We start from the raw sequence: 57,090 nt of genomic DNA, 5'->3' as shown, positions 1-57,090 counted from the left end.
CCGCGATCCGGGCCGAAGCCGCGCACGAGGACCTGCCCGTGATCGCCGTCACCGCGAAGGCGACCGCGGAGGACAAGGCGCGAACGCTGGCTTCGGGCGCGGACGACTACGTGACGAAGCCGGTCGACACGGACAAGTTGCTGGACCTGATCGCCGTGCACCTGGAGGCCGATGCCGCCTCCGCCGGTCTCTCGCAGGCAGTGACGCCCTCGGACGCTTCGGACGCCAACGCGGACTGAAGTCCGTGAAGGCCTCCTTGAGGGACCCAGAGTCCCTCAAGGAGGCCTTCACGGACCGGACCTGGGACTACCCTGGACACGAAAGAACCCGCAGGCCAGAAGGCTTGCGGGTCTCATTCGAAGCGGTGGAGCGGGTGACGGGAATCGAACCCGCGTAGCTAGTTTGGAAGACTAGGGCTCTACCATTGAGCTACACCCGCGTGCCCCCGAAGTACCGGGTGCGAAAACAGCTTAGCGTGACCCGCTAGGCTGTGCGCACACCCCCCGGCAAGATCGGGGAGTCACGGGATGTGGCGCAGCTTGGTAGCGCATCCGCTTTGGGAGCGGAGGGTCGCAGGTTCAAATCCTGTCATCCCGACTCAAGGTCTTCGACCTGCGAGTTCGTCGGCCGGCCGGGCCGATTCGAAGTCGGCGCGGCACTCAGCGACCCTCCGCTTCGAGGATTTCACTTGCCGCGCGCATCCCAGACCGCCCCGAAGCGCGATCTCGGTTGCCCGGTACTCCTTGTGGTCCGCACTGCGGACAGGTGACCTCGACTGTGTGGATTTTGGTGCGTTGGATGACCCGAAATCCACACAGTCCCGCGTGACCGGTCCGATCACCGCGGGGTGTGTGGAAATAGGGACACTCAACGTCCCTGTTTCCGCACACCCCTCACTTCGAGTCACACCTCACGAGCAGCAGGCATCCGCCCCGCCGGCTCGCTAGACCGATCGCCGCACCCCGATCCTTCGCTTTAATGGCGATCATGGAGATCCGCCAGGCACTCACCACCGACGCCCCCGCCGTGACCCCCTTGCTCGCCCAGCTGGGCTACCCGGACAACGAGGTGGACGACGTGCGCCGCCGGCTCGAACGCTGGGAGCGTCATCCCGAAGGAGCCGCGTTCGTCGCCGTGTCGGGCGACGGCGTGGTCGGCGTCATCGCGGTGGTCGCGATCCCGCTCCTCGAACGGGAGGGCTCCGTGGGACGGATCGTGGCCCTGGTGGTGGACGAGTCCCAGCGCGGTACCGGCGTCGGACGCGAACTGGTCGACGTCGCCGAAGCGGAAGCGCTGCGGTGGGGCTGTGTCGCCATGGAGGTCAGCAGTTCCCGCCGCCGGACCGGCGCGCACGCCTTCTACCGGGCGCGAGGGTACGAAGACCGCTGTGAGCGCAGCGCCAAGTTCTACCGCGAACTGACCGCCTGACCAGGTCCCGGATGGTGAGAGCCCTAGGCCCTCCGGCACCCGCTTGCGAATATCGGCACCGTGACCGGCAGGCGGAGCGCCAGTGCCAGCGCGGTGCTCCGCGTGGTGCTGGACGAAGGGGCGATAGCGCGCAGCACCATCGCGCGCCGCACCGGGCTGAGTGCCGCCGCGGTCACGGGGCATGTGGCGGAGCTGATGCGCCGCGGCTTCCTCACCGAACTGCCCGAGGTCGCCGGCGCGGTCGGCAGGCCGCATGTGCCGGTGGACCTCGACACCGAGCGGTTCGTGGTGTGCGGCGCGCATATCGCGGTCGACCATCTCACCGTCGGCCTGCTGGACCTGCGCGGGAAAGTGCTGGCGCAGCTGGAGGCACCGCATCACGGCGCCGAGCCCGCCGTGCAGGTCGCGCAGATCGCGGAGCTGCTCGACGACCTCCTCATCGGGCACGCGCCGGAGCGGACGCCGCTCGGGCTGGGGGTGGCGACCGGCGGGTGGGTCGACGAGGCGTCGGGGACGGTGGTGGAGCACGGATTGCTCGGCTGGCAAGGGGTCCCGCTGCGCGATCTGCTCACCGAGGTCACCGGGCTCGACGTCCGGGTCGACGGGCATTCGCGGGCGCTCATCCACGCCGAACGTCTGCTGGGGCAACCGAGAACGCGCAGCAGTGTCGTCCAGTTGTTCACCGGCAACGTCGTCGACGCGGCCTTCGCCACCGGCGACACCGTCCATCACGGTCCTCGTTCGGCCGCGGGCGCCGTCGCGCATCTGCGGGTCGATGACAGCGAAGAACCGTGCCGTTGCGGGCGTTCCGGCTGTCTTGAGGCCACGGTGTCCGAGCGCACGGTCGCCCGCAAAGCCGCCGAGGCACACCTTCTCGAAGAGCCGACTTTCACCGACGTGCTCCATTTGGCGACATCGGGAAACAAAGGCGCCGTCGCCATTTTCCAGGAACGCGCACGGATAATCGGACAGGCCGCCGCTTTGCTCTTCGACGTCCTCAATCCGGAGATTCTCATCGTGCTCGACCAGAGTGTACGCGACGTCGAAGGGTGCCTTTCCACGATCCGGGACGAGGTCTCCCAGCGCTCCTGGATCTGCCAGGACGCGACCGAAAACGTTGTGGCGTCGAGCTTTCCGGGGACAGAGCTGGCGACAGCAGGCGGGGCGGTCATGCTGAACGCACTCTACGAAGATCCGCTTTTCACGTACCTCGCCAACGCTTCTTGAGCCGGGGTTACTTCACTAAATCGCAAAATTGACGCTCTCCATCGGGCCTGCGAAGAATCTCCTTCAACGACGCGAACCCGAACGAAAGAGCCCACCGTGAAGAAACCAGTGCCCTTGATCGCCGCGCTCCTCGCCGGATTGGCGCTGTCGGGCTGCGGCGCCTCCGCGAGCCCGGCGGGCGTGGCCGGGCAACCGGAGAAACTCGAACTCCGCTACCAGGGTTCGGCCAACAACGTGACCTTCCCCGAACTCGCCGAAGACCTCGGGTACTTCGGCCCGGTCAAGCTCAAATGGGTCGGCAACACGATCAGCGGACCGCAGGACATCCAGTCCGCCGCCACCGACCAGACCGACTTCGGCGGCGCCTTCACCGGCGCGGTCGCCAAACTCGTCGACGCCGGCGCCCCGATCAAGGCCGTCGTCAACTACTACGGCTCCGACGACAAGACCTTTTTGGGCTTCTACGTCAAGGAAGACAGCCCGATCCGCAACCCTCGCGACCTCATCGGCAAGAAGGTCGGCGTCAACACCGTCGGCGCGAACCTGGAGGCAGCCCTCGACACCTGGCTCAAACGCAACGGCCTCTCCGACGCCGAGATCGACCAGGTGCAACTGGTCGTCCTCCCGCCGATCAACACCGAACAGGCCCTGCGCAACGGCCAGATCGACGTCGCCGCGCTCAACGGCGTCCTCCAGGACCGCGCCCTCTCCGTCGGCGGGGTGCGGCCGATCGTGAAGGACGTCGACGCGTTCGGCCCCTACAACGGCGGGCCGTACGTGTTGCGGACCGAGTTCATCAAGAAGTACCCGGAGACCACGAAAACCTTCGTCACCGGGGTCGCCAAGGCGATCGAATGGGCGCGCACCACGCCGCGCGAGGAGGTCATCGCCCGGTTCACCAAGATCATCCAGAACCGCGGCCGCAACGAGAACACCGAGACGCTCAAGTACTGGAAGAGCACCGGCGTCACCAAGGGCGGGCTGATCTCCGACAACGACTACACGCTCTGGACGGACTGGCTCAAGCAGTCCGGGTTCATCAAGAACGACCAGGTCGACCTGAAGAAGATCTACACCAACGAGTTCAACCCCTTCCGTGAAGGCGGTGCCGCGTGACCGCCAAGATCAGTCTCCGTTCGGTCACCAAGACCTTCGGCGCCCTCACCGCGCTGGACGACGTCTCCCTCGACATCGAGGACGGCACGTTCCTCTCCCTCGTCGGCCCCAGCGGTTCCGGCAAGTCGACGCTCCTCGACCTGCTCGGCGGGCTCGCGAAACCCACGTCCGGCGAGGTCCTGATCGACGGGAAGCCCGTCACCGGACCAGGCCTGGACCGCGGCGTGGTGTTCCAGCAGTACGCGCTGTTCCCTTGGCGCACCGCACGCGCCAACGTCGAGTTCGGGCTCGAAGGCGGCACGCTGAACAAGCGGCAGCGCGCCGACCGAGCCCGGGAATTCCTTGACCTGGTCGGGCTTTCCGGCTTCGAAGACCACCTTCCCCACGAGCTTTCCGGTGGCATGAAGCAACGCGTCGCGATCGCGAGGAGCCTCGCCTACGACCCCGACGTCCTGCTGATGGACGAGCCGTACGCGGCGCTGGACTCCCAGACCCGCGAACTCCTCCAGGAGGAACTGCGGCGGATCTGGAAACGCACCGGCAAGACCATCGTCTTCATCACCCACAGCATCGAAGAAGCCGTCTACCTGGGCCAGAAGGTCGCGGTGCTCACCTCGCGGCCGGGCAGGCTCAAGGACGTCGTCGACATCGACCTCGGCGACCGCTCGAACGACGACCTGCGCTCGGCGCCCGCGTTCGTGGCGCACCGGCACCGGCTGTGGGAACTCCTGCACGACGAGATCCGGAGGGCCGCCTGATGACCGCCACCCTCGAAGCACCGACCGTCCACACTGGACCGCAGGTGACCGAGAAGCCTCGCAATAAGAGTCGGCTGGGTAAGGCTTTCCGCAGCTCGGCGGCGATCCTGCTCTTCCTCGCCGTCTGGGAGCTCGCTCCCCAGTTCGTGCTCGACGAGGGCACGAGGACCTTCCTGCCGCCGCTGTCGGAAGATCTCGTCGCGCTCTGGGAACTGATCCTCAACGGCCAGTTGGCCGATCACCTGCTGGCGAGTCTCGGCCGGTCCGCCGCCGGCTTCGTGATCGCGGTGGGCGTCTCGGTCCCACTCGGGCTGCTGATCGCGTGGTATCGCCCGCTCGCGGAGTTCCTGAACCCGCTGCTGGAACTCGCCCGCAACACCGCCGCGCTGGCGCTGCTGCCGGTGTTCACGCTCCTGCTCGGCATCGGCGAGGTGTCCAAGATCGCGCTGATCGTCTACGCCTGCGTCTGGCCGGTGCTGCTCAACACGATCGCCGGGGTGAACACCGTGGATCCCTTGCTGGTCAAGGCCGCGCGTTCGCTCGGGCTGTCGAGCCCGAACCTGTTCCGCAAGGTGATCCTGCCGTCGGCGGTGCCGACCATCTTCACCGGCATCCGGATGGCGGCGGCGTACTCGATCCTCATCCTCATCGCCGCCGAAATGGTCGGTGCCAAGGCCGGACTCGGCTATCTGATCAACAACTCGCAGGTCAACTTCCAGATCCAGCAGATGTACGCCGCGATCATCACGGTGTCGGTGCTGGGCCTGGCCATCAACGCGGGCTTCGTCGCGCTGGAGCGGCGGTTCTCCACCTGGCGTGTCAAGGAGAAGGCATGAACTCGCCGAAGAAACAGCTGCACCTCAACGCGTTCGTGATGCCGAACGGTCATCACGAGGCAGCCTGGCGGCATCCGAGCACGGATCCGCGCCGCGCAGCGACGCTGCGGCACTATGTCGACATCGCCCGCACGGCGGAGCGCGGCAAGCTGGACTCGCTGTTCCTCGCCGACGGCGTCGCCTTGTGGGGCAACGTCCGCTACAACTCGCACACCCTGTTCGAGCCGCTGACGCTGCTTTCGGCGCTGGCCGGGGCCACCGAGCGCATCGGCCTGATCGCCACCGCGTCGACGACCTACAACGAGCCGTACCACCTGGCGCGGAAGTTCGCGTCGCTCGACCATCTCAGCGGCGGCCGCGCGGGCTGGAACATCGTGACGTCGGCGGGTGAAGACGAGGCCCGCAACTTCAACCGCGACGCCCGGCCGGCACACGCGTTGCGCTACGAGCGCGCCACCGAATTCGTCGAGGTGGCCAGGAAACTCTGGGACAGCTGGGCCGACGACGCGGCCGTGATCGACAGGGCGAGCGGGGTCTACGCCGACACCGACCGCATCCACCCGATCGACCACAACGGGCCGCATTTCCAGGTTCGCGGCCCGTTGAACATCCCGCGTCCGGTGCAGGGCCATCCCTTGCTGGTCCAAGCCGGTTCGTCGGAAACGGGCAAGGAGTACGCGGCCCGGTTCGCCGAGGCGGTGTTCACCGCGCAGCAGACCTTCGCCGAGGGCAAGGCCTTCTACGACGACGTCAAGGGACGGCTCGCGAAATACGGGCGTTCGCCGGAGGAGATCAAGATCCTGCCGGGGATCAGCCCGATCCTGGGCCGCACCGAGGCCGAGGCGAACGAACGCGAGGCCGAACTCAACGCCCTGATCACGCCCGCGTACGGCGTGCGGCAGTTGTCGAACATGCTCGACCACGACCTGACGCCGTACCCGCTCGACGGTCCGCTGCCCGACGTCGGCACGTACACCGAAGGCGCGCAGAGCCGGTTCGAGCTGGTCACCGGCCTGGCGAGGCGCGAGAACCTGACCATCCGCCAGCTCATCGAGCGGCTCGCGGGCGGCCGTGGTCACCGCGTCTTCGCCGGCACCGCCACGCAAGTGGCCGACCAGTTGGAGCACTGGTTCACCGAGGGCGCCGCGGACGGTTTCAACGTCATGCCGCCCACGTTGCCCGGCGGGCTCGACGATTTCGTCGACCTCGTGGTCCCAGAGCTGCAAAGACGCGGTCTGTTCCGTACCGAGTACACCGCCACGACCTTGCGCGGCCACTACGGCCTCGCCCGTCCAGCCCATCGAATCGCAGTGAAGGAGCACGCCGCATGACCGCCCTCAACACCCAGGTCGAAGTCCGCAAGATCACCGGCAGGATCGGCGCACAGGTCCTTGGCGTCGACCCGGCCAAGGAGCTCGACGCCGCGACCGTCGCGTTCGTGACCGACGCGCTGCACGAACACAAGGCGCTCGTCTTCCGCGACGTCGACCTCGACGACGCGGGCCAGCAGCGGTTCGCGGAGCACTTCGGCGAGCTGACCAAGGCGCACCCGACCGTCCCGTCGGTCGACGGTGAACCCGCCATCCTGCCGGTCGACAGCGAGCAGGGCCGCGCGAACCAGTGGCACACCGACGTCACCTTCGTGCACAACCCGCCGAAGGCCAGCACGCTGCGCAGCCTGGTCGTGCCGCCCTACGGCGGCGAGACGCTGATCGCCAACTCGGCCGCCGCCTACCGTGACCTGCCGAAGCCGCTCCGGGCGTTCGCGGACACGCTGCGCGCCGAGCACACCAACGACTACGACTACGCGAAGGCGCCGGAGACCCTCGACGAAGCGGAGCAGGAGCGCCGCAAGGTGTTCGTCTCGCAGAAGTTCCGGACGGTCCACCCGGTGGTGCGGGTGCATCCGGTGACCGGCGAGCGCGGGCTGTACATCGGCGGGTTCGCGCAGCGGATCATCGGGCTGTCCAAGGGCGAGTCGCGGGACATCCTGCGGCTGCTCCAGTCCTACGTGACGCGGCCGGAGAACGTCGTCCGGGTGAGCTGGGAGCCGAACCAGCTGGTGCTGTTCGACAACCGCATCACCCAGCACTACGCCGTCGACAACTACGACGACCTGCCCCGCCGCCTGAACCGGGTCACCGTGGCGGGCGACGTCCCGGTGGACATCGACGGGGTGCCGAGCGAATCCCTCGAAGGCGACGCTTCGCACTACTCCCCCGTCGCCTGACGCCCTGAATGGGGTAAGACTGGCGTCGTGAAGGACGATCGTCAGGTGGAAGCGCTCCTCAGGGAGCTGGCCCCGCAGGTGATCGGGTTGCTGGTGCGCAAGCACGGGCAGTTCGACGCCTGCGAGGACGCCGTCCAGGAAGCCCTGCTCGCGGCCGCGCAGCAATGGCCGGAGCAGGGCATCCCGGACAGCCCGAAGTCCTGGCTCGCGACCGTCGCGTCTCGGCGGCTGGTGGACGAGTGGCGCAGCGAGAGCGCGCGACGGCGGCGCGAGGAGAACGACGCGCTGATGGACCCGGGTGAACCGTCCACCGTGTCCGATTCGGACGACACCCTCACGGTCCTTTTCCTGTGCTGCCACCCTTCCCTGTCCGCGCCCTCGCAACTCGCGCTCACGCTGCGCGCGGTCGGCGGCCTGACCACGGGCGAGATCGCGACCGCGTTCCTGGTCCCGGAATCGACGCTCGCCCAGCGGATCAGCCGGGCGAAACAGACCATCAAGAAGGCGGGCGCCGAGTTTGTCCTGCCGCCGTCCGCTGAGCTCGCCGAACGGCTGCGCGTCGTCCTCCAGGTGCTGTACCTGATCTTCAACGAGGGCTACACGACCAGCGGCGGCCCCGACCTGCACCGCGCCGACCTGACCGCCGAGGCGATCCGGCTGACCCGGCTGCTGCGGCGGCTCATGCCGGACGAGGACGAGGTCACCGGCCTGCTGGCGCTCATGCTGCTGACCGACGCCCGCCGCGCCGCCCGCGCCGGTGAGGACGGCTCACTCGTCCCCCTCGCCGAACAGGATCGTTCGCGCTGGAACGCGGAAACGATCGCCGAAGGGGTCTCGCTGGTGAGCGGAGCCCTGGCGGCGGGCCCGGTCGGGCCGTACCAGGTGCAGGCCGCGATCGCCGCCGTCCACGACGACGCGGCCACCGCGGCCGACACCGACTGGTCGCAGATCCTCGCGCTCTACGACGTCCTGGAGAAGGTCTCGCCCGGCCCCGTCGTCACGCTCAACCGCGCCGTCGCGGTCGCCGAGGTCAACGGGCCGGAAGCGGGCCTCGAACTGCTCGCCACGCTCGACGACGACACCCGGATGAGCCAGACCCACCGGCTCGATTCGGTGCGCGGGCACCTGCTGGAGCTGGCCGGGGACGCCGCCGCCGCACGCGAGGCGTACCTGCGGGCGGCCCGGAAGACCGCGAGCGAACCCGAGAAGCAGTACCTGACCCGGCGCGCGGAACGGCTCGGCTAGTCCTCGGCTTTGCGGGCGGTGGCCATGGCGCGTTCGGTTTCCCAGAACGCCCGCATCGACGCGATCAGGCCGTCCTCGCGCACTCGGTAGACGAAAACGCCATCGGTGTCGACGCGATAGCCACCGGGCAGGTACGTCGTGATCGTCCCGACGTTCGCGACCTCGTCCCCGGCCGCGTGGGAATCGCGGATGGTGAACTGGAAACGCTCGACGTTCGCGATCGTCTTGTCCCAGAAGGCACTGATGCCGTCCTGGCCGTGGTGCCCCTTGCCCTCTTCGTCGAACATCGACGGGCCGATCGGGTCTTCGACGACGGCGTCCGGGGCGAAGAGCGCGAGCCACGCGGTCTTGTCCCCGGCGGTGACGGCGGTCATCGAGCGGAACGCGGCCTGCCGCGCGGGCGGCTGCTCGGCGGCCGGATCCCAGCAGACGTCGACACCCATGCTCAGTCTCCGATCTTCGCGATGATCTCGTCGCCGAACTTCTTGATGGAATCCAGCTTCGGGCCGACCTCGGCGTCGAAACCCAGGCCGTCGAACACCCACGGCATGGTGATGATGTCGGTGACGCCGATGTCGCCCTGCTCGCGGTAACCGTCCAGACCGAACTTGTCGATGCAGACGGCCTGGTACTCGAACGGGTCTTCGGCGCGGCCCTGATCGGCCAGCAGCCCGCGCAACTTGGCGATCGTGTCGCGGAGGTCGTCGAACTTCATCATCGCCGAGGACCAGCCGTCGGCGACGCGGGCGGCCCGGCGCAGCGCGACGTCGGTGTGGCCGCCGATGTAGAACGGCACCTTCGACGGCGGTGTCGGGCTCATGCGGAGCTTGTCGAAGTCGAAGAACTCGCCGTGGAACTCGACCATCCCGCCGTCGAGGATCAGCCGCAGCACCTCGATGGCCTCGTCCACCCGCTTGCCGCGCTTCTCGTACGGCGCGCCGCACCAGCGGAACTCCTCCGGCGACCAGCCGACGCCGAGCCCGAGACCGAACCGGCCGCCGGTCAGCGCGGCGACCGAGTTGACCTGGCGCGCGAGCAGGACCGGATTGCGGGAGCCGAGTTTGAGCACGGAGGTGTAGAAGGTCAGCCGTTCGGTCACCGCGCCCATCGAGGCGGCCGCGACCAACGGATCGGCCCAGGGCGTCTCCTCGGTCCAGAACCGGCTGCCGTCGGGCGTGTACGGGTAGTCGGCCGAGACCGTTTCGGAATAGAACAGGGAATCCGGGAGCGCGATCGAGGAGAAACCCGCCTCTTCGGCGGCCCGGGCGAGCTCGCCCAGCTGATCGAGCGGATTCATCGCGATCGACAGGGTGAACTTCATGGCGCGAACTATAACTTGTTCTAGTTTCACTCGCCAGTGGTGACCAGGAGCACCGGCGGGAACCCTCGACGGGCCGACCGCGTTGTCCGGATCAAAAGGCCGAACGATTCCTGGAGTGAACCCATGGGTACCGCGATCTTCCTGATCGTGCTCCTCGTCGTCGTGGTCGGCGGCGGCATCTACTTCGCGAAATCCCAGGCGGCGGCCAAGAAGCGCCAACTGGACGACGCGAAGGCCGACGCACGGCGCCTCGTCGAGCGGCTCGGCGGTCAGGTCATGAACCTCACCGGCACGGACACCGCCTCCCAGCAGGCGATGGCGGACGCGTCCGAGCGCTTCACCGCGGCCGGCTCCCAGATGGAGCAGGCGCAGACCATCGAGCAGGCGCGCCTCGTGCGCGAGACCGCCATCGAAGGCCTCTACTACGTCCGCGCCGCCAGGCTCGCGATGGGCATGGACCCCGGTCCGGAACTGCCCGGCAGCGAAGAGCGCGACAGGGCGGGCAAGGTCACCGAGCACCGCTCGGTCGACGTCGAAGGCGAGCACTACGAGGCCTCGCCGGACCCGAGCCAGCGGACGCCGCACTACTACCCCGGCGGTCGCGTGGCGGGCCGTCCGGTTCCGCAGGGCTGGTACAGCGAGCCGTGGTGGAAGCCCGCGCTCGTCGCCGGCGCCTGGGGTCTCGGTTCGATGCTGCTGTTCAGCGCGATGTTCTCCGGCATGGCCGGTGTCGCCAGCGCGTCGGCCTGGGAGTCGGGTTACGACGCGGGCCAGGAGGACGCGGCCGCGGACATGGGCGGCGACGCCGGAGGTGACATGGGCGGGGACGCCGGTGGGTTCGACGGCGGCGGTTTTGACGGTGGCGGCTTCGATGGCGGCGGCTTCGACTTCTAGCCCCGGCTCCGCCTCTCAAGCAGCAAGTCCGTGAAGGCCTCCTTGAGGGACCCTGGGTCCCTCAAGGAGGCCTTCACGGACTTAAGCGGACACCTGCCCAGGCACAGGAAAAGCGAGTCAGGCGGGTTGGCAGGTCGGGCACCAGAAAAGGTTCCGCGCCGCCAGATCGCTTCGCAGCACCGGAGTCCCGCAAACGAGACAGGGCATCCCTTCGCGGCGGTAGACGTAGACCTCGCCCCCGTGCCGGTCCTGCCGCGGCGCACGGCCGGTCGCCTCAGGCAGGTGTTCCGGCGCGACGGTGTCGATCCGCCCCACCCGGACACCGTGCCGCATGAGCGTCACGAGATCCGCCCACATGTCGTCCCACAGCCCGCGATCGAGCGCGCGGCCGGGGACGAGCGGGGCGACACCGTGCCGGAACAGCACCTCGGCGCGGTACACGTTGCCGACGCCCGCGAGCACCGACTGGTCCATCAGCAGCGCCGCGATCGACGTCTTCGACCGGGAGATGCGGTCCCACGCCTTGTCCGGTTTCGCGTCCCGACGCAACGGATCCGGACCCAGCCGGGCCTTGATCGCGTCGACCTGGGGCGCGTCGAGCAGCTCGCACTGGTTCGGGCCGCGCAGGTCGGCGGAATGCGTCGGGCCGACCAGCCGCATCCGCACCTGCCCGACCGGTTCGCCCACCGGCAGCGGCACGTCGGAGAACGTGCCGTAAAGGCCGAGGTGGACGTGCACCGTCCCGTGTGGACCGTAGTCGTGGAACAGGTGCTTCCCGTACGCCTCGGCCTTCACCAGCACCCGGCCGTCCAAACGGGACGCTTCGGCGGCGAACCGTCCTTGCGGACTGCTCACCTCGACCGGGTGACCGGCGAAACGGCGTTTGTGCAGACGTGCCAGGCGATGGAGCGTATGCCCCTCGGGCATGTCAGTTCTCGGGAAGCGGCGGCGGCCAGCCGGTGTTCTCGTAGTCCAGGATCTGCTGGACGCGGCGGCCGTGGCGCTCGTCCGGGCTCGGCGGGGTCGCGAGGAACGCCTCGACGATCTCCGTGGCCTCTTCGGTGGTGTGCATCCGCGCGCCGACGCCGATCAGCTGGGCGTGGTTGTGCTCGCGGGTGAGCTTCGCGGTCTCGACGCTCCACGCGAGGCCGGCGCGGGCGCCCTTCACCTTGTTGGCCGCGATCTGCTCACCGTTGCCGGAGCCGCCGACGACGATGCCGAGGCTGCCCTCGTCCGCGACGACGCGGCGGGCCGCCTCGATGCAGAACGCCGGGTAGTCGTCGGCCGCGTCGTAGACGAAGGGGCCGACGTCCTCGACGTCGTGGCCCTGCTCCTTGAGGTGGGCCACGAGGTGGTTCTTCAGTTCGAAACCGGCATGGTCAGAGCCAAGGTAAACACGCACAGCGCGGAGTCTGCCATCACGTTCCGGGGCGAGCATGCTGTGGGGGTGGACATCAGACTCGAATGGGGTTCCGAGGGTGTCGAAGCGCTGGGCCGGACTTGCGCCGTTCTCGTCGTCGTCGACGTACTTTCCTTCTGCACCACAACGGATCTCGTCCTCGGCAACGGCGGGCGGGTACTGCCGGTCCGCTGGCGCGATCACCGCGGCGAGGAAGCCGCGAAAGAACAAGGCGCCCTCCTCGCGGGTGAAGGCGCGTGGACCTTGCGACCTTCGTCTGTGACGGAAATCCCTTCCGGCACGCTCCTCGCGCTCCCCTCCCCCAACGGCGCCACGCTCTGCGACGCCGCCGCCACGACGGGTGCCGAAGTCCTGGCGGGCTGCCTTCGCAACGCGACCGCCGTCGCCGCCCGCGCCGCGGAACTCGCGGACGGCGCGCCGATCGGCGTCATCCCCGCCGGAGAACGCTGGGGCATCGACATGCTCACCGAAGCCAAGACGTTCGGGCCGCTGAGGCCGTGTGTCGAAGACCAGCTCGGCGCGGGAGCGATCGTCGCCGCGCTGAACGGCTACGGCCGCCTGTCCGCTGAAGCGCGTCTCGCCGCCATCGCGGCGAAATCGATCGACATCGCCGAAGCACTGACAGAGTGTTCTTCAGGGCGTGAGCTCGCCGCAGCCGGGCACGGGAACGACGTGACCCTCGCCGCACAGCTCGACACGAGCAGCACGGTTCCGCTGCTGCGCAACGGAATTCTGGAGGATCTGTGACTTGGCTCGAACTCGCCGCCGGGGTGTACGCCCGCCGGTACGAGGAGCTGGACCTGACCGTCGGCCTGGTCGTGGGCGACGACCGCTGTCTGGTCGTCGACGTCCGCGGCGACGTCGACCAGGGCGCCGAACTGGCCGCCGCGGTCCGGGAGATCACGCCGCTGCCGTGGTCGGTCGTCTACACCCACGCGCATTTCGACCACGCCTTCGGCACGACGGCGTTCCTGCCGTGTGACGTCTGGGCCCACGAAGGCTGCGTAACCGAACTAGCCCAGTACGGCGAGCAAGCGCGTCTCAAATGGATGGCGAAAATGGAGTCCGAGAACCGCCCGGAGATGGCGGCGGCCTTGGGACGCACCGAGATAGTCATGCCCACCCGGCTGGTCTCCGACACCGCCGAGATCGACCTCGGCGGCCGCACCGTCGTCCTGCGGTTCCTCGGCCGTGCCCACACCGACCACGACCTCTTCGTGCACGTGCCGGACGCGGGGATCATCTTCGCGGGCGACGCCGTCGAGAACGCCGAAGCGGGCTTCAGCGCCTACTCGTTCAACGAAGACAGCTCACTCGTGGAGTGGACCGAGGTGATGGGCGCGATCCTCGCGCTGGGGCCGAAGACCATCGTCGCCGGGCACGGAGACCCTGTCGACACCGCCTTCATCGAGAAGCACCGCGAAGGGCTGCGCGAACTCATCGCGCTCAAAACCGAGATCGCGGCAGGAGACCTCACGACGGACGAAGCCGTCGCGAGGTCCCCCTATCCCGGCGATGTCACCAAGGCGGCCCTGGAGACCCCTTAATCGAAGTTAAGGTCCCCGCTCCGGGTGCGCTTCAGCTCGAAGAAGTCCGGGTAGCTCGCCAGCGCGCGGGCGCCGTCGAAGACCTTGACGGCGTCCTCGCCGCGCGGGATCGAGCTGAGCACCGGGCCGAAGAAGGCGACGCCGTCGATGTGGATCGTCGGGGTGCCGACGTCCATTCCGACCGGATTCATACCTTCGTAGTGACTCTTCTTCAGCGCTTCGTCGTACTCGGTCGACTCCGCGGCCTCGGCCAGCTCGGCGGGCGCGCCGATGGCCTCCAGGGTCTCCTTGATGACCTTCGGGATGTCCTTGTCGCCCTGGTTGTGGTGGCGCGTGCCGAACTCCGTGTAGAAGTCGCGCAGGGCCTCCTCGCCGTTCTTCTGCGCCAGCGCGGTCGCGACTCGGACGGGGCCCCAGCCGCGGCCCAACAGCTCCTTGTACTGCTCAGGCAGGTCCTCGCGGCCGCTGTTGAGCTCGGACAGGCTCATGATCCGGAACCTCAGGTCGAGGTCGCGGTGCTTCTCCACTTCGAGGATCCAGCGCGAGCTGATCCAGGCGAAGGGGCAGATCGGATCGAAGTAGAAGTCGACCTTGGTCGTCTCGGACGGGGCGGTCATCAGGTTCTCCCAGTGCCATCGTCTTGGGGTGGGCCGGTACACACAGTGCTACACAGCGAGCCAACATCACGGCAGTCGGCGTTGTTCCCGTCGTCAGCACCGGCCCGGACATGATTGGATGCCTGTAGTTGGAAACCAGAACCGATACCGATGACCAGAGGTGCCAGTGCCCGCCCCCAATCTGACCCGAGACCAAGCCAAGCTGCGCGCGGAGCTGCTCGACGTCGAGTCCTACGACATCGAGCTGGATCTGACCGACGGCCGCGGCGGTCCCGGTGTGAAGACCTTCACGTCGAAGACGACGATCAAGTTCGCGAGCGCCAGAAGCGGCGAAGCGTCGTGGGTCGACATCGTCGCCGAGGGGATCGGGTCGGCCGTCCTCAACGGGACGGACCTCGACGTGAGTGGGTACGTCGAGGACAAGGGCATCGAGCTGCCCTCGCTCGCCGAGTCGAACGAACTCGTCGTGGACGCGGTCTGCCGGTACATGAACACCGGCGAGGGCCTGCACCGTTTCGTCGACCCGGTCGACGACGGCGTCTACCTCTACACGCAGTTCGAGACCGCCGACGCCAAGCGCATGTTCGCCTGCTTCGACCAGCCCGACCTCAAGTCGGTCTACCGGCTCACCGTGATCGCGCCGAAGGACTGGAAGGTCATTTCGAACGCGCTGATCGAGTCCGCCGAGGAGACCCCGGAAGGGGCCGTCCGCACCGTCTTCAAGGTGTCCGAGCGGATCTCGACCTACCTGGTCGCGCTGATCGCGGGCCCGTACAGCGAGTGGCGCGACGAGTTCTCCGACTCCCACCGCACGATCCCGCTGGGCATCTACTGCCGCGCCTCGCTCGCCGAGCACATGGACGCGGACAAGCTGTTCACCGAGACCAAGCAGGGTTTCGCGTTCTACCACGAGAAGTTCGCCACCCCGTACCCGTTCTCCAAGTACGACCAGCTGTTCGTGCCGGAGTTCAACGCGGGCGCGATGGAGAACGCTGGCGCGGTCACCTTCCTGGAGGACTACGTCTTCCGGAGCCGCGTCACCCGCTACGCCTACGAGCGCCGCGCCGAGACGCTGCTGCACGAGATGGCGCACATGTGGTTCGGCGACCTGGTCACCATGCGCTGGTGGGACGACCTGTGGCTGAACGAGTCGTTCGCGACCTTCGCGAGCGTGCTCGCCCAGGCCGAGGCCACCGAGTACAAGAACGCGTGGACCAGTTTCGCGAACATCGAGAAGTCGTGGGCGTACCGGCAGGACCAGCTGCCCTCGACGCACCCGATCGCCGCGGACATCGTCGACCTGCACGCGGTCGAGGTGAACTTCGACGGCATCACCTACGCCAAGGGCGCGAGCGTGCTCAAGCAGCTCGTCGCCTACGTCGGGGTCGAGCACTTCCTCGAAGGCCTGAAGGTCTACTTCGGCAAGCACGCCTGGGGCAACGCGACCCTGGCGGACCTGCTGGGCGCGCTGGAAGAGGCCTCGGGCCGCGACCTGTCGTGGTGGAGCGCGCAGTGGCTGGAGACCACCGGTCTCAACTCGCTGAGCCCGCGCTACGAGATCGGCGCCGACCGCACGTACACCTCGTTCGCCGTCACCCAGACCGGCGCCAAGCCGGGTGCCGGTGAGCTGCGGACGCACCGCGTCGCGGTCGGCGTCTACGACGAGGACGAGAACGGCAAGATCGTCCGCAAGCACCGCGTCGAGCTGGACGTCGACGGCGAGCGCACCGAGGTGCCGGCGCTGGTCGGGCTCCCGGCGGGCAAGCTCGTGCTGGTCAACGACGACGACCTGACCTACTGCACGATGCGGCTCGACCCGGCGTCGCTGACCACGCTGATCGACCGCATCGCCGACATCACCGACCCGCTGCCCCGCACGCTGTGCTGGTCGGCGGCGTGGGAAATGACGCGTGAGGCCGAGCTCAAGGCCCGCGACTTCGTCACGCTGGTCCAGCGCGGTGTGCACACCGAGACCGAGGTCGGCGTGGTGCAGCGGCTGCTGCTGCAGGCGCAGACGGCGCTGAACTCGTACGCGAACCCGGCGTGGGCGGCGGACAAGGGCTGGCCGGAGTTCTCCGCGCGGCTGCTGGAGCTGGCGCAGGGCGCCGAGGCCGGTTCGGACCACCAGCTCGCGTTCGTGAACTCGCTCGCCGGTTCGGTGCTCGACGACAAGACGCTGCGGATCATCGCGGGCTGGCTCGACGGCTCGGCGCCCCTGGAGGGCCTGACCGTCGACACCGACCTTCGCTGGCGGCTGCTGCACGCGCTGGTCGCGCACGGCAAGGCGGAGAACTCCGAGATCGACACGGAACTCGCCAAGGACGACACCGCCGCCGGACGGCGTCAGGCGGAGCGCTCGCGGGCGCTGCGGCCGACCGACGAGGCGAAGGCCGACGCGTGGCAGCGGGCGGTCTACGACGACGAGCTGCCCAACGCGGTCAGCGACTCGCTCATCACCGGCTTCTCCCACCCGGGCCAGAAGCACCTGCTCGGCGGCTACGTGACGCGCTACTTCGAGGTCATCGACGAGGTGTGGCAGCGGCGCTCCAGCGAGCGGGCGCAGCCGACCGTGGTCGGGCTGTACCCGTCGTGGGCCGTGGAGCCGGAGACCGTCACGGCGTCGGACGAGTGGCTGGCCGGGGAGCACCCGGCGGCGCTGCGCCGTCTGGTGTCGGAAGGCCGGGCCGGGATCGTGCGGGCGCTGGCCGCCCGTGAGTTCGACTCGCAGGCCGGGGTCTAGAGAAAGCTGAAGGGGCCCTTCACCGCATGTGATGCGGTGAAGGGCCCCTTTGCTGCGTCTTATGCGGGGAAAGTCCCCTTCAGCCCCGTCAGCTGGGGCTGCCGGCCTGGTCGCTCAGCATGCGGAGGGCGTTCACGAGACCGCCGATGAGGTCGCCTTCCTTGAAGGAGGCCACCATGCTGGCCACGGCGAGCTTCGCGCCGCGGTCGGGCAGGCGGTGCCGGGCCAGCGAGCCCGTCACGATCTCGATGGCGCGCTGACCGGGCGACACGGCGACGACCACGGCGTCGGCCGGGTTGTCGGTCGAGGCCAGGAGCCCCTCGGCGGTGGCGCGGGTGTCCTCGCCGAGGTCGCCGAGGTACACGCTGAAGTCCAGGCCGGTCTCGCGGCTGGCCAGCGTCAGCGCCTCGTCCAGCCGCGCAAGCTGCTGGGTCGTGAATGGGCTGATCGGCCCAGCCGGTTCGTACATCTTGGCGGCGGAGATCCGGCCGCTGGAGGTAACGGCGGCGCCGTAACCGGGCTCTTCGTCAACAGCGGTGGACGAATGGGTCAGTTCACCAGTTGCCACGAGCGCCTCCCGTCACCGAAGCTCCGTTCGCCACGTTGACGGCTGTCGCGCCGCCCGCGTGCGAATGCCTGGCGCCGACACCGTCGGGGTTGGCGCTCCACCACATGGCCGGGTACTCCCACGGTTGCCCCGGCCGGTACCGGGCGACGCCCGCGCCCTTCGACCGCAGCGTGGCCACCCCGCACAGCGCGTAGATGGCCAGGGGGATCACCGCGAAGACCAGGATCGTCTCGACAAGGTTCACGCGCGTGAGCGTATCCGATGACACGTGGCCGCACCCGCCCGCACGGCTGTGCGCGACGACACCTGCCGCTCACCGTCCCGGGGCCACCGTCCGCCGCTTGCCACGAAAGCGCTCCCACGTTGGGGCGAAGCCCTGAAGGCCGAAAGGTTGCAACTCAACGTACGGGCGGCCGCACCCGGCGCTGTCGTCTTGTCCGAGCCTTGAAATCCTCGTAGCTTTTTCACCTGTACGGGCCTTGCGCCCAGCTCCCCCACCCCAGCAGGTCACGCACCGGTCGCAGGAGGACATGTCATGCAGAGCACCCAGACACCCGGCCAGGCGATCATCGACGACATTTCGTCACTCTTCGAAATTGGTTTTGTCCCCGGTACGCGTGTGACGGCGGGCACACGGGTTACGCGCGGTACTCGCGTCACTCGCGGTACCCGGGTCACCGCCGGAACGCGCGTCACCCGCGGCACCCGGGTGACCCGAGGCACCCGCGTCACCGCCGGAACCCGCGTCACTCGTGGCACGCGCGTCACTCGTGGCACCCGCGTGACCGCCGGAACCCGCGTCACCTGCGGAACCCGCGTCACTCGCGGCACGCGCGTCACCCGTGGCACCCGCGTCACCTGCCAGAGCGACCTCTCCCTCGCCGCCTGAGTTCAAGCACGACCGCTGGTAGAGAGCTTCACACGGCATCATCGGCTCGCCCCGGCCGCCGAACAGGCAGCCGGGGCGCCGACGTCTTCAAAACCCGGTCAGGCCGCCGTGCCCAGGTACGGCCGCCACAACGGGTCGGCCTCCTTGGAATGGGCCAGCAGCCGCCAGTGCGGGCCGTGCGGGGCCCTCGGCACGACGCGCAGCCGCCAGCCGATCTCGGAAAGCAGCTTGTCCGCCTTCCGGTGGTTGCACTTGGCGCAGCAGGCCACGCAGTTCGTCCAGCTGTGGGGACCTCCGCGACTGCGCGGGACGACGTGGTCGATCGTCTCGGCCCGCCCTCCGCAGTAGGCGCAGCGGTACCGGTCGCGATGCATCAGCCCGGCCCGGGTCAGCGGCACCTGCGCGCGGTAGGGCACGCGCACGTAGGTGCTCAGTCGGATCACCGAGGGCACGGGCAGCGAGACCGTGGCGGCGTGCAGTTCGAGCCCTGCCGGGTCTCCGTGCACCACCTCGGCCTTGCCGCACATCACGAGGACCACCGCGCGCCGCAACGGCAGCGCCGTGAGCGGCTCGAACGTGGCGTTCAACAGCAATACCCGTCTGCGGCCCCACGAAGTCGTGGTGGGTGCCGCCGTAGTCGACGGATCCCGCCCTCTACGCTGTCCGGGCGGGCGGGCAACACCCCCTGGCCGCGTTCCCGGCCCGCCCGGTGGAGCCCCGTGCGAGGGGGCACCTCCCGGATGGGCGCGCAACACGACCTCCGGCGCCTGTCCGGCCAAGGCTTGGCTCGGGACGCCGAGGGGGATGGGTTGTCGGTCTGGCACTCGACCACCTCCACCGGTGCAGGCATAGTCGACCACAGATCAGCCCCAAAGTGCACGTGTGTTACTGGACGTGTCATATGCGCGCGACCCGGCGGCCACATCGAGTTGGCTGTTTCGCATCCGCCGGGGCGCCTGCCGCGCCGAGCAGCGCGAACGATCCCCGCCGAGTACGAAAGGACATTTCCTCTCCGTGAACCTGCTGCCCACCGAACCCCCGGCATGCACGAAGGACGCCAGCACCCTGTGCGGCCAGGTGTTCCAGGTCACAAACAACGAATGGCTCTCCGCGTCGGCCGGCTGGCTGCTGACGAAGCCGATCAAGATAGTGATGATCGTCGCCGTGGCGTTCCTGCTGCGCTACGTGGTGCGGCGCCTGATCAACCGGGTGACCCGGATGCCCAGCGGCTCCTCGAAACTGCCCGCCCTCTTGAGACCGCTGCGGGAGAAGGCCCCCGAAGTTCTCGGGTCGGCCGTGATGGAGCGACGCCGTCAGCGCGCCGCCACCATCGGCTCGGTCCTCAAGTCGGTGGCGACGCTGTTCATCTACGGCCTGGCGTTCATCCTCGTGCTGGGCGAACTGGGTATCGACCTGGCGCCGATCATCGCCTCGGCGGGCATCGTCGGTGTCGCGCTCGGTTTCGGCGCGCAGAACCTCGTCAAGGACTTCCTGTCCGGCATCTTCATGATGATCGAGGACCAGTACGGCGTGGGTGATGTCGTCGACGTCGGCGAGGCGTCCGGCACCGTCGAGGCCGTCGGTCTCCGGATCACCACCCTGCGTGACATCAACGGGACCGTCTGGTACGTCCGCAACGGCGAGGTGCTGCGGGTCGGCAACTCGAGCCAGGGCTTCGCGGTGGCCGTCGTCGACGTCCCGCTCAGCTACTCCGCCGACGTCGAGAAGGCCACCGAACTGATGGCCGAGAAGTCGAAGACGCTCCTGGAGAGCGAAGGGCTCGCACCGAACGTGCTGGAGCCGCCCGAGATGCTCGGTGTGGAGACCGTGACCCCCGAGGGCATCAAACTCCGCCTCACCGTCAAAGTCCGCCCAGGCAAGCAGTGGGCCGTGCAGCGCGCGCTCCGGGCGCACCTGCTCGCCGTGCTGGACGAAGCCGGCTTCGAGCCCCCGCTCGGGCGCTTTATGTCGTCCGGCCCCGCCGGGCAGTAGGACAAGGGCAGAATGGAGCTGTGTCCGTGACCGAACCTGACCCCACCACCTTGTACGAAGCGATCGGCGGCGAACCGGTGTTCACCCGGATCGTCGCGCGGTTCTACGCCGAAGTGGCGGTCGACGAGGTGCTCCGCCCGCTGTATCCCGAGGAGGACCTCGGCCCGGCCGAGGAGCGCTTCCGGCTGTTCCTCATGCAGTACTGGGGCGGCCCGCACACCTACTCGGACCAGCGCGGCCACCCGCGCCTGCGGATGCGGCACGCCCCGTTCAAGATCGGCCCGATCGAACGCGACGCCTGGTTGCGCTGCATCAAGATCGCCGTCGACGAGGAGAACATCGAGGAGCCCTACCGCGGGCAGCTGTGGGCGTACCTGGAGATGGCCGCCAACAGCATGATGAACAGTTTCGTGTGATGGAGCGCGACGGGGCCTGGTGGGACCACGCGGTCTTCTACCAGGTCTACGTGCGCTCGTTCGCCGACTCGGACGGGGACGGCGTCGGTGACCTCGAAGGCATCCGCGGCAAGCTCGGTTACCTGGAGCTGCTCGGGGTCGACGCGCTGTGGCTGACGCCGTTCTACCGCTCGCCGATGGCCGACCACGGATACGACATCGCCGATCCGCGCGACGTCGATCCGATGTTCGGCACCCTCGGCGATTTCGACGTGCTGCGGACCGAGGCGCACAAACGAGGCATCAAGGTCACCATCGACGTCGTCCCCAACCACACCAGCAACACCCACGCCTGGTTCAAATCGGCGATGGCGGCGTCGCCGGGAAGCCCGGAACGGGATCGCTACATCTTCCGTGACGGGCTCGGCCCGCGCGGCGACCAGCCGCCGAACAACTGGGTCAGCGCGTTCGGCGGCCCGGCGTGGACCCGGGTCCCGGACGGCCAGTGGTACCTGCACCTGTTCTCGCCGCAGCAGCCGGACCTGAACTGGACCAACCACGAGGTCGCCGCGGATCTGGAACGGACCCTGCGGTTCTGGCTGGACCACGGGGTGGACGGCTTCCGCGTCGACGTCGCGCACGGCATGGCGAAACCGCCGGGCCTGCCGGACATGGACCCGCGGGTGAACGCGATGGGACCCAGCGAGTTCTACGACCCGCGGTTCGACAACGACCGCGTCCACGAGATCCACCAGATGATCCGCAAGGTGCTCGACGAGTACCCGGGCACCATGGCCGTCGGCGAGATCTGGGTGACCGACGAGGAACGCCTCGCGCGGTACCTGCGGCCGGACGAACTGCACCTGGCGTTCAACTTCCGGCTCGTGCTCACGCATTTCGACGCGGACGCGCTGCGGACCGCCATCGAGCGGTCCCTGGCGGTGCCGAAGTCGGCCGGGGCGCCCGCCACCTGGACGCTGAGCAACCACGACGTCTGGCGGCAGGTCAGCCGGTATGGCGGCGGTGAACGCGGCGTCCGGCGCGCACGGGCGATGGCGCTGGTCGAACTCGCGCTGCCCGGGGCGGTCTATCTGTACAACGGCGAGGAACTGGGACTCGGCAACGTCGACATCCCGCCCGACGCGGTCGCGGACCCGCGCGCGAAGACCTCCGGCGCCGAGTTCGGCCGGGACGCGTCGCGGGTGCCGCTGCCGTGGGAAGGCGACTTGCCGCCGTTCGGCTTCTCGCGGAATCCGCGGACGTGGCTGCCGATGCCCGCTTCGTGGGCGTCGGTGACCGTGGAAGCGCAACTGGAGGATCCGGCGTCGACGCTGTCGCTGTACCGGCGGGCGATCGAGATCCGCAAGTCGCACAAGGCTTTCGGTGGCGACGAACTGGAGTGGTACGGGGCCCCGGCGGGGTGTTTCGCGTTCCGGCGGCGCGGTGGCGGGCTGGTCTGCGCGCTGAACACGTCCGCGAGCCCGATCGCGCTGCCGCCCGGTGAGGTGCTGCTGTCGAGCGTTCCCTTGGTGGACGGGAAACTCCCGCCGGACGCGGCCGCCTGGCTCGTGTGAGCCAGGGCGGCCGCTAGGCGATCAGTTGTTGAAGCCCGGGTGCAGCTTGTACTGCGTCTGGGCGTTGAACTGGTTCTGCCGGACGAACTTCGCCGGGAAGGTCCGCCAGTCGTCGAGGTCCAGGACGTCCAGGCCCTTCACGATGTCGGACGAGAAGATGTAGCCGTTGTACCAGTACGTCGACCACGTGCCACCGCCGACGAGCTTCTCGTTCGACAGCGGGCCCCGCTCCCAGTACGCGATCTCCTTCGGCTTCTTCGAGTCGGTGAAGTCCCACACCGAGACGCCGCCCTGGTACCAGGACTGGACCATGATGTCCTTGCCCGGCACCGGGATCAGCGAACCGTTGTGCGCCACGCAGTTCTCGGTCTCGGACTGCAGCCGCGGGATCTTGTAGTAGCTGCGGAACTCCAGCTTGCGGTCGTCGCCGCGGCCGGTGATCTCGTAGATGCCGTTGGCACCCCGGGTGGAGCCGAACTTCTCCAGGCAGGTCGCCATCCCGCCGCCGCCGAGTTCGTCGGTGAAGACGATCTTGGTGGCGTCGTTGTTGAACGTGGCGCTGTGCCAGAACGCGAAGTTCACGTTGTCCTGAACCCGGTTGATGACCCGCGGCTTGAGCCGGTCGGAGATGTCGATCAGGACGCCGTCACCCATGCAGGCACCGGCCATCAGGTCCTTCTCCGGCAGCGCCGTCAGGTCGTGGCAACCCGTGGTCGCGGACCGGCGGGTGCCGTCGGGGTTGTCGCCGCCGGCGTTGCCGCCGTCCGGGAACAGCACCGGCGTCGCGACGAGGGCGGCCTTCGCCGGGTCCTTCACCGGGACCTTGACGATGGAGAGCTTGTCGTGCGGCGGCTGGCAGTCGGGCAGGTTGGCCGCGGGCGCGTACGACGAGACGTAGATGTAGACGTCCTTGCCGCGCTTGTCCGGCACCAGGGTGTTGGTGTGCGAACCGCAGTCGGTCTCGATCGCCGCGACGTACTTCGGCGCCGCGAGGTTCGAGATGTCGAAGATCTTGATGCCTTCCCAGGCCGACTTCTCCGACGCGGGCTTCGCGACGCTGTTGCACGAGTTGTCGCTGCGCGAGGAGTCGGTCGAGAGGAAGAGCAGGTCACCGGAGATCGACACGTCGTTCTGCCCACCGGGGCAAAGGACCTGGCTGACGATCTTCGGGCGGTACGGATTACGGACGTCGAAGACGTTGAAACCGTCGTACGTGCCGATGATCGCGTGCCCCTTGGTGAACGCGATGTCGGTACCGGTCGAGTCCTTGGTGAACGGTCCCTGCTGCGGGATGTTCGCGATCGACCGGAGGTTGGGGCTGTGGACGATCTCGTCCACACCCGGGATCGTGGTCGCCGAAGGCTCCGCGATGACGGCGGGCGCGGCGAAAGCGCTGGAGGCCCCGAGGGCGGCGACCGCGGCCGCCGACACGAAGACCCTGGTCAAGCGACGTTTCAGCCCAGGTTGCAGCACGATATGGCTCTCCTTCCACCCAGCTTTACGCGAACCTTATTACTTATTTAGGCTCAGCAGATACCCACCAACGGAGGTTCTCCCGGGATGAGAAAATGTTTGACATCGGCGCTGGTCGTGGCCGCTTTCGCCGTCTCGGGCTGCACCGGCGCCGACGAGCCCGCCGCGCCCACCCAGAGCGCGCCGGTGATCGTTCCCGGCAAACCCGGTGAGCAGGCGGCCACCGGCTCCCGCGGTCCGGTGAACCGCGATCAGCCGAACGAGGCCGACGTCGAATACATCACGATGATGATCCCCCACCACCAGCAGGCGAAGGTGATGACCGACCTGGTGCCGGGCAAGACGGCGAACGAGCAGATCCGGGCGATCGCCGGGCGGATCTCGGTGGCGCAGGACGGCGAGGTCACGATGATGAAGACGTGGCTGTCCGATCGCGGCAAGCCGGTGCCGGGCGAAGGGCACGCGGGCCACGGTGACCACGGCGGCGGGCACGATCACGCGCTGATGCCGGGGATGGCGACCGAGGCCCAGCTGGCCGATCTGCGCGCGGCGAGCGGCGTGGCGTTCGAAAAGATGTTCCTCGACCTGATGATCGCGCATCACACGGGAGCGCTGACCATGGCCGAGACCCAGCTCGGCAAGGGCGTCGAGATCAAGGCGCAGGAGATGGCCCAAGAGGTCATCACCGGCCAGTCCGCCGAGATCGAACGCATGAAGACGATGCGCTCGAAGCTTTAGGCGTCGCCCGAGGAGCCCATGTCGCCGGAGTCACCTGAATCGCCGACGGTGCCCGAGACGATCCAGGTCGCCAGCGCGGCGGCCTGGACGTACGGGGCCGCTGCCGCGGCGGCGCGTCCGGCGGCCTTGGCGCGGCCCCATTTCTCCGGGCGTCCGGCGCGTTCCGGCGCCTCCTCACCCGGCGGCCGCTCGGTCCGCCACGGGGTCTCCTCCGGCCTGACCTCGGCGAGGAAGTCCGCGGTCGGGTCCTCGCCGCCCTTGTCTTCGCCGCGGGAGGCACTGTCGTTCATGGGGACAGCCTGACACCGCGGGCGGCCGGAAGCCACCCGCGGTGTGAAGCGGTAAGAAAGCCGTCAGAACAGCAGCGGCAGGAGCGCGTGGCGGCGCTTGATGACGGCGCCGTACCGCGCGTCGATGCGCATCCACGAATCCGTCGCGGTGACCCGGACGACGTCGCCGTCGATCGACGAGTCGACGAAGCCCATCCCGGACAGCGCGAACAGGCACCGCATCTGGACCTTGATCTCCAGCTCGTTGCCGGAAACGGTGAGCACCGCCTGGTCCATCAGCGACGCGGGCGGCGTGCCGTGCGGGCCGACGTTGTCGCGGGCGAGGGTGACCCCGCGATCGGCCAGCTCCGCGATCACCGTCGCCGGCAGTTCGTCCACCAGCTGCCAGCGGCCGGGGGCGGGCAGCTCGGAATGCCACATCAGGTCACGGGCCGGGCCCGGATCCATCCGCTCGCCGCCCGCGACGGTCAACGCGGCGAGCAGCTCGTTCCCGGAGACGGTGATGTCCGACGGCGTGATGTCACCGGCGACGGCCCTGGTGGCGAGGACCTCGAACGGTGTCGTGCTCCACGCCTCGACGACGCCGTCGCCGCGCTGCCGCAACCGCACCAGGGTGTTCTGGTCGAGCCGGACCGCCCTGGCCACGAACGCGCCGAGCGTTTCGCGGTCGCCCGCGTCCGGGATGACGAGCTCAGGCATCCGCGAACCCCTTCTCCAGGAAGGCGCGTTCGTCCTCGGTCAGCCGCCGGGGCCGCTCGGACCCGGTGTCGAACGGTGCGAGCACCGTCTCCGCGGTGACCGCGACCTTGTCGGCCTCGGCAGGCCCGGCGTGTACCCGGTAGCCGAGGGTGAAGCTGGCGTGCTTCAAGTCCTTCAACGAGATCTCCACCCGGATGTCCTGATCGGACACCACGATCGGCGAACGGTAATGGACGGCCAGCTTCACCACCACGATGCCCTTGGGCAGTTCGGTGAGCCCCGCGCGGACGGCGTCCCCGAACAGCAGGGGGATCCGTGCCTCTTCGAGCAGGGTCACCAGGTTCGCGTGGTTGACGTGCCCGTAGACGTCCATATCCGACCAGCGTGGCCGGATCAGGGAAATGTAGCTCACTACCTCACCGTGCTCCGGATCTGCCTCGCCGCCACCGACAGCGTCGCCAGGTCGAGCTTGCCGGACTGGCTGATCTCGTCCAGCGCGACCCGGGCCCGCTGCAACCGCGAAGCGTTCGTCTTCTCCCAGTGAACGATCTTCTCGTCCGGGTCGGTGTCCGAATCGCTGTGCCGCAACGCGTCCAGCGTGATCGCCCGCAGCGACCCGTAGACGTCGTCCCGCAGCGCCAGCCGCGCGAGCGCGTGCCAGCGGTTGCCACGTTCAAGACCGCTGATCGACGTCAGCATCTTGTCGATGCCGAGGTGATCGGAAAGCGCGTAATACAGACCCGCGGTATCCGCCGGGGTGTGCACCGCGTCGATCCCCACCTGCTGCTCGGCCAGCTCCGCGACGTCGGTGACGTCGAGCAGGCCGAAGGTGTGCAGCAGGAGCGCCACGCGCTCGGCCAGTTCGGCCGGGACACCCTTCCCGATCAGCCGCTCGGTGTTCGCGTCCACCGAAGCGCACTCGACACCGCGAAGCAGTTCGTGCGCGCGCGGCGCCATCTCGCCGACGACCCGGCCGAACCGGTTGATCTCGGCGAGCGGCGCGAGGGGCTGCGGCCGGTTGGTGAGGAACCAGCGCGCGGCCCGGTCCAGCAGCCTGCGGGTCTCCAGCATCATCTCGTCCGCGACCTCGGTCGGCACGACGTTGTCCAGCGCGTCGATCTGCGCCCACAGCGAGGGCAGGTCGTAGACGTGGGTGACCACGGCGTACGCGCGGACGGCGTCGGTCGCGGTCGCGTTCATCTCCTCCATCAGCCGGAAGACGTAGGAGATCCCGGCGCCGTCGACGACCTCGTTGGCCACCATCGTCGTGATGATCTCGCGCTTCAGCGGGTGCTGGAAGATCGCGTCGCCGAACTGCTCCCGAAGCGGCTTCGGGAAGTACTCGGGCAGACGGCGCGAGAACACCTCGGAGTCCGGCAGTTCGCTCGCCAGCAGCTCGTCCTTGAGGTCGAGCTTGACGTGCGCGAGCAGCGTCGCCAGCTCCGGCGATGTGAGGCCTTCGCCCGCCTTCTCCAGCGCACGGAACTCCGCCGAACTCGGCAGCGCTTCGAGCTTGCGGTCGAAGGCGCCCTTCGCGACCAGTGCCGCGACGAGCCGCTGGTGCACCGAGACCATCGGCCCGGCGTGCGCCCGGCTGACGCCGAGCACGGCGTTCTGCCGGTAGTTGTCGGCCAGCACCAGCTCGCCGACCTCGTCGGTCATCTGCTCGAGCAGCTCGTTGCGCCGCTCGGCGCCCAGCGATCCGGTCGAGACCAGGTGGTCCAGCAGGATCTTGATGTTGACCTCGTGGTCGGAGCAGTCGACGCCGGCGGAGTTGTCGAGCGCGTCGGTGTTGATCTTGCCGCCCGCGCGGGCGAACTCGATCCGGCCGAGCTGGGTCAGCCCCAGGTTCCCGCCCTCGCCGACGACCTTGACGCGGAGCTGGTTCCCGTTGACGCGCAAGGCGTCGTTGGCCTTGTCGCCCGCGTCCGCGTGGCTCTCGCGCTCGGCCTTGACGTAGGTGCCGATGCCGCCGTTCCACAGCAGTTCGACCGGCGCCAGCAGGATCGCCTGCATGAGGTCGTTCGGCGCCAGCGAGGTGACGTCATCGGCGAGCCCGAGCGCCTCGCGGACCTGCGGGCTCAACGGGATCGTCTTCGCCGACCGCGAGTAGATGCCGCCGCCTTCGCTGATCAGCGAGCGGTCGTAGTCCTCCCACGACGACCGCGGCAGGTCGAACAGCCGCCGTCGCTCGGCGTACGAACTCGCCGAATCCGGGGTCGGGTCGAGGAAGATGTGCAGGTGGTTGAACGCGGCCACCAGGCGGATGTGCTCGGAGAGCAGCATGCCGTTGCCGAAGACGTCACCCATCATGTCGCCGATGCCGACGACGGTGAAGTCCTCGGTCTGGGTGTCCTTGCCCAGCTCGCGGAAGTTGCGCTTGACGCTCTCCCAGGCACCCTTCGCGGTGATGCCCATGGCCTTGTGGTCGTAGCCGACCGAGCCGCCGGAGGCGAAGGCGTCGCCGAGCCAGAACCGGTAGTTCGCCGAGACCTCGTTCGCGATGTCGGAGAACTTCGCGGTGCCCTTGTCCGCGGCGACCACGAGGTAGCTGTCGTCGCCGTCGTGGCGGACCACACCCGGCGCCGGGACGGTCTTGCCCTCGACGCGGTTGTCGGTCACGTCCAGCAGGCCGGAGATGAACATCCGGTAGCAGGCGATGCCCTCGTTCAGCTGCGCGTCGCGGTCCAGGCCCGGGTCACCGGTGGCCGTCGGCGGGCGCTTCACGACGAAACCGCCCTTCGCGCCGACCGGCACGATGACCGCGTTCTTGACCGCCTGCGCCTTGACGAGGCCGAGGATCTCCGTGCGGAAGTCCTCCCGGCGGTCGGACCACCGCAGGCCACCGCGCGCGACGTCGCCGAAGCGCAGGTGCACACCCTCGATGCGGGGCGAGTACACGAAGATCTCGTACTTCGGCCGCGGCTCGGGCAGCTCGGGCACCGCGCTCGGGTCGAGCTTGAGCGCCAGGTACTGGCGGGCGTTCCCGTTCTCGTCGGTGACGTGGTAGTTCGTGCGCAGCGTGGCGAGGATGACCGCCATCAGCCGTCGCAGGATCCGGTCCTCGTCGAGGCTGGTCACCTCGTCGACCAGCCTGCCGATCTCGGTGGTGAGCTGATCGGCCTGCGACGCGCGGACCTCGTCGCCGAGAGAGAGGTCGAAGCGGGTCTCGAACAGCCGCACCAGCGCGGTGGCGATGTCGGTGTGCGCGAGGACGGTGTTCTCGATGTACTCCTGCGAGAACGGGATCTTCGTCTGGCGCAGGTACCGCGAGTAGGCGCGCAGGATGGCCGCCTGGCGCCAGGTGAGCCCGGCGCGCAGGACGAGACCGTTGAAGCCGTCGATCTCGCAGTCGCCGCGCCAGGCGGCGTGGAAGGCGTCCTGGAAGCGGGTGCGGAGGTCGTGGTCCGCGTGGTCGAGGACCTGCGGGTCGATCAGCAGGCCGAAGTCGTAGATCCAGGACCGGCCGCCGTCCTCGCGGCGCAATTCGTACGGTCGCTCGTCGACGACCTCGACGCCCATCCGCTGGAGGACCGGGAGCACCTGGGAGAGGGTGACACCCTCGCCGCGCAGGTACAGCTTGAAGCGCCGCTCCCCCGCCTCGGCGTCGGCGGGCAGGTAGAACGACAGCGACAGGTCACCCTCGTCGGTCAGCGACTCCAGGGCGCGGAGGTCCGCGAGCGCTTCGAGCGCGGTGAAGTCCTCCTTGTAGCCCTCGGGGAACACCGCGGCGAACCGCTGGCCCTGTTCACCCGCGGACTCCTCGCCCAGCAGGCCGATCGCGACGCCGCTGTCCCCGGCGCGCTCGCGGCGCTCGGCGAGGATCGCCTCGACCATCCGGTCGTCCCAGCTGCGGACGGCTTCGTTGAGCCGTTCCTGGATGCGCAGGGTGTCCGGTTCGGACCGCTGCGACGGATCGGTGTGCACGATGAAGTGCACCTGCGCGAGCACGGTCTCGCCGATACGCGCGCTGTACTCGAGTTGCGTGCCTTCGAGTTCTTCGAGCAGGACCTCCTGCATCGCGAGCCGCGAACGGGTCGTGTAGCGGTCACGCGGGAGGTACACGAGGCAGGAGTAGAAGCGGCCGTACGGGTCGCGGCGCAGGAACAGGCGCAGCCGTCTGCGATCCGACAGCGTGATCGCGCCCGTCGTCGTCGAGTACAGCGAGTCGGTGTCGGCCGAGAACAGGTCCGCGCGCGGCCAGTTCTGCAGCACTTCGAGCATCCGCTGGCCGGAGAAGGACTCCATCGGGAAGCCGGCGCGGTGGATGACCTCGCGGACCCGGTTGCAGACCACCGGGATGTCCAGCACGTTCTCGTGCAGGGCGGTGGTGGTGAACATGCCGAGGAAGCGGTGCTCGCCGGTGACGTTTCCCTTGTCGTCGAACGTTTTCACGCCGACGTAGTACGGGTACACCGGGCGGTGCACGGTGGACGGCGCGCTCGCCTGGGTCAGCACCAGCAGCGTCGGCGCGAGCGCGGACGCCGCCGTGTCGGGACCGGCGGTGAGGCTTCGGGCGGCCAGGCTGTCCTGGCGCAGCACACCCAGCCCGCTGGCGAGCACCGCGCGCAGGGCGGGCTCGTCGCTGTCCGGGTGCGGGTTGTCGATCAGCTCGTAGCGGCGGTAGCCGAGGAAGGTGAAGTGACCGTCGGCGAGCCAGCGCAGCAGCCGGGCACCTTCGGCGATCTCGCCCGCGGACAGCCGCGGCGGGTTCTCGTCCAGCTCGTCGGCGAGACGGCGCGCGGTCTCCGCCATCTTGTCGGTGTCCTCGACGACCTCACGCACATCGCCCAGCACCGACGACAGCCGGTTGTCCAGCTCGCGGGCCCGGTTCGGGTCGGTCACCAGGTCGATCTCGATGTACATCCACGACTCGGCCGCGGAGTTCGACGGCGGATCCGCCGGGTCGGCGTCCGGGTGGACCTCCAGCAGCTCACCGGTCAGATCACGGCTCACCACGACGATCGGGTGCACGATGCGCTGCACCTGCACCCCGTCCCGCGCGAACTCGGCCGCGACGGAATCCACCAGGTACGGCATGTCGTCCGTGACGACCTGCACGACGGTGGCCTCACGCGTCCAGCCGTCTTCGGGGCCCGTCGGGTTCAGCAGCCGCACCGCGGGGCGGCCGGGCATCCGGTCCTTCGCCAGCTGCAGGTGCGAACGGACGGCGCCGACGAGGTCGACCGGGTCGTCACCGAGAATCTCTTCGGCCGGGATGTGCCGGTAGTACAGGCGGATCAGGTCGCCGATCTCCGGGGCGTACGCCGCGGCGGCGTCGATCAGGTCGTCCCGGATCTGCTCCGGGTTCACCGACCGGCGCCGGGCGCCATCCTCGGTGCCGACATCTTTTCCGGGCAGGGACGAGACTCCCGTCGAGCTCATTTGAGGCAACTCTCCACAGTAGCGAGATTGACACCGCGACCGGCACGACTCTGTACCGGCCCAGACCCAACCTACAGCTCCGGACTGACGGCTCCACAAGGCCGGGTCATTCCCGTCCGTCGAAGATTTCCCTGCTCAGATGCCGGAATCGCCGTGATCGGTTCAGCTACTCGCCGGTCACATCGACGGTCTGTCCGGGCCTTCCCGCAGACCACCGCACCGGGGTGACCAGCACCCATTGCCGCGCGAGGACACGACAAGCGATCCCGCCCGGCCTGCTGAATCGTTCAAGACACCTTCGGCTCTCACCGAGGCGCAGCAAGGGACCTTTGCTATCGCGCGGTCAGTCGCTTCCGTTGGTGCGGTGCCGGTCGTGACCGTTGACCGGACGCTTTCCCGAGTCCTGCGAGCCGAGCTGCTTCACGAGCGCGGCGGCACTCGCCGTTCCCGCCTGGTGCTCGGCGAGCGCACGGGCGAGCAGATCGGCGAGACCGGCGTCCGGCGGCGGCTCGTCCTCCGCGATCGCACGCGCGTAGCTCTCCGGGAACGGGGTGACCGGCCGCCAGGAGCCGGTGTCGGTGAGCGGGTCCAGCGCGGGCGGCATCCGCAGGCGCGGAAGCCACGGATCCGCGACCTCTTCCTTGGCGCTCTCACCGGGTCCGCCGTCGTACGACGGCGGCGGGTCTTCCCGAGGCGGCGGCGCGAGCGGGACGGCGGGTTCGGCGTACTCGACCGGAGGCGGCTCCAGGCGGGCGCCGGTGGGCTCGGCATGCTCATCCGGAGCGGGCTCGTGATGCACGGGATCGGCGGCGTCCGCGCGGCGGCGGCCACGGCCACCACCGGTGCTCGAGATCCCGAGCCGGTCCAGCACCGATTTCGCCGCGACGGAACCATGTTCGGCGTCGTGCCTGGTCTTGCGCGAAGCGGGCGTGGCGGACCGGCGGCTCCGTTCTTCGGCCGCCCATTCGTCGCTCTCCCACAACGGTGCGGCGGTACCGGGCGGACGCGGAGGCTCGGGCTCCACGGTCGTCCGCGACCGGGGTTCGGCCGCCGGTTCGGGGGCCAGAAGCAGTTCCGGGACAACAGGTTCCGGAGCAGCGGGTTCCGGAATCGGTGCGGGCACCGGCTCCTCGTACCGGACGGGCACCTCGGGCCGCCGCCGGGCGACCGGGGCCGGGGTGGTGTCCAGCCGGGCGACCGCGGGGTCCTGAGGCACGACCTCGTGAGCCGCGGGGGTTTCGCGGACCGGGGGTTCCTCCCGGCGGCGTCGTCCCACGGGCTTCGGTTCCGGACTCGGCGCCGGCGCGGAACGCGGTGCGGGCTCCGGTTTCGGCGGCATCAGTTTCGGTGCGGCGGGTTCGGCCTTGGGCTCGAACCTGATCGTCGGCTTGGGTTGCCGGGGTTTCTTCGGCACCCGGCGACGCCAGTCGCTGTCGGACGCCGCGACTTCCTGAACCGGCTCAGGACGGGACGGCGGCTTGAGTACGGGCGCCTCGGCCTTCTTTTCCACGACCGGCTGCTCCGCGACCCGTGCCGCAGGAGGCTCAGCCGGACGCGGGGGCACGGCGGGACGCGGAGGCTCGACCGGAGCGTGCCGCACCGGCGCGGGTTCCGGCTGCCGGGTCTGCCGGGTTTGCCGCACCGGCTGTTGCGGCGGCTCGTGACGAACCGGCGGCTCGGCGGCGGCCCGCTTCGGCGGTGCCACGTCGATCGCCGCCATCACCGCGGTCACCTCTGTCGACTCCGGCGCGGGAGCCGGAGCGGGCACAGGTGCGGGGGCCGGAACCGGCGCGGGGGTTGGCCGCGAGGCGACCGCCCGCAGGACGTCGTCGAGATCGACGGCGGCGTTCTCGGCCGCACCGAACTCGCCGACCAGCACGTTGCACGCTTGCCTGCGTGCACGGGCGTGCAGATGCTCGGCGGCACGCGAACGGTGCAGGCAGCCGATGGCCTCCTCGGCCCGGCCGAGCCGTTCCTCGATCTGCGCGAGCTCCAGCCACAGCCGTGCCGTGAGGGCGTGGAGATTGTGGTCCTCGGTACCGGCGACCGACTCGCGGACGAGCATGCCCGCGGCTTCCCCGGATCCAGCGGGCAGCAGGACACGGGTGGCCACCGCCAGCCGCAGCCACGCGGCGGGCGCGATCCCGGCGGCCCGGACGGGCGCGTCGAGGATCGGCTGCGCGACCTCCATCGCCATTTCCGTGTCGCCCCGGTCCAGCAACGTGCAGACGAGGTGCAGGATCAGCCTGATCCGGACGAGACCTCCGTCGTCGTCAGGGTTTCCGAGCTTTTCGAGCATGCCCAGCCCGGTCCGCGCCGCGTCGGCGGCCGACGTCAGATCCCCGTGCCGCCGACGGTGCGCCGACACGCCGACCCGCAGCATCGCGCGGATCAGCAGCTGCGAATCCGCCGTCATCGAGCCGTCGCCGAGCACGAGCTTGTCCGCCTCGGCCAGCGCCCGGTCCAGTTCCGCCTTGCGGCCGAACTGCGCCAGGCAGCCGACGAGGTGACACAACGCCTCGGCCCGGTGCGCCGGTGAGACCGCCGGATCCGCCAGCAGCGGCCGCAGGGCGGCCAGCCCGGTCAGCGGGACGCCGACACTGCGCGCGCAGACCGCCAGGTCGATCCTCAGCCGTGCGGCGATGTCGCCGTAGCCCGCGTGCTCGGCGGCGCGCAGGGCGGCCACCGCCCGGCCGACCGTCCGGGGACGGCCACCGAGCCGCACCCGGGCGGTCACCACGAGACTTTCCGCGCGGATCCACTGCTCGTCGGCACCGGCCGCCTCGGCGAGCGCGGCCGCGCGCTCCCCGAGGACCAAGGCGAGTTCGGGCGCCCTCAGGTGCAGGGCGTCCGCACGTTCGATCAACCTGCCGACAGCGGACAGGGTTCCCCCGGTGGCAGCCGTCCGCCCACCCACCATGGTGGTGGGCGAGCCCGGCCGTTGGCGCTTGCTGGCTTCCACGGGGAACCCCCGGCCCTCAGTCGCGGGTCAGCTTGCGATGGGTGACGCGGTGCGGACGAGCCGCCTCGGCACCGAGACGTTCGACCTTGTTCTTCTCGTAGCCCTCGAAGTTACCTTCGAACCAGAACCATTGCGAGGGGTTCTCGTCGGTGCCTTCCCAGGCGAGGATGTGCGTGGCGACCCGGTCGAGGAACCACCGGTCGTGCGAGATGACCACGGCGCAGCCGGGGAACTGCTCGAGAGCGTTTTCCAGCGAGCCCAGGGTCTCGACGTCCAGGTCGTTCGTCGGCTCGTCGAGCAGGATCAGGTTCCCGCCCTGTTTGAGCGTCAGCGCCAGGTTCAGCCGGTTGCGCTCACCGCCGGAGAGCACGCCCGCCGGCTTCTGCTGGTCCGGACCCTTGAAACCGAACGCGCTGACGTAGGCACGCGAGGGCATTTCGGTCTGCCCGACGTGGATGTAGTCCAGCTTGTCCGAAACCACCTCCCATACCGTCTTCTTCGGGTCGATCCCGCCGCGGTTCTGGTCCACATAGGACAGTTTGACCGTCTCGCCGATCTTGACCCGGCCGTCGTCCGGCTCCTCGAGCCCGACGATCGTCTTGAACAGGGTCGTCTTGCCGACACCGTTCGGCCCGATCACGCCGACGATGCCGTTGCGCGGCAGGTCGAACGACAGCCCGTCGATCAGCACGCGGTCGTCGAAACCCTTGCGCAGCTTCTCGACCTCGACGACCACGCTGCCCAGCCGGGGCCCCGGCGGGATCTGGATCTCTTCGAAGTCGAGCTTGCGGTGCTTGTCCGCCTCCGCGGCCATCTCCTCGTAGCGGTCCAGCCGGGACCGCGACTTGGTCTGGCGCGCCTTGGCGTTGGACCGGACCCAATCGAGTTCGGACTTCAGCCGCTTGGCGAGCTTGGCGTCCTTCTTGCCCTGGACCTCGAGGCGCTCGCGCTTCTTCTCCAGGTACGTCGAGTAGTTGCCCTCGTAGCCGACGACGCGGCCGCGGTCGAGCTCCATGATCCACTGCGCGACGTTGTCCAGGAAGTACCGGTCGTGGGTGACGGCGAGGACGGCGCCGGCGTAGTTCGCGAGGAACTGTTCCAGCCACAGCACGCTTTCGGCGTCCAGATGGTTGGTGGGCTCGTCGAGGAGCAGCAGGTCGGGCGCGGACAGGAGCAGCTTGCACAGCGCGACCCGGCGGCGCTCACCCCCGGAGAGGTGGGTGACCGGCTCGTCCGGCGGCGGGCAGCGCAGGGCGTCCATCGCCTGTTCGACCGTGGAGTCGATCTCCCACGCGTCGGCGTGGTCGAGCTCCTCCTGGAGCTTGCCCATCTCCTCCATCAGCTCGTCGCTGTAGTCGGTCGCCATCAGCTCGGCGACCTCGTTGAAGCGGTTGAGCTTGACCTTGATGTCGCCGAGACCCTCTTCGACGTTCTCGCGGACGGTCTTCGCCTCGTTGAGCTCCGGCTCCTGCATGAGGATGCCGACGCTGGCGCCAGGCTGGAGGAAGGCTTCGCCGTTGCTGGCCTGCTCGATCCCCGCCATGATCTTCAGAACGGTGGACTTACCCGCGCCGTTCGGCCCCACCACGCCGATCTTGGCGCCGGGGTAGAACGCGGTGCTGACGTCGTCGAGGATGACCTTGTCCCCGACGGTCTTGCGCACCTTCTTCATGGTGTAGATGAACTCGGCCATACAAGCGATCGTAGAGCGAGCCGATCGGGGCCTTGACGGCGGTCACCACCGAACTACCGACAGTCAGTCCGATATCACTGAGCGAGCATCCGAACCTCAGCCGACGGGTGCGTCCTCCAGCGCGGTGACCATGGGATTCCCCGCGGGCGGCCGCGAAAGCGGGATCGCCCGGGGCCGATCACGCCCGGCCCGCTGGATCTCGGCCGAACAGCGCGCGAGATTGGGGCCGATGGAGAAGGCCTCAAGCTCAGGTAGACCGAGAGGTGCGGGTATCTCCTCGGCGGTCTCGGCACCGCGAAGCCGCCCGGCCACGATCACCGGATCGCCCTTGGTCAGGCACGCGAAAGCCGCCATGGCCAGCTTCCGCCAGCAGGTGACCTTGACCGCGAGCTGCCGCCCCTCGCCCCACTCCCCTCTTTCCTTGTCGTACCGGCGTTCGACACTCCGCAAGCCGAACGACACGACGTCGTGCCCGTGCACGCGTTCCGGATGGTGGACCGGTTCGCTGGTCAGGTTGCCGATCATGGTCACCCACGTCTCGCCCATCGCCATCACACTCACCTTTCTCCTCGATCCGGGCCGCTCCCGGTTTCTCTCTCGATCACAAGACTGCCTCGGATCGAAGGACGGAAAAGGACGCGAACAGGATCTGTGGACAACTCCGGGCGATGTGGGCTTCCTGTGGACAACTCAGACCGGAAACCCTGGCGCTGTCGGCTGTATGTGCTATCGGCGGCAGGTCCGTGAAGGCCTCCTTGAGGGACCAGTATTTGCTTATCCACTGCGGCTGGCGGTCGAGTGTGGAGGATTTGGGACGCTGAACGTCCCAAATCCTCCACAGACGGGCCCTGTTTCGCCTTGCTGCCGAATGCAGCTTGCGCTGGATGGCGGTGTAGCCGACGGGGGAAGATTCCGGCCGTCCAACGTCCGGAATCTTCCCCCGTCAGGTTGTCTGCCACAGGGCAGGACAGGCACGACCATGATCAACGGAAGATCGGGGACGTTGGGTGTCCCTGATCTTCCGTTGATCAAGGCATGCGACCGGATGTACCCGCGCAACCACCACCCTCACGCAGGTCAGACATAGGTAAGCAACTACCAGTCCCCCTTGAGGGACCCAGAGTCCCTCAAGGAGGCCTTCACGGACTTACGAACCCACGCTGGGGAGGGTCACCAGTCACCTCTGTCGCCCTACGAGTTCTTCCCCGGCCCGCGCCCCTGATCGGCGAGGTTCTTCAGCATCGCGTTGTAGGCGTTGAGATCCGCGTCGCCCGAGGCGTCCTCGCGGCGGTCCTTGCGCCGGGCCTCCCGCTCGTCCTGACGCGCCCACTGCACCAGCAGCGCGACGAGCACCAGCAGGACCGGCAGCTCGCCGGACGCCCACGCGATCCCGCCGCCGAGCCGCTGATCGGTCAGCAGGTCGGTGACCCACGGCAGTTTGAGCCCGCGGTAGAAGTCCTGTCCGAGCACGGTCTGCATGCTCATCAGCGCGATCCCGAAGAACGCGTGGAACGGCATGGCGGCGAACATCATCCCCAGCCGTCCCAGCGGCGGGATCCGGCGTGGCGCCGGGTCGACACCGATCACCGGCCAGTAGAAGACGTAGCCGGCGAGCAGGAAGTGCGCGTTCATCGCCAGATGCGCCCAGTGATAGTTCAGCGCGGAGTCGAACAGGCCGGAGAAGTACAGGCCGTAGAAGGAACCCACGAACAGCAGCAGCGCGACGATCGGATGCGTCAGGAACCGCGAAAGCGGCGAGTGCACGAAGGCGAGCAGCCATTCACGCGGTCCGGGCGGGGCGTCCTTGCCCGCGGCGGGCAGCGCGCGCAGTGCGAGCGTCACGGGTCCGCCGAGCACGAACAGCACCGGCGCCACCATGGACAGCAGCATGTGGTTGCCCATGTGCACGCTGAACATCGCGGGCGCGTACCGGCCGATGCCGGACGACGTCGCCATCAGGAGCACGAAACAGCCCGCGAGCCAGGCGACGATCCGGCCGGTGGCCCAGGTGTCGCCGCGGCGCCGCAGCCGCCGGACCCCGGCGAGGTACAGCCCGGCGAGGACGAGCGCGAGGGTGCCGTAGACGAGGTCGAACCGCCAGTCCGTGAGCAGCCTGAAGACGGTCGACGGACCGTAGAGGTCATAGCCGATCAGCAGTTCCGTGGTCGACGGCTGGGTGAACGATTCCTGCGGCGGCGGGGTCTTCGCGAGTCCGGTGGCGATGCCGATCGTGATGAACATGATCAGCACTTCGACCGCGGCGAGCCGCAGCAACTGCCCGCCGCCGGCGCCGTTCACCAGCCCGGCGACACCCTTCTGCCGTTGCTGGTGCCCGAAGACGCCGAGCAGCAGCAACGAGACGATCTTCGCGACCACCAGCAGGCCGTAGTCGGTGGTGAACAGGTCGGCGATCCGGATCCGGACCAGCGCGTTGACGATGCCGGAGACCGCCATCACGACCCAGCAGACCAGCGCCAGCTTGGAGAACCGCGTCGCGGCGAGCTTGAGGTTCTCGCCGCGGCGCCAGCCGAGCGCGAGCAGCGCCACCAGGCCGCCGACCCACAGCGCGGCGGCGACCAGGTGGTACAGCAGGCTGTTGGTCGCCATGTCGTGCGAGCCGCCGCTGGCGGAATGCCCGGTGACCGCGACCGGGATCAGGCCGCCGACGGACAGGAAGAAGACCACCGTCGTCCAGCCCCAGGTCAGCGCGAGACGGCAGCCGAGCGCGACCAGCAGCGCGATCAACGCGGTGAACAGCCAGGCCTTGGGCTGCTCGATGGCGTCCACGAGGTCGATCAGCACCTGCGGCGAGAGCACCTCGGTGAACGGGCGCCCCGCGCCGTCGGCCGCGGAGAAGAAGATCGAGGCGGCGGCCGCGGCGAACCAGATCCACGCGGCGACGCCCGCGACCCGGATGGCCGCGTAACCGTCCGCGGCGAGCGTGCCGGACTTCTGCGGCGGGACGAGGAACGCGGCGAGCAGCAGCGAACCCACGCACAGCACCGAAGCCGCCTCGGCCAGCACCCGCACGACGGTGATGCCGTAGCGCGTCACCAGCCCCGGATCCGGCAGGCCGGCGATGACGTAACCGGCGCCACCGGTCAGCGCGACCAGGCCGACGGCGACCACCGCGGCCAGGAGCGCCCCGATCGACACCAGCGGCAGGACACCGGCCTTCCGTGCGGGTCGGGCCGGGTTCGTCTCGGGGTCTGAAGGCACGTCACGAGGGTAAGCCGGACGCGGAACGGGCAAGATGGCGGCGTGCGGATCATCCTGCTGAGGCACGCCGAGTCGCTCGGCAACGTCGACGAGCTCGCCTACACCCGGATCCCCGACCACGCCCTCCCGCTTACCGACGAAGGCCGTGAGCAGGCCAGGCTGGCGGGCCCGAAAATCGGGGCGGTGCTCGGCGGGCACCGTCCGGCGGTATACGTCAGCCCGTATCTTCGGACGCGGGAAACGTTGCGGCTACTGGACATCCAGGACTCGTGCGAGCGGGTCGTGCAGGAGCCGAGGCTGCGGGAACAGGACTGGGGCAACCTCCAGGATCCGCAGGAGCAGGAGGTCCAGAAGCAGCGCCGTCACGAGTTCGGGCACTTCTTCTACCGGCTCCCGTTCGGCGAGTCCGGCGCGGACGTCGACGACCGGGTCGCGGCGTTCCTCAGCGAACTGGCGGCGTGCGGCGAAGATCACCCCGACACCGTGCTGGTCGTCTCGCACGGCCTGACCATCCGGTTGCTGTGCCGGCGGCTGTTCGGCTGGAGCATCGAGCTGTTCGAGTCCCTGTCCAACCCGACGACCTGCGAATACCGCGTCGTCGAGCGCGTGGGCGACAAGTGGACGCTGGACCGTCCGTTCCGTCAGTGGCGTGACTCACCCGACGGGGAGACTCAGGACTGACGGGGCGAGAAGCACCACCCTCGTCCCGAGTCCCGGGCTGGATTCGATCCGCGCGAAGCCGCCGACCTCCGCCATCCGCGCGATGATCGAGTTCTCGAGGCCGAAGCCGCGACGCCGGTCACCGACGTCGAAACCGGCGCCGTGATCGCGCACCGTCAGGGAGACCCCGCCGCCGATCTGCTCGACGCTGACGACGGCCCGCCTGGTCCCGGAATGCTTCAGCGTGTTGCGCAGGGCTTCCCTGGCCGAGTCGTGCAGGGCCATGGCCGCCTCCTCCGGCAGTTCAGGGGCGGCGTCGTCCTGGATGACGACCTCGGCGCGCAGGCCTTCGGCGGCCATTTCGGCGGCGAGCAGCCGGAGACGCTGATGCAGCCCGACCGGCCCGGTGGGTTCGTGCTCGAGGCTGATCCGGATGCGCATCGCCTGGGCACGGGCGGTGCGGCGGAGCCGGTCGAGGCTGGCCGCCGGGTCGAGTTCGTCGGCGGGTGCGGGGATCGCGAACGACTCCATCACCTGCAGGACGGTGTCGTGGACGTCGCGGCGGTGCCGTTCGCGTTCCGCCGCGCGCCCCTGCTGCTCCCCGAACCCGAGCGCGAACCGCATCGACGCGCCGACCAGGCCGACCAGCGCGAGCGAGGCCACCAGCGCCGTCGCGAGGGTGAGGAAGAGAGCGAGCGAGGAGGCCGGGGCCAGCACGGTTTGCGGCGCCACCGCGGCGCCGACGGCCACCGCCCCCGCCACCGCGCCGCGAAGCAGTGTCCAGATCATCACCGTCCCCATGAGATGGGTCCAAGTGATCGACGTGATCACCTCGTCCTGCGCGACCAGCGTCGTCCCCAGGACGAAGAGGACGGCGACCCCGGCGTCGGCCATCGGCACCAACCGTGTCCTTGCCGGGGCCCAGCGGAAGATCCAGGCCGCTTCGGCGACGTTCGGCACCAGGTGCAGCACCGCGAACGTCCACAGCACCGCGGATCCGGTGAGACCGGCCAGCCACAGCGCCTGCGCCAGCATCACCAGCCGGAACACCACCGGGACCAGCACGAGCCTGGGCACCGTGGTCTGCACCAGCCGCGCCGGGATCCCCTTGCCAGCCCCGAGCATCAGCACCCTCACGCCGCTCCTCCCCCGGATCAGCCGCCCTGAAACTGTGACCAGGTCGCATTCATCTCAGTTTACCGAGCAGCTTGCCCGCGTTCCGGCGTGGATGTCAACGGGCGACGGGTTCGGTGACCTCCTCCCGGTTCCGCGCCCGGGCCGCGGCGATCGCGGACGGCACGATCAGCGCGGCGGTCAAGCCGACGAACAGGAACGACACCGAAAGCGACGTCACCTGCGCGATCCCGCCGATCAGCGGGGGCCCGGCGAGAAAGCCGGTATAGGCGATCGCCGTGACGAAGGCCAGTTCCCGCTCGCCTCCGGTGCCGTCGGCGCGTTTGCCTGAAGCTCCCGCGAGGCTCAACGCGATCGGGAAGGCCGCGGCCAGCCCCGCGCCCGCCAGCGCGAAGCCGACGAACCCGAACACCGGGACGGGAGCCAGCGCGGCGAGGACGAGCCCGGCCGCGGCGATCCCGGCGCCCACGGCCAGCGCGCGGGTGGCTCCGAAGCGGTTCTGAAGCCAGGCTCCCGCGAGCCTGGCGAGCGCCATGGCCAGGGCGAACCCGGAGTAAGCGAAGGCCGCGGCGCCGTCGCCGACCCCGTGTACGGACGTCATCAGCAGGGCGGACCAGTCCGAACTCGCGCCTTCCGCGATCGCCGAGAACAGCGCGATGGCGGCCAGCAGCCAGAGGACGGGACGCTTGATCGGCGGCACCCTCGGCTTCTCGACGGGTTCGGTGTGCGCAGGTCGCGCGCCGGGTACCGCCACGATGACGAAGGCGAGGACGACGAGCGCGGCCAGCGCGGCGACGGTGAGATGACGGCCTGGCGACCACTGGTGCGACGCGGCGAATCCGGCGGCGACGGAGCCCGCCAGTGCGCCGAAGCTGAACCCCGCGTGCAGGACCGGCATGATCGCCCGCCCGGATCGGCGCTCCACCTCGACGCCCGCGACGTTCATCGCGACATCCAGCGCGCCGACGCTCGCACCGAGCACGAACAACGCCCCGGCCAGCAGGGCGACCGACGTCGAGAAGCCGATCATCGGCAGCGCCGCGCAGGCGATGATCGTGCTGCCGGCGACCACGGCGCGGGCACCGTGCCGCTCGATCAACCGCCCCGAGACCGACGCCGCGATCAGCATGCCGACGCTGGCACCCAGCAGCGCCAGGCCGAAGACACCCGGTGAGGCGTTCACCCTTTCCGACAGCGCCGGAGTCCGCGGCGCCCAGGAACCGAGCGCGGCCCCGTTGAGCGCGAACACGACGAAAACGGCCGTACGGTCACGCATAAACCCCAGTCTCCTTCCGCTTCCTGTTCCCCCAGAATGACTTAAGCGCTTCAGAAAGTCCACCGTACTTGTCCGGGACTAGACTGCTCCGGTGACCAGCACGCGACGGCGAAGGCCGACGTTGGACGATGTCGCCGACGCCGTCGGGGTGTCGCGGGCGACCGTCTCCAACGCCTACAACCGGCCGGATCAGCTGTCCGCCCATCTGCGGGAAGAGGTGCTCCGCGCGGCCAAGAAGATCGGGTACGCGGGGCCGAACCCGACCGCGCGCAGCCTGGCCACCAGCCGCACCGGCGCGATCGCCGTCCTGCTCGACACGAATCTCTCGACGGCGTTCTCGGATCCCGCGCTGTCGGTCACCCTCGACGCGCTCTCGACCGTCGTCGACCCCGAAGGCCATGCCCTGCTGCTGCTCCCCGGCGACGGCGAGAGCGGCGGCCCGCGCGCGGAGCGGATCCTGACCGCGCAGGCCGACATCGCGGTGGCGTATTCGCTGGCAGACGGCGCGCCGGCACTGAACGCGGTCCGGGATCGGGGCCTGCCGCTGGTGGTGATCGATCAGCCGCACATCCGCGGTTCGGCCAGGATCGGGGTGGCGGACCGGGCCGGGGCGGCCGCGGCGGCCCGGCATCTGCTGACGCTCGGGCACCGGCGGATCGGGATCTTCTCGGCGCAGTGCCTCTCGGCGCCGCGCGGCGGCGAACTGAGCGCGGCGGAGGCCGGGAACAGCCGGTTCCACGACAACCGCGAGCGGATGGCCGGCTACCTGGAGACGCTGGCCGAAGCAGGTGTCCCGGTGACGGACGTGCCGATCTGGGAGGCGTCCGGACTTTCGGTCGAAAGCGCGCTGCCGAGCGCTTTCGGGCTGCTGGACCGGCACCCGAGGCCGACGGCGCTGTTGTGCATGTCGGACCTGCTGGCGCTGGCGGCGATCTCGGCGGCCAGGCAGCTCGGGCTGTCGGTCCCGGGTGATCTTTCGGTCGTGGGCTTCGACGACGTCCCGCCCGCGCGCTGGTCCGAACCACCGCTGACGACCGTCCGGCAGGACCTCGCCGCCAAAGGCCGGGCAGCGGGCGAACTGGTGCTGGGGCTGCTGCGCGGGGACAAGACACCCGCGCCCTCGGAGGTCCCCGCCGAACTGGTCGTCCGGGATTCCACCGCGCGCGTCTAGCATCCGATTTCGGCACGCGCAAGGCGGTCCCGGTGACTTGTGGACAACTCGCCCCGATCGAGCGGCGCATTCCTACTTATCCACAGAAGTAGAAATGCGGGCAGACAAACCCTTCCGGGCGCGCCATCGTGGAATCACACATTCACCGACGGCCCTCGAGCCGCCGATCCACGGGGGAGAACCCAGCCATGCAACGACGTTTGACGAACCTGCGCGCACGCCTCCCGCACGTGCTCCTGCTGGCCATGCTCGGCCTGCTGACCAGCACCGGAGTCGCTAGCGCCGCCACCGCGCCACCCGCGCCCGCCTGCCAGAAGGGCGAGTTCTGCGTCTGGGGCGCAGAATCCTTCGGCGGCACGGTGCACAAATTCGACCTGCGCACCTCAAATCCCGAGGAATGCATTCCGCTACCCGAAGGATTCGACGGACATTCGTTCGTCAACCGGCTGAGCCGAGACGTGACGATTTACCAGAGCGAGGAGTGCACGACCGAAGGAGATTTCATCACCTATCCGGGTGGCGGCACCTACGTACCCCAGGGACCGTTCGTGATCCGCGCCCTCAAGATCTGGGACTGACCACCCCGGCGGTTCGTGCCGGTCGCTCGCGGAAGAGTCGACTCGCGACCTGCACGAACCCAGGGGCCGCTCCCCCGAAGCGGCCCCGGCCCGTGGGCGCGTCACCCCGCGTCGTGACGCGCTCACGGGCGTTCCAAAAAACGGTGGGCTCGAACTGAAACGATCTGGCGGTGTCGAACGATCGACAGGTTGGCGACGGCTAAGCTGCCGATGCTGGGCGACACCCCAACGTCGCCGACGTCGGCCCTCGTAGCTCAGCTGGATAGAGCAAGAGCCTTCTAATCTCTAGGTCGCAGGTTCAAGTCCTGCCGGGGGCACGCCGCCAGAGGGAACCCCTGGTCACGAAAGTGGCCAGGGGTCCCCGATCCTCACGACACACCATGAAGCCACGGTCAAAGTCCACCGAGGTTTGCAGGTCAAGTGCCAGTAATTCACCGATGCGGTGCCCGGTCACGAGAGCAACGCGGCTAGCCGAGGCCGTTCATGGTGTCGTTGATCGTCACCACCAGGTCGCTCCCGGTACCGGGCACCATCACCACGTCACCGTCGCCGCTGACATACGTCACCACCCGCCCGCCCTCGCCTGCGAGGTCGATCACGGTGATCGGCGAACTGCGCACTCTTTCGCCGTTGTCGCGGCGCGCGCTGTAGAGCTGGTGCACCGCCCGCCGAGGACGGGCGAGCACCTCCGCCAGGTGATCACGGTCTCGAGTGTCCACCGGCTCGGCCAACGGATCGGACCGATCGTGCTCGGGGTCGTCGTAAAACTCCCTCGGCATACTCACCGCCCGCACCGATGCCCCTGGCACCTCCGGCAGCGTCTCCACCAGTGCGGTGGCGTGCCACCGGTCCTCGATCGGCGCGAGGGCGACGACCTGATCGTCGATGACCACCCGCAGCGCGTACCCGTCATGGGAGGCGATCAGGATCGAACAGCTCTTGCCGTCCTCGAACACGGTGAACGAGTAGTACTCACGATCAGCCTGTGCCAGTGCCGTAAGGGTGCCGCGCCACATCGGGTTCAGCCGGCCGTTGCGCGCCAGCCCCAAGGTTTCCAGGGACCCGAGGGCACGCTTCTCCAGTGTTCCACGGGCGTCGGCGGTGCTCCAGTAATGCAGGTTCGTGCCGAACGCCGGAGGCGGCTCCGCGCCGGTGTCGATCATGTTCCACGCGGACAAGAACAGCATTTTCGGGACAACGATGGGACGGTCGAGGACAGCCACGATGAGCACACTCCGAAGTGAACCAACCGAATAGGGTCATGCGCCGATCGTCGGCGGAGTCGGAGGCAACCCGGTCACCGGATCAACCGACTTCTTGTCCTCATCGGTGAACAACGTGGCGTCTTCCCGAAGGTATTTCCTTTGGCGTTCCTTGTCCTCTTCCTTCGCGCCGCGCCCCATCCCCGGAGCCATCCCGGCAGGACCGTTCGCCAGGCGACCGCCCGCACCGCGGCCCGCGCCTGCACCACCGCGCCCGGCTTCTTCAACGGGGCCGCGTGCGCCGGTTTGGCGGCCACTACCCGGCAACCCGCCCGCCTTGCTCGGTTTCCCGGCACCGCCCAGTCCACCGGCGGCACCCCCTCCGCCGGGGCCGCCGACCAGGTTCACCCCGCTCACCGTCGGACCGCTGCCAGGACCACTGCCCGGACCGGTGACGCCGGGGATCGGAGTATTCGGCAGCGGCAGGCCGGTACGCGAGTCGAGCGGGATGTGGCCCGCCGCCGCCGTCCTGTCGTTGACCTGCCCGCCGTCGGCGACGGGCACGGTTACCGAACCAGGACCACTCACTGAGCCGGTACCGGCATGCCCAGGACCGGCAACCGGCCCTGGAGGCGGCGCGCCGCCCACCGTCGGCGTCATCGGCTGCCCACCCGACCTTGCCGGGTGATCGTCACCGCTGTCACCACTGTCGCCACGTCCACCGAAGCCACGCACAGGCGTCGAATCGCCCGTCGACGACGAACCGAATTCCGGGACTATCTCCCCGTAATCGGCACGCAAGCCCTGGCCTTGACCATCGACATGCGCGGCATAGGCCTGGTAGACGCCGAGATTCTTCTGAGCTTTGGCGTTGTACTCGTTGATCGCCTTCTCGGTGTCGGTGTCCCAGGGGGAGACGACATCGAGGAATCCCTTGTCCGGCGGTTCGCCCATCGGCTCCATCGAGTCCTTGGCGCGATTGAACCCGTGCGCGGAGTCTGCGACATTATCGCCGTTGGCGTTCAAGGCCGACCCCGCCGAATCGACCGCGGTCGTGAACGCTTTGGTGCGTTCACGCGCCCCCTCGGCCGCCTTGCCGGTCCACGCGGGCTCCAGGTTGTTGAGCATGTTCGACAGCTTCGCCGCGACCTCACTGTGCTTGTTCGACGCGCGGTGCGCGGTATCGCTGTTGCGGAACCAACTCGAACTGTCCCCGGCTTGCACGAGTCTGACGACTTCGGGAACGGGCATCGCCTGAGCGCCGACGTTCCCGCTCAGGACGTCACCCGCCCAGCCAAGAGCGTCTTCAGCGGTGCGCGCGACCGCGGTGCCGATCTTCTCCGCCTCTTTTACCAGGGCTTTGGCGGCGCGCCCCAACTGATCGAACGGAAACATGCTCACTCACCCGCCTTGGCCTTCAGCGTGATCGCCACGGCACCAGCGGCCTGCCCGGCGACATCGCACGGATCGACAGCGCCTCGTTTGGCCGGGCCGAGAAACAGGGACACGTCGATGGCGAGATCATCGGCGAGCCCGACCGACACAACACAGAAGTCGACGGGAGGTTTCTGCCCGGGCTGCCCGGCATGGGCCACGGCGGGAAAACCCTGAACATCGGTCAACGGCTTCCACACGCCGGACTGCGGCTTCGTATTCTGATAGAGCTTGCTCAGCCCGGTATGGGTGGTCGTGTCATAGGTGACGTCTATGCGTGACCCGCGTTCCAGGTTCGACCACGCACACACGGCGCCGAGTTCCGGAAGGTTCCTGGGCGTGACTTTCACCGGCGAGCCAAGGAGAACGTCGGTTTGCGAAGGCGTGAGGGCATCCGTGCACGGATCACCCGCGAGAACCGACGCGGGCAGTGGACTGGCCACCTTCGGCGCTCCGGCATACGGCAACCCTGACGGCGCGGACGACGAAGGCGGGGTCGACGAACTTCCCGGCGAAGGCGTGTCCCCGTTCCCGGGAACTCTTCCCCCGCACGCGGACAACAGACCCACGGCCGCCACGATCACACAAACGGACAAGACGAAGCGGCGGGTCATCCGGCTGCCCCTCCCTTTCCCGGCGGTGGCGGCGGTGGCGGCGGTGGCGACTGTGTCGGCGAAATCGGTGGCTGATTGCCGGCACGTCTCATCTCGTCGGCGGCGGTGGCCTCGCGACCGTTGATTTTCGCAAAGGCTTCTTTGATCTTGCCTTTCAACTCTTCGAGATAAGCGATTTCGATATCGATCTGCACCAGAGCATGATCGAAAATGCCACCAGAACCGTTGGTCAGCCGGGTGTTATACGCACTACTCGCAGGGTCTTGCGCCGGCGGCCGGACACTCTGCAGGTTCACGGCGTCCGCCTTCACCGCTTGCAGCATCTCCAAGGCTTCGGACGTCTGACTGAGCATGTCGTGCGCTGCCGCGGGGTCCAACGTGTAACCCGCAGCGGCTTCCAGCGACGCAGCTCCGTAGTCGGTCGTCCTGTCGTAGACGGCGGCCCGGTCCGCGATGGCGAAATCAACCCCCGCCAACCACGGACCGACCTGTCTTTCCGGCTCTGTCATAGCTGCTCGTGTCCCCTCGCGCGCTTCGCCCCTCAACACGGATCGGTGCGACTGATCAGCCCGCGATCGGTCAAGACGATCAGCCGCACCGATCACCGTAGCGGACGATTACCATCAGTGAATAGGCCGTGACAAACTTGCTGTCACGCAAGAGGCAGTCGCATCCCGGCAGGTCATAGGACATCGCGACTCGAAGCTGCTTTCAACCCTGAAATAGCAAACCCAAGACCGAAATCGCGTGAAATCCGCTTCACTATGAGAATTTCATCAATGCGATCAAATCTCAGATTGCACGGCGGCAAGAAGCCGCCCCTGCGGGCGATCCGGCGGCAGACGTGGCGTCCTGGCCATGGTAGCCGGGGCACGGCATTCTCGGCGAAGTGGTCCACCGGCGACGCCGGGCGCTATAGGTTGTGCGCATGTATGTGCCGACGCCGACACAGCGCGACCCGCAGCCGACCGCCGGGCCTCCCTGGTGGCTGCTCATCGGACCCGGCTTCGCCGCGCTCATCGGTCTCTTCCTGGTCACCGTCATCTACCGTTTCGACGGCGGATCGGCCTTGCAGATCGATCTGGGCATGTCCGACCGGTCCCTGCTGCTGAACGGCCTCGTCGCGTATCTCGTGGCGGCCGCGATCGCCTTCCCGGCAGGCCTGCTTCCCGGCGCGCGCTTCCCGACGCCGGTGACCGTGCCCGCGATCGTCTTGATGCTCCTCGGCGTGTTGCTGATCGCCTTCGTCCCCAACAGCGGCCTGTTCCTGGTCGGCCGGGTGCTCACCGGGCTCGGCGCGGGCGCCGTCCTCGGGGTGACCGTCGCCCTGATCCGGCGGCTCCAGGCCGGTCGCGGCGCCGCGGCCGGGGTCACGGCGGGCCTCGGTGTCCTCGCCTTGGTGCTCGCACCGGTCCTCGGCGGGCTGCTCTCGGACGTCACCGGTTTCCGGGTGGTGTTCGTGGTGGCCGCGCTGTTCGTGCTCGTCGCGCTCATCGTCGCCGGAGTCCTCGGCATCGTCGCCTTGGTCAAGGCGAAGACACCGGTGCACGCCTGACCTTCAGTCGCCGAGACCCCGCAGCGCCGTGAGCAGTTCGTCCGGCATGTCGAGCCGGGCTTCCACTTCCGACACCTTCGCGGCCACGCGCCGGTACGTCGCCCGACCGCGGGCGCTGAGGTGGACGAGTACGCGGCGCCTGTCGGCGGCGTCGACCTCGCGGTAGGCCTGCGCGGTGGTCACCAGTTTGTCGACCACTCTGGTCAGCGTCGGAGCGGTGGCCAGCGTCCGGTCGGCGAGATCGGCCATCGCGAGGCCGCCCTTGCCGCTCAGCGCGTCCAGCACCAGCCACTGGTCCAGGGTGAGGCCTTCCTTGGCGAGCACCTGCTCGACCTTGGCGGCGACGGCCCTGGCGGCACGGGTGAGCGAGCCGGTGATCGACATTCCGGCGGTCGCGACGCCGCGTGTCCCCATATCCCGTCCCCTTGCCAAAACCGGACACCCTCGCAATACTTCCAGGTGGAAGCACTTTGACCTTACCGGGCCACCGCACGGAGCGCCATGCCCCTACGCCTCGCCACACGGCCCCGCGACGACACCTGGCGTGTGGCCATGGTGGTCCCGTTGCAGGGGCCCGCCGGGCTGTTCGGCCCGTCCTGCGAGGCGATCACGGAACTGGCCGTCCACGAACTCAACGAGTCCGGCGGCATCCTCGGCAGACAGGTCGAGGCCGAGGTGGTCGACGGCGGCGGCAGTCCCGGTCAAGTGGCCGAAGACCTGAGACGACTGGTCGAGGGCGGACGGGTCGACGCGGTGAGCGGCTGGCACATCTCGTCGGTCCGGAACGCGCTCGCGCCGGTCGTGGCCGACAGGATCCCGTACGTGTACACCTCGCTCTACGAAGGCGGCGAGCGCCGCTCGGGCATCTTCTGCACCGGCGAGACACCACGCTGCCAGATCGAACCGGCCCTGCGCTGGCTGCGCGACCACCTCGGCGCCCGGCGCTGGTTCGTCGTCGGCGACGACTACGTCTGGCCACACCGGTCGGCGCGGGCGATCCGGCACTACGCCAAGGATCTCGGCCTGCGCATCACCGGCGAGGCGTTCGTCGGGCTCGGCGAGGGCGACATGTCCACAGTGGTCCGTTCGGTCGAACAGTCCACAAGCGACGGTGTACTCATGTTGCTGGTCGGGCAGGACGCGGTCCGCTTCAACCGGGCCTTCGCCGCACACGGGCTCAGTGACCGCCTGATCCGCTTCAGCCCGCTGATGGAGGAGAACATGCTCCTCGCCAGCGGAGCGAACACCACCGGAAACCTCTACGTCTCCGCCGCCTACTTCCGGTCCATGGTCACCGCCGACGCGATGGATCTGCTCGGCCGCTACGTCGACCGCAACGGTCCCGGCGCGCCGGCCTTGAACAACGCCGCCGAATCCTGTTACGAGGGACTGCACACGCTGGCGGAACTCGTCCGCCGGGCGGGGACACCGGAGCTGCCCGCGCTCAACGCGGCGATCGACGGCGTCGCCTACCACGGTCCGCGCGGCACGGTCGAATTCCGCGGGCAGCAGGCCGACCAGCACGTCCATCTCGCGGTCGCCGACGGTTACGACTTCGAAGTCCTCACCCGGCTGTAGAACCAGACCCTCTTGACTCCCTCCGGCACACCACATACTTTCATTTGAAATTATTCCACGTGATGCACGTTACGCGGAGGTGAGCATGGGCAACGTGGGCCTGCTCTACGTCGGCGCCGCCTTGATGATCAACGGCCTGATGTTGCTCGGCCGGATACCGCCCCGCTCGGCGGCGGTACTGAACCTGTTCGTCGGCGCACTGCAATGCGTCACCCCGACCGTGCTGATCGTCCAGGCGGGCGGGAATCCGGACGCGATCCTCGCCGCGTCCGGCCTGTACCTGTTCGGTTTCACCTACCTGTACGTCGGCATCGCGAACCTCGCCGGGCTGGAGCCGGAAGGCATCGGCTGGTTCTCGCTCTTCGTGGCGGGCGCCGCCGTGGTGTACGCGGGAATCGCGTTCTGGCACGACGACGATCCGGTGTTCGGCGTCATCTGGCTGTCCTGGGCGCTGTTGTGGGGCTTGTTCTTCCTGGTGCTCGGCCTCGGCAGGGAACGCCTGACCCGGTTCACCGGCTGGACCGTCCTGCTGCTCAGCCAGCCGACCTGCACGGTGCCCGCCTTCCTCGGCCTGACCGGCGCCTATCGCAGCGACGCCGGGACGGCGTTGCTGGCGGCCGCGATCGCGGTGGCACTGGTGGCGACGGCCGGTTCCCTCGACGTCCTGAAAAACCGTTCCGAGAAAAGGAGTCTTCATGCGACACGGTGACATTTCCGCCAGCCCGGACACGGTCGGCGTCGCGGTGGTCAACTACAAGATGCCTCGGCTGCACACCAAGGCCGAAGTCCTCGACAACGCCCGCAAGATCGCCGAAATGGTGGTGGGTATGAAGACCGGGCTGCCCGGGATGGACCTGGTGATCTTCCCGGAGTACTCGACACAGGGCATCATGTACGACCCCAAGGAGATGTACGAGACCGCCGCGACCATTCCCGGCGAGGAAACCGAGATCTTCGCCGCCGCGTGCCGGGAAGCTCAGACCTGGGGTGTTTTCTCGATCACCGGCGAGCGACACGAGGACCACCCGAACAAGCCGCCGTACAACACCCTGGTGCTCATCAACGATCGCGGCGAGATCGTCCAGAAGTACCGCAAGATCCTGCCGTGGTGCCCGATCGAAGGCTGGTACCCCGGCGAGGAGACCTACGTCAGCGACGGCCCCAAGGGCATGAAGATCTCGCTGATCATCTGCGACGACGGGAACTACCCGGAGATCTGGCGCGACTGCGCGATGAAGGGCGCCGAGCTGATCGTGCGCTGCCAGGGCTACATGTACCCGGCGAAGGAACAGCAGGTGCTGATGGCGAAAGCCATGGCGTGGGCCAACAACTGTTACGTGGCCGTGGCGAACGCCGCAGGTTTCGACGGCGTGTACTCGTACTTCGGCCACTCCGCGATCATCGGCTTCGACGGACGCACACTCGGCGAGACCGGCGAAGAGGAGTACGGGATCCAGTACGCGCAGCTCTCGGTGTCGGCGATCCGCGACGCGCGCACCTACGACCAGTCGCAGAACCACATCTTCAAGCTGCTGCACCGCGGCTACACCGGCGTGCAGGACGCGGACGAGGGCGACAAGGGTGTCGCGGACTGCCCGTTCGACTTCTACAAGCTCTGGGTCACCGATGCCAAGAAGGCGCAGGAGAACGTGGAGTCGATCACCCGCGACACCATCACTCCTCGGAACCCATGATGAGGACGGTGAGCCGGACACCCCGTGACGTGTGGGCGAAACTCAGCACCAGCGGCACGAGCACCAGCACGAAGTAGGTCCACAAAGGCCAGTGGTACAGATGGTTCAGGTGCCAGGTTTCCTTGAGGGCGATGAAGAACGCGCCCCCGGTCACGATGAACCACCCGCGGGCCTTGTTGGCGAAGGTGGCCATGGTGCGCCGCTGCTCGGTCGTGAGCGAGTTCATGACCTCGCGGTGCACCTTGGCCCGCCGTCGCCGTTCCTTGGCGATGGCCACCGGCGGCAGCAGCCACCACCAGCGCGAAACGGGCTTGCCGAAGGAGGGGCGAGGCGCGTCCTTGACCGATCGCAGGTCGCCGAACCGCTCGCTTTCCTCCCGGAGTTCGAGCGCGCCCTGGTACATGGGCCCGGCGACGAGGAGCCAGCCGCCGAGGAAGGCGGACCAGGCGATGAAGTACTCGATGTGGATCACCCCTCCCGGACCACCGACGTCCGTGATCCACGACGGCCAGCCTATCCGCCCCTAGAATCGGGCCCATGGACAGGATCGACAGTGGCAGCCGGATGATCGCCGCACCGCCCGCGACCGTCTACAAAGCCCTCCTCGACCGGGAATCGCTCGAAGCCTGGCTGCCACCCGAAGGCATGCGCGGCCGGATCGAGCACTGGGATCCTCGGCCCGGCGGCGGCTTCCGGATGACGCTGACCTACCTCGACGCGTCCGCCGCGCCCGGCAAATCGTCGGACGCGACGGACGTCGTCGAGGTCGGATTCGCCGATCTGGTGCCCGCGGAACGCGTCGTGCAGCTGGCCGTCTTCGAGTCCGAAGACCCGGCGTTCGCGGGCACCATGAAGATGACCTGGGACCTCGCCGCCGTGGGTGACGGCACCGAAGTGACCGTCACCGCGACGGACGTGCCGTCCGGCATCGGCCAGGCGGATCACGAGGCCGGGATCGCCTCTTCCTTGGCCAATCTGGCTTCCTTCACCGAGGCGCGCTGACGACCGGACGCGATGACGATCGCGGCGAGGACGGCCATCACCAGCGGCACGACCAGCGCCGCCCGGAAACCGCTCAGCGCGGCCTGCGGCGAACCGTCCCCGAGAGCGGCGGCGCTGACGGCGGTCACCGCGGACAGCCCGAGCGCCGCCCCGAACTGGAAGGCCGTGTACAGCAGGCCGCCCGCCAGCCCCTGCTCGTCCTCGGCGATCCCGTCGGTGGCGACGATCGTCAACGGGCCGTATGCGAGGGCGAACCCGAGGCCCAGGATGATCATCGACGGGAACATGGCCGCGTAGGTCCAGTCCAGGTCCAGCGGCAGGAAGAGCGCGTAGGCCACGGCGGCGAGCACCAACCCGCCGAAGATCAGCCGCGTGTTGCCGAACTTCGCCACCAGCCGGGGGGTCAGCGTCGGCGCGAGGATTGCGTCGATCCCGGTCGCCAGCAGCGCCAGGCTCGTCTCCAGCGTCGACCAGCCCCGGAGTTCCTGCAGGTACAGCGTCACCAGGAACTGGAACCCGAAGAACGAGCCCGCATAGAGCAGGGCGCTGGTGTTCGCCCGCACCAGCGGACCCGACCGCAGGATGCCCAGCCGCACCAACGGCGCGGGCGACCGGCGTTCGATGGCGACGAAGGCCGCCAGCGCGGCCACTCCTCCGGCGAAGGACGCGACCGTCCAGCCCCAGCCCTTCCCGGGATGCTCCAGCCGGACCACCGCGTAGGCGATCAGCAGCATCGCCGCGGTCACGGCGACCGCTCCGGCGAGGTCCGCGCGTTGCTGGAGGCGCTGCTGTTTCGCGGGTTCCTTGATGAGCCAGAGCGCGGCGGCCAGGATGATCGCGGACAGGATCACCGGCGTGAAGAACACCCAGCGCCAATCGATCCTGGTCAGCAGCCCGCCGATGACGAGGCCGAGCGAGAAACCGCCCGCCCCGGTGCCGGCGTAGAACAACAGGGCCTTGTTGCGCTTCGGGCCCTCTTCGAAGCTCGTGGTGATGATCGAAAGCCCGGCGGGGGTCATGAAGGCCGCGGCGACGCCGGTGACGAACCGGGCGAGCAGCAGCATCCAGCCTTCGGTGGCGAATCCGCCCAGCCCGGAGAAGACGAGGAACACCACCAGCCAGGTGACGAACATGCGACGGCGGCCGTACATGTCCGCGGCGCGCCCGCCCAGCAGCATGAATCCGCCGTAGCCGAGCACGTAGGCGCTCACCACGCCGCTCAGCGTCGCTGTCGACAGGCCGAGTTCGGCCCGGATGGACGGCAACGCCACGTTCAGCATCGCGACGTCGATGCCCTCCAGGAAGATGGCGCCGCACAGCACCAGGAGCACGCCCCAGGCACGTCCGCTCATCCGGTCCGCGGCACGTGTTGTAGTCAAGATCGATTCTCCCTCAGTGGACAGGGACCGACGGTTACCCATCTGCCGGTCGGTTCCCTCTTGTAACCAAGGAGATCTTCGGACACTATCGGTGACCATGGAAGAAGGCACTTTGAACTCACCCAGTCGTTGTGAACTCACCGAGGAGGACTACGAGGCCTTCCAGTGGGACACCCGCGAGGACTGCGAGGTCCGCCAGATCCTGGACCGGGTGGCGGACAAGTGGTCGCTGCTGGTCATCGCGTTGCTCGACCGGAACACCCTCCGGTTCACCGAACTGAAGTACAAGATCGACGGCATCAGCCAGCGCATGCTCACGACCACGCTGCGTCACCTCGAACGCGACGGGCTCGTCTCCCGGACCGTCTACCCGGTCGTCCCGCCCCGCGTCGACTACGCGCTGACACCGCTGGGCATGACGCTGCACCAGACAATCCAGTCGCTGGTCACTTGGACCGAAGACCACCAGAGCGAGATCGCCGTCGCGCGCGACCAGTACGACAAACGCGTCAACGCCTAGGGAGCCGCATGGCCAGACTGTCGGGAGGGGATCCGTCACTGCTGCGGCGGCTCAACGCCATCGCCGTCCTGCGCGCGCTGTACGCGGCCGAGGAACTCACCCTCGCGGAACTGGTCAAGGCGAGCGAGGTCTCCCGGCCGACGGTCGAGGAGATCGCCACCGACCTCGGCGATCAGGGCCTGGTCGAGGAGGTCCCGCTCTCCCCCGGCGCGCCGCGGCCGGTGGGCAGACCCGCCAAGCGCTACCGCTTCCGTCCCGAATCCGGGCAGGTCGCCGGGCTCGAAGTCGGCCCGCATCAGGCGTTGTGCCTGGTCGCCGACCTGCGAGGCGAGGTCATCGGGCGGGCGAAGGCCGACCTCACCCCGGAGATGGACGCGTCCGACCGGCTCGGCGCCGCGCGCCGGGTGCTCGGCGCCGCCGTCCGGGGCCACGCGAACGTGCGGGTGCTGGGCATCGGCACCACCGGCGTGGTGTCCGGCGGCAAGGTCGTCCGCAACCATCGCCTTCCCGGCTGGACCGGCGTCGACCTGCCGGTGGAGTTCGGCGGCGGCTGCCCGGTGCTCGCCGGGAACGACACCAAGCTCGCGACGCTGGCCGAGCACTGGCGCGGTGTCGCGCACGGCGTCGACGACGTCGTCTACGTGCAGGCCGGGCACACCGTCTCGCTGGGCCTGCTGCTCGGCGGGAAGCTGCTCGCCGGCCACCACGGCGCGGCGGGCGAGATCGGCGCCCTGCGGCCGGACGGCGGGTTCGTCGAACTGGTCGCCGCGACCGTGCTCGCCCTCGACCCGCAACTGGTGGTGATCGGCGGCTCCGGGGACTGGCTGACCGCGCCGCTGCGCGCCGAACTCACCCGGCTGTGCTTGTTCCCGGTGCGCGTCGAGACCTCGACGCTCGGCGAAGACTCGGTGGCGCTCGGCGCGGTGCGGCTGGCGCTGAGCCGGGTGGAGCGCGAACTGTTCAGCGTCGCGGACGTCGCCTCAGCAGGCTGATCGCCACGATCAGCACGGCCACCGCGCCACTGGTGAACAGCTGCGTCCGCGCGTCGGCGTCCGTCCACATGAGAATGAGGACACCCGCCATCGCGACCAGGGCGACCCAGCTGAGCCACGGGAAGCCCCACATCCGCACCGGCAGGTCCGCGGCCGTGCCGTCGCGTTCCGCCGCCTTCCGCAGGCGCAACTGGGAAACGGCCACGAAGATCCACACCAGCAGGATGTTCGCCCCGATGGCGTTGAGCAGGAACGGCAGCACGTGTTCGGGTGCGAGGAAGTTCAGCAGTACGGCCACGAACCCGAAGGCCACCGACGACAGCACCGCGGTCCGGGGAACGCCCGCGCCGGACAGCTTCAGCATCGCGCGCGGCGCTTCACCGCGTTCGGCGAGGGAGAACACCATCCGCGAGGCGCCGTAGAGATTCGCGTTCAACGCCGAGAGCAACGAGGTCAGCACGACGAAGCTCATCAGCAGCGCCGCCGAGGGCACCCCGATCTGCTCCAGGATGGTCACGAACGGACTGGTGTTGGCCGAAGCGGATTCCCACGGCAGCAACAGCACCATCAGCGCCACGGAGCCGATGTAGAACAGCAGCAGCCGCACGATGACCGTGCGCGTGGTGCGGCGGATCGAGCCCGCCGGGTCATCGGACTCCGCCGCTGCGATCGTGACCAGTTCCATGCCACCGAAGGAGAACGCGACCGCGAGCAGGCCGGTCAGCACGCCCTGGAGGCCGTTGGGCAGGAAACCGCCGTGCCCGGTCAGGTTGCTCGTGCCGACCGGCGTCGTCCCCGGCAGGATCCCGAACACCGCCAGCGTGCCGAGCACGAGGAAGGCGACGACGGCGGTCACCTTGATCGCGCCGAACCAGAACTCGAACTCCCCGAACGAGCGGACGGCTAACAGGTTCACCACCGTCAGCACCGCCATGAACAGCAGCACCCAGGTCCATTGTGGAATCCCGGGGAGCAGCCCGTTCGCGATCCCCGCCGCCGCGGTGGCCTCGGCGGCCACCACGACCACCAGCAGCGACCAGTACAG

55 protein-coding genes and 3 tRNA genes (2 of these 58 only partly in view) are annotated in these 57,090 nt (G+C 68.7%); 30 read left to right on the top strand and 28 right to left on the bottom strand.

All coding sequences use genetic code 11. From position 1 onward, the window contains the following. A protein-coding gene (locus B0293_RS37845; protein WP_005158328.1) for a HAMP domain-containing protein crosses the window boundary here: on the top strand, positions 1-239 show its 3' end. Its footprint begins 4,399 nt before the window's first position; only the last 239 of its 4,638 coding nucleotides appear in the window; its start codon lies beyond the left edge, outside the window; its stop codon occupies positions 237-239. A gap of 126 nt (positions 240-365) precedes the next feature. Here the strand turns inward: B0293_RS37845 and B0293_RS37840 are convergent. Continuing rightward, a tRNA-Gly gene (locus tag B0293_RS37840) sits at positions 366-439 on the bottom strand. An 84-nt stretch (positions 440-523) separates the two neighbouring features. Between B0293_RS37840 and B0293_RS37835 the strand changes: the two genes are divergently transcribed. From B0293_RS37835 to B0293_RS37795, 9 genes are all read left to right on the top strand, one after another. Continuing rightward, positions 524-597, top strand: a tRNA-Pro gene (locus B0293_RS37835). A gap of 390 nt (positions 598-987) precedes the next feature. Continuing rightward, positions 988-1,428: a GNAT family N-acetyltransferase gene (locus B0293_RS37830; RefSeq protein WP_039918342.1), complete on the top strand. Its 441-nt coding sequence runs from the start codon at positions 988-990 to the stop codon at positions 1,426-1,428. Positions 1,429-1,488: 60 nt separating this feature from the next. Next, positions 1,489-2,655, top strand: a complete 1,167-nt coding sequence (locus tag B0293_RS37825) for an ROK family transcriptional regulator (RefSeq protein ID WP_052014474.1) — start codon at positions 1,489-1,491, stop codon at positions 2,653-2,655. A gap of 96 nt (positions 2,656-2,751) precedes the next feature. Then, positions 2,752-3,771 (top strand): ABC transporter substrate-binding protein, encoded by a 1,020-nt coding sequence (locus B0293_RS37820; protein ID WP_005158323.1) that lies wholly within the window; start codon positions 2,752-2,754, stop codon positions 3,769-3,771. Continuing rightward, a complete protein-coding gene (locus B0293_RS37815) occupies positions 3,768-4,529 on the top strand; it encodes an ABC transporter ATP-binding protein (RefSeq protein WP_005158322.1) in 762 nt (253 codons plus the stop codon). The genes B0293_RS37820 and B0293_RS37815 overlap by 4 nt, the downstream gene beginning before the upstream one ends. Continuing rightward, entirely contained in the window at positions 4,529-5,365 is an 837-nt protein-coding gene (locus B0293_RS37810) for an ABC transporter permease (RefSeq protein WP_005158321.1), read from the top strand. Before B0293_RS37815 ends, B0293_RS37810 begins: the two co-directional genes overlap by 1 nt. Next, positions 5,362-6,696 (top strand): LLM class flavin-dependent oxidoreductase, encoded by a 1,335-nt coding sequence (locus B0293_RS37805; RefSeq protein WP_005158320.1) that lies wholly within the window; start codon positions 5,362-5,364, stop codon positions 6,694-6,696. The genes B0293_RS37810 and B0293_RS37805 overlap by 4 nt, the downstream gene beginning before the upstream one ends. Further along, positions 6,693-7,595, top strand: coding sequence for a TauD/TfdA dioxygenase family protein (locus B0293_RS37800; RefSeq protein WP_005158319.1), 903 nt, complete (start codon positions 6,693-6,695; stop codon positions 7,593-7,595). Before B0293_RS37805 ends, B0293_RS37800 begins: the two co-directional genes overlap by 4 nt. A gap of 27 nt (positions 7,596-7,622) precedes the next feature. Then, entirely contained in the window at positions 7,623-8,840 is a 1,218-nt protein-coding gene (locus tag B0293_RS37795; protein WP_005158318.1) for an RNA polymerase sigma factor, read from the top strand. Here B0293_RS37795 and B0293_RS37790 read toward each other — a convergent pair. Further along, a complete protein-coding gene (locus tag B0293_RS37790; protein WP_005158315.1) occupies positions 8,837-9,283 on the bottom strand; it encodes a nuclear transport factor 2 family protein in 447 nt (148 codons plus the stop codon). The genes B0293_RS37795 and B0293_RS37790 overlap by 4 nt on opposite strands. A gap of 2 nt (positions 9,284-9,285) precedes the next feature. Then, positions 9,286-10,161, bottom strand: coding sequence for a TIGR03619 family F420-dependent LLM class oxidoreductase (locus tag B0293_RS37785; RefSeq protein ID WP_005158304.1), 876 nt, complete (start codon positions 10,159-10,161; stop codon positions 9,286-9,288). Positions 10,162-10,284: 123 nt separating this feature from the next. On the opposite strand from B0293_RS37785, the gene B0293_RS37780 reads away from it, so the two are divergent. Next, positions 10,285-11,055 (top strand): hypothetical protein, encoded by a 771-nt coding sequence (locus B0293_RS37780; protein ID WP_005158302.1) that lies wholly within the window; start codon positions 10,285-10,287, stop codon positions 11,053-11,055. Positions 11,056-11,172: 117 nt separating this feature from the next. On the opposite strand, the gene B0293_RS37775 is transcribed toward B0293_RS37780, so the two are convergent. Together B0293_RS37775 and B0293_RS37770 are read right to left on the bottom strand one after the other, a co-directional pair. Continuing rightward, the gene (locus B0293_RS37775; RefSeq protein ID WP_005158299.1) at positions 11,173-11,982 is read right to left on the bottom strand and encodes an Fpg/Nei family DNA glycosylase; all 810 of its coding nucleotides are present in this window, start codon (positions 11,980-11,982) and stop codon (positions 11,173-11,175) included. 1 nt (position 11,983) lies between these two features. Beyond that, positions 11,984-12,457, bottom strand: a complete 474-nt coding sequence (locus tag B0293_RS37770) for a ribose-5-phosphate isomerase (RefSeq protein WP_039918231.1) — start codon at positions 12,455-12,457, stop codon at positions 11,984-11,986. Between the two features lie 39 nt (positions 12,458-12,496). On the opposite strand from B0293_RS37770, the gene B0293_RS37765 reads away from it, so the two are divergent. Further along, positions 12,497-13,222, top strand: coding sequence for a 2-phosphosulfolactate phosphatase (locus tag B0293_RS37765; protein ID WP_005158293.1), 726 nt, complete (start codon positions 12,497-12,499; stop codon positions 13,220-13,222). Continuing rightward, on the top strand, positions 13,219-14,022 hold the full coding sequence (locus tag B0293_RS37760; RefSeq protein WP_005158291.1) for an MBL fold metallo-hydrolase: 804 nt from the start codon (positions 13,219-13,221) through the stop codon (positions 14,020-14,022). The genes B0293_RS37765 and B0293_RS37760 overlap by 4 nt, the downstream gene beginning before the upstream one ends. Here B0293_RS37760 and B0293_RS37755 read toward each other — a convergent pair. Then, positions 14,019-14,639, bottom strand: coding sequence for a mycothiol-dependent nitroreductase Rv2466c family protein (locus B0293_RS37755; RefSeq protein WP_005158288.1), 621 nt, complete (start codon positions 14,637-14,639; stop codon positions 14,019-14,021). The two genes, B0293_RS37760 and B0293_RS37755, sit on opposite strands and share 4 nt — an antisense overlap. A gap of 166 nt (positions 14,640-14,805) precedes the next feature. Here B0293_RS37755 and pepN point away from each other — a divergent pair, with 166 nt between their 5' ends. Continuing rightward, the gene (gene pepN, locus B0293_RS37750) at positions 14,806-17,379 is read left to right on the top strand and encodes an aminopeptidase N (protein ID WP_005158285.1); all 2,574 of its coding nucleotides are present in this window, start codon (positions 14,806-14,808) and stop codon (positions 17,377-17,379) included. Between the two features lie 88 nt (positions 17,380-17,467). Here the strand turns inward: pepN and B0293_RS37745 are convergent, their stop codons facing one another. Both B0293_RS37745 and ctaJ read right to left on the bottom strand, forming a co-directional pair. Next, positions 17,468-17,947, bottom strand: coding sequence for a DUF5130 family protein (locus tag B0293_RS37745; protein WP_005158282.1), 480 nt, complete (start codon positions 17,945-17,947; stop codon positions 17,468-17,470). Then, positions 17,934-18,191, bottom strand: a complete 258-nt coding sequence (ctaJ, locus tag B0293_RS37740; protein WP_005158279.1) for an aa3-type cytochrome oxidase subunit CtaJ — start codon at positions 18,189-18,191, stop codon at positions 17,934-17,936. Before ctaJ ends, B0293_RS37745 begins: the two co-directional genes overlap by 14 nt. Positions 18,192-18,482: 291 nt before the next feature. Here ctaJ and B0293_RS37735 point away from each other — a divergent pair, with 291 nt between their 5' ends. Next, positions 18,483-18,836, top strand: coding sequence for a hypothetical protein (locus tag B0293_RS37735; protein ID WP_077241492.1), 354 nt, complete (start codon positions 18,483-18,485; stop codon positions 18,834-18,836). Positions 18,837-18,934: 98 nt separating this feature from the next. Here the strand turns inward: B0293_RS37735 and B0293_RS37730 are convergent, their stop codons facing one another. Then, the gene (locus B0293_RS37730; protein WP_007034711.1) at positions 18,935-19,429 is read right to left on the bottom strand and encodes an HNH endonuclease; all 495 of its coding nucleotides are present in this window, start codon (positions 19,427-19,429) and stop codon (positions 18,935-18,937) included. 421 nt (positions 19,430-19,850) lie between these two features. On the opposite strand from B0293_RS37730, the gene B0293_RS37725 reads away from it, so the two are divergent. From B0293_RS37725 to B0293_RS37715, 3 genes are read left to right on the top strand one after another with little or no spacing between them, the layout of a single operon-like run. Then, a complete protein-coding gene (locus B0293_RS37725; RefSeq protein WP_005158273.1) occupies positions 19,851-20,828 on the top strand; it encodes a mechanosensitive ion channel family protein in 978 nt (325 codons plus the stop codon). A gap of 20 nt (positions 20,829-20,848) precedes the next feature. Beyond that, on the top strand, positions 20,849-21,244 hold the full coding sequence (locus tag B0293_RS37720; RefSeq protein WP_038517366.1) for a globin: 396 nt from the start codon (positions 20,849-20,851) through the stop codon (positions 21,242-21,244). Beyond that, on the top strand, positions 21,244-22,797 hold the full coding sequence (locus tag B0293_RS37715) for a glycoside hydrolase family 13 protein (protein ID WP_039918224.1): 1,554 nt from the start codon (positions 21,244-21,246) through the stop codon (positions 22,795-22,797). The genes B0293_RS37720 and B0293_RS37715 overlap by 1 nt, the downstream gene beginning before the upstream one ends. A 21-nt stretch (positions 22,798-22,818) precedes the next feature. On the opposite strand, the gene B0293_RS37710 is transcribed toward B0293_RS37715, so the two are convergent. Beyond that, positions 22,819-24,270: an LVIVD repeat-containing protein gene (locus B0293_RS37710; protein WP_005158265.1), complete on the bottom strand. Its 1,452-nt coding sequence runs from the start codon at positions 24,268-24,270 to the stop codon at positions 22,819-22,821. 87 nt (positions 24,271-24,357) lie between these two features. Here B0293_RS37710 and B0293_RS37705 point away from each other — a divergent pair, with 87 nt between their 5' ends. Further along, positions 24,358-25,008 carry a DUF305 domain-containing protein gene (locus tag B0293_RS37705; RefSeq protein ID WP_039918222.1) on the top strand — a complete coding sequence of 217 codons (651 nt, stop codon included), beginning with the start codon at positions 24,358-24,360 and terminating at the stop codon, positions 25,006-25,008. On the opposite strand, the gene B0293_RS37700 is transcribed toward B0293_RS37705, so the two are convergent. The 8 genes from B0293_RS37700 to B0293_RS37660 form a co-directional block, all read right to left on the bottom strand. Next, a complete protein-coding gene (locus tag B0293_RS37700; RefSeq protein ID WP_005158261.1) occupies positions 25,005-25,298 on the bottom strand; it encodes a hypothetical protein in 294 nt (97 codons plus the stop codon). The two genes, B0293_RS37705 and B0293_RS37700, sit on opposite strands and share 4 nt — an antisense overlap. A gap of 63 nt (positions 25,299-25,361) precedes the next feature. Beyond that, positions 25,362-25,997 (bottom strand): hypothetical protein, encoded by a 636-nt coding sequence (locus B0293_RS37695; RefSeq protein WP_005158255.1) that lies wholly within the window; start codon positions 25,995-25,997, stop codon positions 25,362-25,364. Then, positions 25,990-26,409 carry an acyl-CoA thioesterase gene (locus B0293_RS37690; protein ID WP_039918220.1) on the bottom strand — a complete coding sequence of 140 codons (420 nt, stop codon included), beginning with the start codon at positions 26,407-26,409 and terminating at the stop codon, positions 25,990-25,992. Before B0293_RS37690 ends, B0293_RS37695 begins: the two co-directional genes overlap by 8 nt. Next, positions 26,409-31,382, bottom strand: coding sequence for an NAD-glutamate dehydrogenase (locus B0293_RS37685; RefSeq protein ID WP_005158253.1), 4,974 nt, complete (start codon positions 31,380-31,382; stop codon positions 26,409-26,411). Before B0293_RS37685 ends, B0293_RS37690 begins: the two co-directional genes overlap by 1 nt. A 343-nt stretch (positions 31,383-31,725) precedes the next feature. Then, the gene (locus tag B0293_RS37675) at positions 31,726-34,344 is read right to left on the bottom strand and encodes a hypothetical protein (protein ID WP_005158251.1); all 2,619 of its coding nucleotides are present in this window, start codon (positions 34,342-34,344) and stop codon (positions 31,726-31,728) included. A 16-nt stretch (positions 34,345-34,360) separates the two neighbouring features. Next, the gene (ettA, locus tag B0293_RS37670) at positions 34,361-36,037 is read right to left on the bottom strand and encodes an energy-dependent translational throttle protein EttA (RefSeq protein WP_005158250.1); all 1,677 of its coding nucleotides are present in this window, start codon (positions 36,035-36,037) and stop codon (positions 34,361-34,363) included. A gap of 96 nt (positions 36,038-36,133) precedes the next feature. Then, positions 36,134-36,589 (bottom strand): single-stranded DNA-binding protein, encoded by a 456-nt coding sequence (locus B0293_RS37665; protein WP_039918219.1) that lies wholly within the window; start codon positions 36,587-36,589, stop codon positions 36,134-36,136. A gap of 639 nt (positions 36,590-37,228) precedes the next feature. Next, on the bottom strand, positions 37,229-39,256 hold the full coding sequence (locus B0293_RS37660; RefSeq protein ID WP_005154108.1) for a cytochrome c oxidase assembly protein: 2,028 nt from the start codon (positions 39,254-39,256) through the stop codon (positions 37,229-37,231). Between the two features lie 42 nt (positions 39,257-39,298). On the opposite strand from B0293_RS37660, the gene B0293_RS37655 reads away from it, so the two are divergent. Continuing rightward, positions 39,299-39,937, top strand: coding sequence for a histidine phosphatase family protein (locus tag B0293_RS37655; RefSeq protein ID WP_005154110.1), 639 nt, complete (start codon positions 39,299-39,301; stop codon positions 39,935-39,937). On the opposite strand, the gene B0293_RS37650 is transcribed toward B0293_RS37655, so the two are convergent. Beyond that, positions 39,911-41,047 carry a sensor histidine kinase gene (locus tag B0293_RS37650; RefSeq protein ID WP_005154111.1) on the bottom strand — a complete coding sequence of 379 codons (1,137 nt, stop codon included), beginning with the start codon at positions 41,045-41,047 and terminating at the stop codon, positions 39,911-39,913. The genes B0293_RS37655 and B0293_RS37650 overlap by 27 nt on opposite strands. 100 nt (positions 41,048-41,147) lie before the next feature. Next, positions 41,148-42,326: an MFS transporter gene (locus B0293_RS37645; protein ID WP_005154112.1), complete on the bottom strand. Its 1,179-nt coding sequence runs from the start codon at positions 42,324-42,326 to the stop codon at positions 41,148-41,150. Positions 42,327-42,447: 121 nt separating this feature from the next. On the opposite strand from B0293_RS37645, the gene B0293_RS37640 reads away from it, so the two are divergent. The 3 genes from B0293_RS37640 (at position 42,448) to B0293_RS37630 (ending at position 44,392) form a co-directional block, all read left to right on the top strand. Beyond that, positions 42,448-43,497 (top strand): LacI family DNA-binding transcriptional regulator, encoded by a 1,050-nt coding sequence (locus B0293_RS37640; RefSeq protein WP_005154113.1) that lies wholly within the window; start codon positions 42,448-42,450, stop codon positions 43,495-43,497. Between the two features lie 188 nt (positions 43,498-43,685). Continuing rightward, complete coding sequence (locus B0293_RS37635) at positions 43,686-44,075, top strand: peptidase inhibitor family I36 protein (RefSeq protein ID WP_005154115.1); 390 nt, start codon at positions 43,686-43,688, stop codon at positions 44,073-44,075. Positions 44,076-44,318: 243 nt separating this feature from the next. Further along, positions 44,319-44,392: transfer RNA gene (locus tag B0293_RS37630), tRNA-Arg, on the top strand. 150 nt (positions 44,393-44,542) lie between these two features. Here B0293_RS37630 and B0293_RS37625 read toward each other — a convergent pair. The 4 genes from B0293_RS37625 to B0293_RS37610 are packed head-to-tail and all read right to left on the bottom strand — an operon-like array spanning position 44,543 to position 47,834. Then, positions 44,543-45,307 (bottom strand): ESX secretion-associated protein EspG, encoded by a 765-nt coding sequence (locus tag B0293_RS37625; protein ID WP_245191896.1) that lies wholly within the window; start codon positions 45,305-45,307, stop codon positions 44,543-44,545. 27 nt (positions 45,308-45,334) lie between these two features. Further along, a complete protein-coding gene (locus tag B0293_RS37620; RefSeq protein WP_143254741.1) occupies positions 45,335-46,678 on the bottom strand; it encodes a hypothetical protein in 1,344 nt (447 codons plus the stop codon). Further along, a complete protein-coding gene (locus B0293_RS37615; RefSeq protein ID WP_077241491.1) occupies positions 46,675-47,325 on the bottom strand; it encodes a DUF3558 family protein in 651 nt (216 codons plus the stop codon). The genes B0293_RS37620 and B0293_RS37615 overlap by 4 nt, the downstream gene beginning before the upstream one ends. Further along, entirely contained in the window at positions 47,322-47,834 is a 513-nt protein-coding gene (locus tag B0293_RS37610; protein ID WP_039916493.1) for a hypothetical protein, read from the bottom strand. The genes B0293_RS37615 and B0293_RS37610 overlap by 4 nt, the downstream gene beginning before the upstream one ends. 419 nt (positions 47,835-48,253) lie before the next feature. Between B0293_RS37610 and B0293_RS37605 the strand changes: the two genes are divergently transcribed. Next, a complete protein-coding gene (locus B0293_RS37605; protein WP_005154121.1) occupies positions 48,254-48,880 on the top strand; it encodes an MFS transporter in 627 nt (208 codons plus the stop codon). Positions 48,881-48,883: 3 nt separating this feature from the next. Here B0293_RS37605 and B0293_RS37600 read toward each other — a convergent pair whose 3' ends face one another. Then, positions 48,884-49,294 carry a MarR family transcriptional regulator gene (locus B0293_RS37600; protein WP_039916495.1) on the bottom strand — a complete coding sequence of 137 codons (411 nt, stop codon included), beginning with the start codon at positions 49,292-49,294 and terminating at the stop codon, positions 48,884-48,886. An 87-nt stretch (positions 49,295-49,381) separates the two neighbouring features. Here B0293_RS37600 and B0293_RS37595 point away from each other — a divergent pair, with 87 nt between their 5' ends. The 3 genes from B0293_RS37595 (at position 49,382) to B0293_RS37585 (ending at position 52,152) form a co-directional block, all read left to right on the top strand. Then, entirely contained in the window at positions 49,382-50,458 is a 1,077-nt protein-coding gene (locus B0293_RS37595; protein ID WP_280619579.1) for a substrate-binding domain-containing protein, read from the top strand. 85 nt (positions 50,459-50,543) lie between these two features. Continuing rightward, on the top strand, positions 50,544-51,167 hold the full coding sequence (locus tag B0293_RS37590) for an AmiS/UreI family transporter (RefSeq protein WP_005154125.1): 624 nt from the start codon (positions 50,544-50,546) through the stop codon (positions 51,165-51,167). Beyond that, a complete protein-coding gene (locus B0293_RS37585; RefSeq protein WP_005154127.1) occupies positions 51,154-52,152 on the top strand; it encodes an aliphatic amidase in 999 nt (332 codons plus the stop codon). Before B0293_RS37590 ends, B0293_RS37585 begins: the two co-directional genes overlap by 14 nt. Here the strand turns inward: B0293_RS37585 and B0293_RS37580 are convergent. After that, positions 52,133-52,624: a hypothetical protein gene (locus B0293_RS37580; RefSeq protein ID WP_005154129.1), complete on the bottom strand. Its 492-nt coding sequence runs from the start codon at positions 52,622-52,624 to the stop codon at positions 52,133-52,135. The genes B0293_RS37585 and B0293_RS37580 overlap by 20 nt on opposite strands. 65 nt (positions 52,625-52,689) lie before the next feature. Here B0293_RS37580 and B0293_RS37575 point away from each other — a divergent pair, with 65 nt between their 5' ends. Next, positions 52,690-53,154: an SRPBCC family protein gene (locus tag B0293_RS37575; protein ID WP_039916501.1), complete on the top strand. Its 465-nt coding sequence runs from the start codon at positions 52,690-52,692 to the stop codon at positions 53,152-53,154. Here B0293_RS37575 and B0293_RS37570 read toward each other — a convergent pair. Then, positions 53,094-54,506: an MFS transporter gene (locus B0293_RS37570; protein WP_039916503.1), complete on the bottom strand. Its 1,413-nt coding sequence runs from the start codon at positions 54,504-54,506 to the stop codon at positions 53,094-53,096. The genes B0293_RS37575 and B0293_RS37570 overlap by 61 nt on opposite strands. Positions 54,507-54,630: 124 nt before the next feature. Here B0293_RS37570 and B0293_RS37565 point away from each other — a divergent pair, with 124 nt between their 5' ends. Both B0293_RS37565 and B0293_RS37560 read left to right on the top strand, forming a co-directional pair. Continuing rightward, a complete protein-coding gene (locus B0293_RS37565) occupies positions 54,631-55,053 on the top strand; it encodes a winged helix-turn-helix transcriptional regulator (protein ID WP_209437259.1) in 423 nt (140 codons plus the stop codon). Positions 55,054-55,061: 8 nt separating this feature from the next. Then, entirely contained in the window at positions 55,062-56,045 is a 984-nt protein-coding gene (locus B0293_RS37560) for an ROK family transcriptional regulator (RefSeq protein ID WP_005154134.1), read from the top strand. Here B0293_RS37560 and B0293_RS37555 read toward each other — a convergent pair. Further along, a protein-coding gene (locus tag B0293_RS37555; protein WP_005154136.1) for an amino acid permease crosses the window boundary here: on the bottom strand, positions 56,014-57,090 show its 3' portion. Its footprint extends 312 nt past the window's final position; 1,077 of the gene's 1,389 nt are visible here — the last part of the coding sequence; the start codon falls outside the window, past its right edge — the gene reads right to left on this strand; its stop codon occupies positions 56,014-56,016. The two genes, B0293_RS37560 and B0293_RS37555, sit on opposite strands and share 32 nt — an antisense overlap.

Origin of the sequence: Amycolatopsis azurea DSM 43854 (assembly GCF_001995215.1) — a bacterium.
GTDB classification, from domain to species: domain Bacteria; phylum Actinomycetota; class Actinomycetes; order Mycobacteriales; family Pseudonocardiaceae; genus Amycolatopsis; species Amycolatopsis azurea.
Note: the sequence above shows the minus strand (reverse complement) of the source record. Positions and strands in the feature narration are given on the sequence as shown.

Coding starts and splice junctions, on each gene's coding strand:
- B0293_RS37830 (WP_039918342.1), top strand. CDS start 988: ATGGAGATCCGCCAGGCACTCACCACCGACGCCCCCGCCGTGACCCCC.
- B0293_RS37810 (WP_005158321.1), top strand. CDS start 4,529: ATGACCGCCACCCTCGAAGCACCGACCGTCCACACTGGACCGCAGGTG.
- B0293_RS37805 (WP_005158320.1), top strand. CDS start 5,362: ATGAACTCGCCGAAGAAACAGCTGCACCTCAACGCGTTCGTGATGCCG.
- B0293_RS37800 (WP_005158319.1), top strand. CDS start 6,693: ATGACCGCCCTCAACACCCAGGTCGAAGTCCGCAAGATCACCGGCAGG.
- B0293_RS37790 (WP_005158315.1), bottom strand. CDS start 9,283: ATGGGTGTCGACGTCTGCTGGGATCCGGCCGCCGAGCAGCCGCCCGCG.
- B0293_RS37785 (WP_005158304.1), bottom strand. CDS start 10,161: ATGAAGTTCACCCTGTCGATCGCGATGAATCCGCTCGATCAGCTGGGC.
- B0293_RS37780 (WP_005158302.1), top strand. CDS start 10,285: ATGGGTACCGCGATCTTCCTGATCGTGCTCCTCGTCGTCGTGGTCGGC.
- B0293_RS37775 (WP_005158299.1), bottom strand. CDS start 11,982: ATGCCCGAGGGGCATACGCTCCATCGCCTGGCACGTCTGCACAAACGC.
- B0293_RS37755 (WP_005158288.1), bottom strand. CDS start 14,639: ATGACCGCCCCGTCCGAGACGACCAAGGTCGACTTCTACTTCGATCCG.
- B0293_RS37735 (WP_077241492.1), top strand. CDS start 18,483: ATGCAGAGCACCCAGACACCCGGCCAGGCGATCATCGACGACATTTCG.
- B0293_RS37715 (WP_039918224.1), top strand. CDS start 21,244: ATGGAGCGCGACGGGGCCTGGTGGGACCACGCGGTCTTCTACCAGGTC.
- B0293_RS37705 (WP_039918222.1), top strand. CDS start 24,358: ATGAGAAAATGTTTGACATCGGCGCTGGTCGTGGCCGCTTTCGCCGTC.
- B0293_RS37700 (WP_005158261.1), bottom strand. CDS start 25,298: ATGAACGACAGTGCCTCCCGCGGCGAAGACAAGGGCGGCGAGGACCCG.
- B0293_RS37695 (WP_005158255.1), bottom strand. CDS start 25,997: ATGCCTGAGCTCGTCATCCCGGACGCGGGCGACCGCGAAACGCTCGGC.
- B0293_RS37685 (WP_005158253.1), bottom strand. CDS start 31,382: ATGAGCTCGACGGGAGTCTCGTCCCTGCCCGGAAAAGATGTCGGCACC.
- ettA (WP_005158250.1), bottom strand. CDS start 36,037: ATGGCCGAGTTCATCTACACCATGAAGAAGGTGCGCAAGACCGTCGGG.
- B0293_RS37665 (WP_039918219.1), bottom strand. CDS start 36,589: ATGGCGATGGGCGAGACGTGGGTGACCATGATCGGCAACCTGACCAGC.
- B0293_RS37645 (WP_005154112.1), bottom strand. CDS start 42,326: ATGCGTGACCGTACGGCCGTTTTCGTCGTGTTCGCGCTCAACGGGGCC.
- B0293_RS37635 (WP_005154115.1), top strand. CDS start 43,686: ATGCAACGACGTTTGACGAACCTGCGCGCACGCCTCCCGCACGTGCTC.
- B0293_RS37615 (WP_077241491.1), bottom strand. CDS start 47,325: ATGACCCGCCGCTTCGTCTTGTCCGTTTGTGTGATCGTGGCGGCCGTG.
- B0293_RS37610 (WP_039916493.1), bottom strand. CDS start 47,834: ATGACAGAGCCGGAAAGACAGGTCGGTCCGTGGTTGGCGGGGGTTGAT.
- B0293_RS37605 (WP_005154121.1), top strand. CDS start 48,254: ATGTATGTGCCGACGCCGACACAGCGCGACCCGCAGCCGACCGCCGGG.
- B0293_RS37600 (WP_039916495.1), bottom strand. CDS start 49,294: ATGGGGACACGCGGCGTCGCGACCGCCGGAATGTCGATCACCGGCTCG.
- B0293_RS37595 (WP_280619579.1), top strand. CDS start 49,382: ATGCCCCTACGCCTCGCCACACGGCCCCGCGACGACACCTGGCGTGTG.
- B0293_RS37590 (WP_005154125.1), top strand. CDS start 50,544: ATGGGCAACGTGGGCCTGCTCTACGTCGGCGCCGCCTTGATGATCAAC.
- B0293_RS37585 (WP_005154127.1), top strand. CDS start 51,154: ATGCGACACGGTGACATTTCCGCCAGCCCGGACACGGTCGGCGTCGCG.
- B0293_RS37575 (WP_039916501.1), top strand. CDS start 52,690: ATGGACAGGATCGACAGTGGCAGCCGGATGATCGCCGCACCGCCCGCG.
- B0293_RS37570 (WP_039916503.1), bottom strand. CDS start 54,506: ATGAGCGGACGTGCCTGGGGCGTGCTCCTGGTGCTGTGCGGCGCCATC.
- B0293_RS37565 (WP_209437259.1), top strand. CDS start 54,631: ATGGAAGAAGGCACTTTGAACTCACCCAGTCGTTGTGAACTCACCGAG.
- B0293_RS37560 (WP_005154134.1), top strand. CDS start 55,062: ATGGCCAGACTGTCGGGAGGGGATCCGTCACTGCTGCGGCGGCTCAAC.